Genomic DNA, 57671 nt, shown 5'->3' on the forward strand with positions numbered 1-57671 from the left:
AATTCGTTTGGTAACAAAGGCATCGATTTCGATTTCACCGCGGCGGGTTGAAACTCGCAAACGTTGTCCGTTGCTGATGCCCAGTGACTCTGCGTCTTGGACGCTGATCATGGCTCTTGGGCCTGCTAGGTTATCAAGCCCCTTAGTTTTTCGCGTCATGGTGCCGGTGTGAAATTGCTCCAACACCCTGCCTGTAGTGAGTACCAGCGGGTACTCTTCATCAGGCAGTTCGGCGGCGTAGCGAAATGGAATGCCGACCATTTGGCCTTTGCCGCGGGTGAATTGGGTTTGGTGCATAATGCGGGTGCCGTTGGGATTCTTTTTGCTGCTTGGCCACTGGACACCGTCGGGTGGAATCGCTTCCCAGCGCAGCCCGGCGTATTGCGGTGTCACACGGGCAATTTCACTGGTGATGTCTGACACGGTTTGATAGCGCCAGTCTCCGCCCATGGCATTAGCAATTTGCTGAACGATCCACCAATCTTGTTTGGCCTCTCCTGGCGGTTTTACCGCAGGGTTAATCCGTTGTACCCGCCGCTCGGTATTGGTGAAATGCCCTGACTTTTCGGCGAACGAGCACGATGGCAGCACCACATCCGCGTAGTGCGCGGTTTCGGTCAAGAAGATGTCTTGCACCACTAAAAAGTCGAGGGCCTCTAGCCCTTCTATCACATGGGCTTGATTGGGATCACTGAGTACTGGGTTTTCACCCATGATATACATACCACGCACTTGGCGCTGGCACGCTGCGTCGATGATTTCAGTGAGGGTGAGCCCTTGTTCAGCAGAGAGATTGGGCGCGTTCCATTCCATGGCAAATTTTTGTCTGACCATCGGGTTATACACTTTTTGATAGCCTGGATAACAGTTGGGCAGCGCGCCCATATCACACGCGCCTTGCACGTTGGATTGGCCGCGCAGAGGATTAATTCCTCCGCCTTCAATGCCGATGTTGCCACACAGCAATTGTAAGTTAGCGATTGAACGCACGTTATCGTGCCCGGTGGTGTGTTGAGTGATCCCCATCGAATAGTAGACAGCGGTGCGTTTAGCGGTACCTATCATACGTGCCATCGCAAAGACATCCTCGGCGCTAACGCCAGTCACCAATTCCACTTTATCAGGCGCGTAAGCGGGCGACATGACTTCTTGCAGTAAAGTGTCGAAGCCGTCGACGCGCTCATCGATATAGGTTTGATCGTGCCAGCCATTTTTGATGATCTGTTGCATGATTCCATTCAGCAGCATGACATCGGTGCCCGGCCGGTGTGCCAAGTACAACTCGGCGTGGTCAGCCATGTCGATGCGTTTCGGGTCGGCGACGATCAAACGTGCACCGTGATGACGAATGGCTTGCTTAATGTGTGAAGCGATGATTGGGTGTGCTGAGGTGGTGTCAGAGCCGATAATAAAAATCACGTCTGAGTATTTAATACTGGGAATATCGTTGGTCATGGCACCGCTGCCAAGCGAGGCCTCAAGTCCAGTCACGCTCGAGGCATGACAAAGCCTTGCACAATGGTCGACATTGTTGGTGCCAAACTCGCGGCGGATAAATTTCTGAAACGCGTAGTTGTCTTCGTTGGTGGTTTTGGCTGAAGAAAAGCCCGCTAGGGCATCGCCACCAAAATCGCGTTTTAATGCGTTGAATTTTGTCGCGATAAGCTCGATAGCCTCAGGCCAACTGGCGGGTTGTAGCCAGCCATCTTGGCGGATAAGGGGGGTGGTCAGGCGACTATTGTCGGCGACAAAATCGAAACCAAACCGCCCCTTAACGCACAGCATCTGTTGATTGACCGGGGATTGGGCGCCAGTAATGTACTCAATCTTGTTTTGCGCAGGGTTGACGTGCATGGTCAGCTTGCAACCCACACCACAGTATGTACATATGGTGTCGACTTGGGTTAGCGGATCGGTTCGTCCTTGGGCGCGGTGGCGCTTATCGACCATGGCTCCTGTGGGACAAGCTTGTATGCAGGCGCCGCATTGCACGCAGTTGGAGTCGCCCATTCTTATTCGACCATTTCGCATTGACCCAAAGTGAGGTCGATCGTCGGGCCTTAACGCAGGGCGACCGTTTTGGTCGTTCACGAAATTGAGGATACCGTGTACCGCTTGTTCACTGCAGGCATCAATACATTGACCGCAACTGATGCAGCGGTTGGCATCAAACTCAATAAACTCAGAGCTGCGGTCGACGCTAAACTTGTGCCTGTGGTCTTTATCTCTCAGCGCTTGCCACTCTTGTGCTGATTTGACTTCGAGGTGGTCGTCGAAGCACTGCTGAGCGCCGTACTTGGTTGAATAATTGCGTAAATCGCACTGAGTATTGGCCTGACAACCGCACTCCAAGCAGCGCAGGGCTTCGCGAATTGCCTCTTGATTATCAAAGCCGAGTTCGACTTCAGCAAAGCTTTGCGCCCGCTGCTCTGGGGTCAGTTCGGGCATGATGGTCCGGGCCGCTTTTTCGAACTGGGCAAAATGGAGCGGATCGATATGGCCAAGAGATCGCTCTTTGCGGGCGTTAAACTCAGGCTCGGGCATGCAGGACATGTCTGAGGTTAAGTAAAGATCAATGGCTTTGGCGGCTAAACGGCCGTCACCCACGGCCTCGACTGCGGTCGCCGGGCCACGCCGAAAATCACCGATACTGAAAATATTGCCCGTGCCGCTATGCATCGTAAGGTTGTCACTTTGCGCCGTGTTCCAACGAGTGAGTGGCAGGTCAAGCGACTCATTATCGAGAAAGCTGAGATCCGGTTTTTGCGATACCGCGGCGATCACGGTATCAAACGCCTCAGTCATATACTTACCTGTCGACTGAGGGCGTCGGCGACCAGAGTCATCTGGTTCGCCAAGCGCCATTTTTTCGAGTTTGATGGCTTGAACCTGGCCATGGTCATCGCTGATGTTTTGCACTGGGTTGGTGAGGAAGAGAAACTTGACACCTTCTTGTTCGGCTGCTTCGATTTCGTAATCTTCGGCGGGCATCTCTTCTCGCGTGCGGCGATATATGATGGTGGTGTCGGCCCCTGCACGTTTTGCTGTGCGCGCGCAGTCTATCGCTGTGTTGCCGCCGCCGATGACAGCGACTTTCTGCCCTGTGGTGTAGCTTTGTTCAGTCATCGTGTCCTTTAGGTAGTCGACACCCAAGTAGCAGCCCTTTAAGTCGCTGCCTGGGTAGTGCATTTCAACCGCCACGGATGCACCCAGCGCCAGACACACTGCGTCATAATCTTCGCTCAGTTGAGAGAGGGTGAACGCTTTGCCTAACTTGTGCTCGGTTTTTATCACCATCCCATTACGGCACATCAAGTCGATTTCTTGGTCGAGAATGGTTTTGGGTAGGCGATATTCAGGAATGCCATAACGCAGCCAGCCGCCGGGTTTAGGCATAGACTCAAACACGGTTACCTCATAGCCCTCATTCGAGAGATAGTACCCTGCCGTTAAGCCACCAGGACCGCTGCCCACCACGGCAATTGAGCGTTGTTTAGCCGGTTTTCTCTCTGGTATGTAGGCCTTGGCGGCGGCTAAGTCAGCGTCTGCAGCATGGCGTTTGAGCTGGCGAATAGCGATAGGTTCATCGACCAGCGCACGGCGGCATTCACTTTCACAAAATGCAGGACAGATTCGACCAATCGAAAGCGGCATCGGTAGGGTTTGTTTAATCACTTGGATGGCTTTTTGGTGATCATTTTGGCCGATGTAATACAGGTAAGACTGAATATCAACGCCAGCGGGGCAGGCGGTTTTGCACGGCGCTTCGCAGTCGGCGTAGTGGTCGCGCATAATACGATTGAGTGCGTCTTGGCGGTGTTGGCTCAGTGCAGATGACTGTGTTGTCACCTCTAAGCCTCGGTAGACCTTGAGCTCACATGCCCGTTGCATTGCGCCACTTTCCACCTCGACCATGCATAAGTCACAAGCGACCTTGTGCCCACTTTTATTGAGCCCACACAGTGAGGGAATTTCTACGCCACAGATTCGAGCCGCTTCAAGTAAGGTGATGTCGGGGTCGACAATTCGGAATTTACCATCAATCACAATCTCAATCATAACGCCCTCAATGGCAAAACCAATAAACCATGCGTTTTTTAAGGATAATCCGTTATGAGAAAAGTTCGTGTGACAAAAAACTCAAAGTTTAGATATTTTGGTCGAGGTATTAAGTGTCTCTTTTCGTGCAATCTCGCCCCCAAACTTAGATAGCTTTTTTCCATATGTGACGATGATCCTTGTTCCGTGCGTGTCGTCATCTCTTGGTTGCAAAGTGACCAGTGCCTGCACTATACTGCGCCCATCATTTCTCTCGGAGTTTACGCCAACATGAACAACTAACACCTGTTATCCGTTTATCACTTTAATTTGGATTTCACAGGGTTAGTCGGCGTAGCCTCTCACCTGCTCGATTGAGCACAAGATCACACGGTATGTTTTGCACGCGGCATGGTTATGCTGCCGTCTACTATACCGGTTTCATTTCCTCCGCTACGCAGCGCGCCTAATCCTGTTTTACAGGAGGCAAAATATGCCCATACTTCAAGCGAATCAGATCAGCTATCAGTTTGCAGATGGCGAGTCATTGTTTGACCAGCTAAGTGTTACATTGCAACACCAAAGAGTGGGGCTAGTGGGGCGCAACGGTAGCGGAAAGTCGTTGCTCGCTCGACTACTGCTTGGCGAGCTGCAACCCACGTCCGGCACGGTGTCGCGTTCAGTGAGCGTCGGAAGTTACTCGCAATTGCCGTCGGTGTTATTAGACAGTGACGCATCGATCGCCCGTGTTTTAAATATAGAGCCTGTGTTGTATGCGTTGGCGCAGATCGAAGCGGGGTCATGCGATAACAAATGGTTTGATAGGGTGGGCGAACGATGGTCGCTCAAGCAAGATCTCGAAGCTGAACTCGAAGGCTTAGGCCTACCCGGTCATGCGTTTTTTCCGTGTGCGCAACTCAGTGGGGGCCAGCTCGCCAAGCTGCAATTGTGGCAGTTGTTTCAATCGGGGGCTGAACTACTGGTGCTGGATGAACCGTCGAACCATCTCGATCACTCGGGACGTATCTGGCTGCGAGAGCAGATTCGTCAGTTTAACGGCTATGTATTGCTGGTAAGCCATGATCGCTTGTTACTGCGCGATATGGAGCAGATTTGGGAGTTGTCGAGCTTGGGGTTAACTCAATATGGCGGCAACTATGACCACTACTACGCGCAAAAACAGCAACAGGTGGCGGCTATCGAACGGCAGTTGGACACGGTTCACAAGCAGCAAAAACACTTACAGCGTCAAGCTCAACGCAACAAGGAAAAAGCAGATCAGCGTGTGGCGCAGGGGATGAAAATACGCCGTAGCGGAAGTCAGCCGAAGATACTGCTCAATGGCATGCGCGATAAAGCCACATTGACCGCCGCCCACCGACTTAAAAATGAAGGGGGGCGGAGTGAGATGTTGCAACAAAAAGCGCAGGCGTTGCAATCGCGCCGAGAGCAAGGTTATGACTACAAATTCTCTATGGATTCGGCCACGCAAAAAAGGGGACAACTGATTTCGGTTGTTGCCGGAGAGCTGCCGTTCGGTCAGCAACAGCCTATTCACTTGCAGCTTAATCATGGCGACAAGCTGTGGCTGGAGGGCGACAACGGCAGTGGAAAATCAACGTTGCTCAATGTCTTGTTAGGCCAACAAGCATTGAACGGCGGATATTGTCAGGTCAATGCGCCAGTGTACTATCTCGATCAGCATTTTGGGCTACTGCCGCATGGGGTATCTATACTCGATGCATTGCAACAATGCTGCGCAGGATTGAGGGAGAGTGATGCGCGGACGTTACTGGCTGGGATAGGCTTTCGTCGTGATAAGGTTTATCGGTGGGTAGAGCAGCTCAGTGGAGGCGAGAAAATGAAACTTGCCATGCTGATGGTGAGTCTCCAAAAGAGTGCACCGATTCTGTTGCTCGACGAGCCGGATAACCACCTTGACCTCGACTCAAAAGCCTTGCTAGCGGACACGCTTGCTCGCTATCGCGGCGCGTTGATATTAGTCAGCCACGACCAAGACTTTGTCGTTCAAAGTGGGGTTACTCAGCGGTATTGTTTGACGCCATCAGCGTAGCGTCATCCAACAGTTGGTAGCGGTTTCTTCCCGCTTGCTTGGCCTGATATAACGCTGAGTCGGCGCGGGAGAATACCGCTTCCCACTGATTGACCAATATTGGCTGTCGGCAGCAGCATGCACCGATAGAGATAGTGACTCTGAAAGAGTGATTATGGTATTGAATTTCATGCTGCTCTACTTTATCGCGCAATCTCTCAAGTGTCTCTGATGCCAGCTGCTTCTGATCTAGCGGCACAATGGCAATGAACTCTTCGCCGCCCCATCGAACCAATAGATCTTGGCTACGAATGCTTGTTTGTAGGACTCGCGCTGTTTGTCTGAGGACCTCGTCACCGACCTCGTGTCCATGTTGGTCATTAAACTGTTTAAAATGATCAATATCGATAACGCATAGGAGTAGATACTTATTGTGGTGAGCTAGGCTGGCAAGCTGCGCTAACCATTGATCTAGGTAACGTCGGTTACGCAGTCCAGTGAGCGCGTCGGTCGTGTTTTGTGTCAGCAGATCGCGATTATTTCGCTTAAGACGTATGATGGCCCGAACGACGAAATAACCGATGATAATAACGAGCGAAGAGATAAACACGTCTCGCCAACGTTGCCCTTGCAAACGCGTTTCCTGTAGCTCGTTTTTTGCTTCTAGGAGTTCAATTTCTCGTTGATTGAGTGTCCGCTCAAGACTATTTCTTTCGTTTAAGATCTCTGCACTATGCGCTTGATCGTAGTAAGCTTGCTGGATAATTGTCTGTCTTTTCAGTTGTTTGAGGGCTAGTTGGTACTCACCAATGGCTTCATAAGCTTCTACTAAGGTTGCCAATATGTCGGCTTCCCATACAAACTCTTCTATCTCCGAGTCATTGATAGCGTCAAGGACTTTGTTCGCGTAATGGATAACTTTGGGATAGTCCTTTTTACTTAAATAAGCGAGAGCGACGGCTTCTTCGCAAATGGCGACCATGACTTTGGATTGCGACTCTTGCGTCGCGAGATCCACACAACGTTGAGCTATTTCAAGGGCTTTGTCGCCATTATTGGCTGTTGCGTTATGGCGAGCCATATCCGCTAACGTCACGACACGGAGACTGATTGAACCCGTTTGTTCGGCTTCTTTAAGCGATAACTGCATATAGTGCTCGGCGAGTTGGTATTGCTGGTTGGCAAAATAGATTGCACTCGAGTTACCGTACAGTACTGCTTCAAATAGACTATTGGCGTAATTGTTGTTCTGATAAAGATCTAAAGCGCGGTGAATGTAATCTTCTGCGCGTTGCCATTCCTCCAGCATCATATAAATGGTAGCGATGTTATTGAGCGTCATTGTGGTTTGAAAATCGTCTTCGATTTCAACGACGATTTGATAGGCCATTTTGTAGTAGTTTAAGCTGGCTTTAATCTCTGATTGCTGTGACTTGACGTTGCCCAACCAACGATACGCACGGGCGAGCAAGCGTGAATAACCCACCTTTCGTGCGATAGGAATCACCTGATGAAGCAGTTTTTCCCCTGCGAGGATTTGGTCTTTATCGATATAAGAGATAGCCTTGTTGAGCTGAGCTTCGCCGATAATCCAATCAATGTTCACTTGTTGGCCCATTTCGACAAGGTCGGGCATGTTTGGTGGGGCGATGCCTTCATAGCGGTGAAGATTAATGAGTCCGAAGTAGTACAAGGCTTGCGCTTCAATCGAGGCATTTTCCTCGACAGTGATTTGGTCTAACTCGACTTGCTCAGACTGACACAGCGAAGTGTAATAAAACTCAAGTATTGGTTGCGCTGAAGCGGGAATATGCGAGTAGAGGAAGTCTTTGTCATGGTTCAGTTTACAGGCGGCTTGGCCGGTAGGAGAGAGCATGAGTAAGCAACAGCAGATCAGCAGCGAAAAAACAGGCTTCATTAAACCAAGCAACTCAAAAATTAAACATTTAGTTTAGCAGTTTATCGATAACACGCACTGATTTTATGGACTTGTAATGTGTTTTATCGTCGGAAGTGGTAGCTCATTTCATTGAACTATTTTTCTCGTCGAGTATTGAGTTGTGTGGCATTTCCAAAAAATAAGTAATCTGTGGCATAGTCAACCCCTGGCGGGCATTCTATTATCCGAATCGACCAACCATCGCCAACACAAGGAATAGAGATGAAGTGGATAGTCGCGGTCATGATGACCCTAATAACCGCAGCGAGTCATGCACAGGTTGAAGAGCCTGCGACATCATTTGAGCCATTTTTCACGTTCAACATGACACTCGAATTGGACGGTGTCGAGCGAGCAATTGACGACACGCGCCACTCTCTTGACCAAGTCGGTCTAGCATTAGTCAAAATAGCGGAGAGCGACAACTTAACCGCTGCGCAGCAGCAACAGCTAGATCAAACCATTGATAATCTGAATCAGTTGGTGGTGCTATCGAGGCGCTCAGTTGAGTCCCTTCCACAGGCTTACCAAGATTCGAAGCAGGTGCTGGCAAGCAACAGCGAACACTTTTTGTCTGAACTACGTCAGCAAATGTTGCTTTTGGTCGGTTTGGTTGGGGTGATAGTGATCGCGCTGATTGTCGCGATTGCGTGGTTTATTCTAAGACCAGTTCAACACACGGTGACCAAAACGACTCGTCACCTTTTTGCCATGGCAGAAGCCATTCAAACCACCGCTCAATCATTAGAGAGCATCTCGAATCAGCAGCAGCGATTGGCGGTTCAATTGGAGCAGCAGCAACATCGCTGTGACCCTCACTCAACACCACAATAGGAGCCGATTATGCAGCCGCGTATCAGTATTATTACTTTAGGCGTGTCAGATCTAGAGCGTTCTTACCAGTTTTATACCCAATTGGGTTTTCCAACATCCAGAAAGCCTGATGAGGGCATTGTGTTTTTCAACACCGGCGGCGTTTGTCTTGCGCTCTACCCATTGGAGGCACTCGCGAAAGATGTGTCGCCGCAGCATGCGGCGAAACGGGAAGGGTTTAGTGGCATCACTTTGGCGCACAATACGCGCTCTAAAGAAGAGGTGGATGAAGTGCTTAAGCTTGCCGTCAGTGCCGGAGCGACGCTTGAAAAGCCCGCTCAAGAGGTATTTTGGGGTGGGTACAGCGGTTATTTTTCAGACCCAGACGGTTATTTATGGGAAGTGGCCTACGGCGATTGCTGGCAGTTCAACGATGACGGTTCATTAGTGATTGAATGATTAAACGTCATCTCTAGGAGACACAGTGCAGTTAAAACGTATTCATCATGTAGCGGTGATCTGTTCAGATTATTCGCGATCGAAACATTTCTACAACCAAATATTGCAGCTGAAAATCGTGGCGGAAAATTACCGACCAGAACGAGAGTCATACAAGTTGGACTTGGCGCTGCCCGATGGCGGGCAAATTGAGCTTTTCTCTTTTCCCAACCCGCCACCAAGGCCTTCAAGACCAGAAGCTCAAGGGTTAAGGCATTTGGCGTTTTCGGTTGACTGTGTGGCGAGCTATAGGGATTACTTGGTGAGCCAAGGCGTCGAGGTCGAGCCGATTCGTATTGATGAGTATACCGGTAACCCGTTCACGTTTTTCCAAGACCCAGACGGCTTACCGCTCGAACTCTATCAAGTTTGATGAGCTAGACCACGGTTGTGACGTGTTGCCGCTCATGGCGTTCTAGTAGCGTGATTCACCTATACCAAAGAAAAAGCCAACCTCACAATGAGGTTGGCAAAATCTTACCTATTCGGTGAATAAGGGGGTGAAAGGTAAGATCAGGAGGCGGCCAAGACTCCATGGATTTCAGACTTGATCGTATCTGACTGAGTACCAAAAATAGCTTGTAAACTGTCGCCTATCACTAGCACATCATGAGCGCCAAGCTGTTTAAGCTTTTCCACATCAACATGGGCAATGTCTTTGACGGTTACTCTCAAGCGAGTAATACAAGCGTCTACCGATTTGATGTTGGCTTTACCCCCCAAGGCGGTAACAACTCCAACAGCGATTTCATCCGGTTGACCTGCAATTTTCACTTCTGCTAGTTCAGTCTCACGCCCTGGCGTTTTCAAATCGAGCTTGACGATTAAGAAGCGGAACAACCCGTAGTATAAGGTCGCCCAAATCGGACCTATGATGATAAACATCCACGCGTTGGTCGACATTGGGTAATACAAGAAGAACTGAATCGCGCCGTGAGCAAAATCGGTACTGTGTTTGATTTCCAAGAACGCGGTAATCGCAAACGCGATCCCCGTTAGGAACACATGAATGATGTACAGCACTGGCGCAACGAACAAGAAGGTAAATTCAATCGGCTCTGTAATTCCCGTTAACCAAGACGTTAGCGCGGCAGACATCATCAAACCACCGACAATTTTTTTACGCTCTGGCGTGGCACAGTGATAAATCGCTAACGCGGCGGCAGGCAGTGCCCACATAGAGTACATAAAGCCACCCGATAGGAAACCTGCGGTTTTGTCGCCAGCGAAGAAGCGCGATATTTCACCGGTGATCTCTTTACCTGTATCTGGGTCGATGTAACTACCAACCTCGAAGAAGAAAGGAGCATTCCAAATGTGGTGTAAACCGATAGGCAGTAGTGAACGTTCACCGGCGCCGTATATCCCCCATGCGAGAACAGGGTTTTGATACGCAGCCCAATGTGAGAAAGCATCGAGCATTTGTCCGACAGGAGGCCAGGCAAACGCCATAAACGCGCCAACTAAAATAGCGCTTAAACCGGTAATGATAGGGACAAATCGTTTACCGGCAAAAAAGCCTAGGTATTCTGGTAAACGAATATTGTAGAAGCGGTTGTACATAGTGGCCGCGACCGCGCCCATAATGACGCCGCCAAACACACCGGTTTGCAACGTATCAACACCCATAATGGTCGCATCGGTTTCAAAACCGCGCAGCCCTGTGACGATACCTAACGAAGCGTTCATGATAATGAGGCCAACTAAGCCCGCCAGTGCCGCAGCACCATCATTGCCTTTAGAAAGACCGAGCGCCACCCCGACCGCAAACATCAACTGCATATTACCAAACACGCCATCCCCTGCTGCGAGCATAACTTTGCTCAATGCATCAGGGATAAAAGCGAATCCTGCGTTACCAATGCCCAGCATTAAACCGGCAACGGGTAGCACAGCGACGGGCATCATCAATGACCGCCCTATTCTTTGTAACTGTCCAAATAGACTTCCTAACATGGTTCCCTCCTGACTAAAGTCAGTTGTTTAGTCTCCGAGACTGGCTCGAATTGTTGTTTCACGTAATGTCAGGAGAAGTCTACCGACTCATACTCGTCTGAAGGTTACAAATCCCTGCGAGTTTGTAAGCGTTGACTTACAAAACTGTTGCGATTGACTGAGCAAAACAGGCGCTGCGTAATTGTGATTGTCTGAGCGAAAATGCATCATATCTAAGGTCTGTTGACCTCAAGCCATAGCTAGGACATGTGACAATGGAAAACAAACAGATACTGGTTGTAGATGACAATATAGAGTTGCGAGACGCTCTGTCCGATTACCTTGGCCGAGCTGGCTTTGATGTGCTGGGTGCGGAAAGTGGGGAAGCGATGTGGCGCTTGTTAACACTGCATCAACCCGACCTGATTATTCTCGACATCATGATGCCCGGCGAAGACGGCTTTACACTGTGCCAAAAATTGCGTCGTGACTCGCAAGTCCCCATCATTATGCTCACTGCCGTGACAGAAGAAGCCGACCGAGTTGCTGGGCTTGAAATGGGCGCTGACGATTACATCACCAAATCGTTTAGCCCTCGTGAGTTGTTAGCCCGAATTAAAACCATACTTAGACGCAGCCAACATGCGTCCGAGGCAAAGCTCGCACGCAAAGTCAGGTTTGATGATTGGCAAGTCGACACCGTAACCCGCCAACTGACCCAACTTAGGACCAACCAAATCAAACAATTGAGCGGGGCCGATCTTTCGCTACTAGGGTTATTCATTAACCATGCGCAATCTATCTTGTCACGAGACGATATTGCTCGCGAAATTTGGGGGCGAGACGCCGACCCATTCGAACGCGGCATTGATGTGCAAATCAGTCGCTTACGTCATCATTTGGAAGATAAAGATCGCTCACTGATTTTAACCGTACGCAACAAAGGCTACATGCTGACAACGGAAGTTCACTATGAGAATTAGTGCCATGAGTCAGTCATTAGCCTTTCGTACTAGCGTGTTTTTGCTCGGGGTGATCCTCGTCGCCCAGCTCCTCTCGGGGATGATCTGGTATCAACATGCCAGCGAACGAGATAAACAAGGGCTGACCAACACAGTTAAGAGTTTAGCCTTGAGCGCCTCTTCCACTATCTCGTTCTTCCAAACTCTGCCGTCTGAATATCGCCACTTAGTACTCAATCAGCTACGAAGCATGGGGGGAACCCGCTTTTTTGTATCGCTCAATAACCACCGAATCGACGTGCCTCCTTTGGCACAAAGTACGACCAAAACGCTGGTCGTCGACCAAGTGAAACAGATATTGCAAAAAGAACTTCAAGGCGCGCCTACCATTGATGTCGACTTTACCGAGCGAGAAAACCTGCGCGTCTTTAACAATGAACTGCCGATTGATGAACTGCCTTTGCTGTGGGCGCACTATTCACTCTCATTCGGCGACTTAGACCCGCCGATCTTGGTGATGCAAGTGGAAGTCGCCGACAATGAGTGGTTTTACCTTGCCGCCGTTCTGCCCGCGCCCTACGTTAACCTAGAGACCAGCTATTTTGAGTTGCGCGAATGGATCACTCTATGCCTTTCAGCCCTGTTACTTCTGGTTTGCACATGGTTTATCGTTCGACGCGAAATCCAACCGATTAAGGATCTCGCCAAGGCTGCGACCTTAATGTCGAGCCGGTTAGATATCCCCACCGTGAAAGAGAAGGGAAGTCGAGAGCTAAAAGCGGCGGTGCGCGCGTTTAACAAAATGAACCGCCGTATCGACAGCCATATCAATGACAGAGAGATGTTATTTAGCGCCATTTCTCACGACCTTAAAACGCCTATAGCCTGTCTCAAACTCAGATCGGAAATGCTCGACAATGAACAAGATCGTGAGCGTTTCACCCGCTTGGCCAATGACCTCGATCTGATGGTTAAAGGCGCGCTACAGTGTATTAAAGAGACCGATATTCACGAAGAAATTGAACCGATTAATCTTAATGAGATCATCCAGCACATTATCTCGACACTTCCCCACCAGTCAGAAAACATCGCTCTTGTCGGCAATATAAAACAACCACTAGCAGGTAAGCCGCTAGCGATTAAACGCTGCATCCAAAACCTTGTCGACAATGCACTGAAATATGGTGACAGAGCACAAATCACCTTAGTCGATACTGAAGAAGGGGTAGAGATTCGCATTGATGACTTTGGTCAGGGCATAGACACCGCACTACTCGACAAGCTTTTTCAGCCCTACTTTAGAGCCAACACAAGCCAAGAAGGTACTGGGCTTGGGCTGACGATTTCTCACAGTATTGCCAAAGCGCATGGCGGCACACTCAAGTTATCTCACTCTCAATGTGGTGGCTTATGCGCTACCTTGTTTTTTCCAAGAGATTCACTATGAACAAACTTGTTTCCTTTTTGTCACTCAGTCTGTTTTCTCTCTCATCTCATGCCAATGTTGAGTTCCTCCACTGGTGGACGTCAGACGGTGAACAAGCAGCCTTAGCTGTCCTTGAACAGCAGCTTCAACAACATAATATTAACATCTCAGCCAGCCCTGTTATTGGCGGCGGCGGAGACAGCGCGATGACGGTGCTTCAAGCACGCGCCCTGGCTGGAAATCCTCCCAGCTTTGCCCAAATCGAGGGGCCAAGTATTAAAGCCTGGGATGCAATTGGGATTCTTTATCACGTCAACGAGGTGGCTGAAAAGCACCACTGGGATCAAGTGCTCTACCCTCTATCGATTGATATTAACAAGACCGATAACGGCTATGTTGCTTTGCCACTGACGCTGCATCGACTCAACTGGCTGTGGGTCAATCATCAACTACTCAATCAGCTCAACCAATCGGTGCCTGATACCTGGCAAGAGATGCTCGCCATTATGGAGTTAGCCAAAGCTCACGGTATCAACCCACTGGCTGTCGGTCAGCAGCCGTGGCAAATCGCCATGCTGTTCGAGAACTTGGTTATATCGACTGGTGGCGTCGATTTTTACAATAAAGCCATGGTCGAACTTCAAACAGAGAGCATAGACAGCGAACAACTAAGGTTTGCATTCAATCAACTAAGACAAATCAGCCTGTTGGTCGACAATACAGGGCCAGATGCAAAATGGGACTCAGCCACTCGCGCACTGGCGGCGAATCAAGCGTTATTTCAGCTAGGTGGCGATTGGATATTGGCAGAGCTGATGGCGAACGAGGTAGAGGTTCCAAACCATATAGGTTGTTACCCTACACCAGAGAGTGATGGGGTGTTTCTCTATAATATGGATAGCCTCATCTTTATGGCCAGCAAATCTTTTGATGCCAACCAAGCCAACCGTGCAGCCGACGTGTTAGCAGACAAATCGTTTCAGAAAGAGTTTAATCGAGTAAAAGGCTCGATTCCGGCTCGTAAAGATATTGATATTCAAGACTTTAACCCGTGCCAAGTTCGCTCTTACCGAGATTTTCACTCAGGCATAAACACAGGTAAAACGGTACCAAGCATGATCGATTCAATGGCGGTCAACCCGGTTGCGCAAAAAGCGATCAACTCAGAGATTTTCCGTTTCTATCGCGATAAAAGTATCGAAGCTGACACTGTAATTAAACGAATTATCGCGATTGCAGGAAGCAATTGAGGTCATACGGATTAAGCGAAGGTTGCGCTTATCCCTCTAAGAGAAGTAGCATCTTCGAAATTTAGCAGTGGGTTGCCAAAAAGCTTTAAGGCACCAACAAGAAGTGGAAAAGCGGTATGGTTACCACAAACGTTTATTCTCTGAACTGGCCATGTATCGAGGAAAGCAGTCATTTGGTGGACGTTAAGCCTAAGAAACTACAATGCTTAAGTTGGAAACCTACGCCATGAGTAAAGCGTTTGGTATACTTGAAACTCGATCGAGTCGGATGACGATGCTTTTACCTTACGCTATATTAACTCGTTTATAAATATCAGTAAGTTGTAGCGGAAAATGGCGAAAGGATTTGAAAAATGGCTAGGGGTCGAGCGTAGCCACGAAGACTACAGAGAAAGTTGGTTTGTTTTTGTGTCTCTGAGTTTATTGTCAGGGTTACTCGCCATCCTGATTTACTACAATGTGATGGTCATACCAAGTTATTTACTGGCCACGATTGAAGCCGTTGGATTGGTATTTTGTCTGGTGGGGCATTTCTTTTTGTGGCGTAGCCGAAACGTCAATATCGCCGCGTTGATTCTTGTATTAGTGATGTGCACAGTCAGTTTGCTGTTTATCGTGGGCTCTGGTCACAGTGAGTTTGCTTTAGCCTTTGCGTTTTTGACGCCCGTGGTCGCGATTTTCGTGTTGGGCCCCAAGCTGGGTTCACTTTTGAGTCTTTTCAACTTTGTGGTTGTGTTTTATGTCTGCTTGATTGATATGGACAATTGGCCGCCTATCCCTTTTGATGGCATGAGCCTAACCCACCTTTCGATTGTCTATCTGTTTTTGCTTTTGACTGCCTACTTCTATGAATCTGGACGTCGAAGAACCATGGCGCTGTTGAGTGAGTCGAATCGACAACTAAAAGTGATCTCTCATACCGATATGCTGACCCAACTATTTAACCGTCGCTACATTGAGACGTTATTGCTCGAGCCGGAAAGAGTTCAGTGGATTGCGTTGGTAGATGTGGACGATTTTAAAGCGATCAATGATGAGTTTGGCCACGATGTCGGCGACCGAGTTCTGTTGCAAACGGCTCGGATATTGCGCGAGCAGCTTGCCGGGCACGCACAAGTAGGTCGTTGGGGGGGTGAAGAGTTTCTGATTGCTTTTGAAGTTAGCGATTATGCCGTGGTCGAGCGCCGAGTCAAAGATATCCAAGTAGCGATTGCTAATTATGATTTTAAGATAGATAGACCAGTTACCATCAGTACCGGCGTTGCCAAACATGACGCCGAAGCGATGATCATGACTTTTCGCCGTGCAGATGAGGCTTTGTACCAAGCCAAGAGTGCCGGGAAAAACTGTTTCTATACCGCTCAGAGTGCGTAGTGCGCTAAACCTTGCCTAGTTTCATCACTTAATATCAAAATGATTACCCATTTCTAGCCTTCGATAAAAAAGCGGACAACCAAGATCTCCCCCGAAATCTTAACTTGGTTGCCCGCGTAATCACTAACGGTTAAGGCTTATCGCAACAATGCGGTTGGAATCGTAACTTTGACTTTTTTGACTTGATTGTCACGGGTGAAGATATGCTCACTCAGCGCTCTTGGCAGCTCGAGTGTATTGACCGTTTCACTCGAGCCGTCACTCATTTCACACGTCACACTCGGGTTGTCGCCTTGCTGATAAATGAACGGCACTTGGCAGTAAGTGAATGCCAACTGACCAGCATCGATACTGTAGCTGCAACTCTCTCCTTTCACATTCAAGCAATCAAACTGCGCACTGTGGCTAAGAAACTCGCTCCGGTTGAGCAGGGTCGGGTGAATCACAATTGCGCCCTGTTTGACCTCAAGGCCGAGTTCAACGAAGCGAGTGATGACCTCTTCTTTCACTTGTCCTGTCATACCTGGCTGCTGAGCCCCCGCTTGTTTTGGCGTGTGCGAGTAAGGGTCGGTTGGGAAGGCGCCATAGTTATCTGGTGTCTTATTGAACCCAATACCGGCACGAACTCGGTAGTAGTAGTCGGCCAACTGAGCCGTCTCCTCGCTATCGGCATCAATGTCACGCGCAGCCAAGTAGTTCTCTTGCACGGCAAGTAGCAACTTAGACACCATATGCCAGTAGATACAACCGAGCCCTTCGTAGCCAAACATAGTGCCTGAGCGCCCGGTGAAGGCTTTGTGATTGAACACCTGTTCGTAGAGCGTATGTACCGACTCGATGCTTTCATCATCTGCGTCAGGGTAGTCGTGTTTCACCTGGTTGAGTGCTCGGCTCAGGTAGTCGGCGTTTTCAAAGCTCGGGTGGAAGTGGAACTGACCTTTTGAATCGCGATTGATGATGCGTGGGTCGCCCGCTTCAGCCATGGCAGACAGCAGTTTACTGTTGGCCACCTCTTGCTGTGGGATATGGTTTTTCTGCACAAAGCGCTCTAGGTCGCGATCGGGGTAGAGCATAAAGCTGTTTTGGTCGGCGCGGTACATATCGCTGGCAAACAGTTTGTCTAATAGATTGACGGCTTGCTTGGGTGTTAATACCCCCGCGCTCAGCGCCGCCACTTGGCCTTCGAGCATAGGGTAGAGTTCATCGATATTGAGACTTTCACCCGAGTAGGTCACGATGTTGTAAGCGTTGTATAGGCCATCTTCACGCAAGTTGTTCTCGATACTCGAATCCAGCACACTCAAGCTGGTTTCCAGCATGTCTTGCAGCGCAGAGACTTCGACGTTGGTTTTGCCCGAGAACCCTTTCATGCGGTAAACGCGGCTACGGTATAGTTCAAACGCTTTTTCTAACTGGGTTAGAATGGCTTTGCGTGTTTGGCGTGTGACCGTTTCTTGCTTGATCTCTTTACACGCATCTTGCAGCACTTTATGGATAGATAGCATCCACTCAAACACTTCTTTCGAGATCGAGACCGAATTGGGCGCATTGTTCAGTAGCTTGTGCACAAAAGCGACGTAACGACGCATGTAGTAGAGGGTTACCATCGACAGACCATTGCCGACAATCGCGTTGTTGGCGTCATTCCACTCAGGGCGCTGAGTATTGAGCCAAATACCGCCGTCAATAACTAAGTTGCTGAGTTTTGATAGCAGTGGTACCAAGATTTTTTCGGTCAGGTTGACGGTGTACACTTGGTTGTCACGTTCCACCAATAGGCGACCATCGCTGCCCAGTATTTCGACGCGTTGTTCAATTTCGTTTTGCAGCTCTTGATCAAACGACACCGTATCTTTTGGATTAGCGAATAATTGTTCGACATTACACAGCTTGTAAGGCACGTTGGCGTAGCTGTAAATCTCGCTGGTTAGCATCTCGTTAAGCGCTTCGTTTTGATACTTATCCGCCAGTTCGAGGAACTTAAGCAAGTAAATAATCTGATGATCGCCCCAGTAACCGATATTGCTCCATGGGTCGTCAGGCTCAAGCAGTTCCCAATCTATGCCGTCTTTGGTTATGCGGTAGGGGTTGTAGCCGTCAATGGTCGAGGCGTTCACAAACTTGGCGATAAACGATGGGATAAAGCCAGGGTAGCTGAGAGCAATCGCTTCCCAGTTTTGGAAAATGTCGCGCCAGTTACCTTGATAAGAAAGTAAGCGCTCACCATTTTCGTCTTTCAGTTTGATTTCATAATGGTTCCACGGACGACTAGGGTCACCATGGCGGCGACCAAAGGTCAGTGGCAGGTATTCGTAGCTGAGACGAATCAATTGAGGATCGCTGGTGTTTTTTGCCAGGCGGATCAGCTCAGCATGAGTGAAGCTCTGTGGCAGATCGGCAAAGAAGGCCGCGTGTTTGTTTACAACGGCTTTATTGGCCTTGCCAATGGTTTTGACTACGTCGGCCTTATCCAGTTGGTAATTGTGCTCAATCACTCCGCCACGCATGTTATTGAACAACACGTTGGCATAGTGGTGAACGCTGGTGTTCTCATCGGCGGTGAGCTGCCAAGCATCGGCGCCCGACATGAGTGTGACCAGATCGCGCTGGTTGTCGGCAATGCTTTGCTCAACGTCTAAACGCAATTGACTTGGGTTGGTGAGTTGGTCGGTCAGTTCGCCAATCTCTTTATGACTTTTATCGATGTCGGCGACAATGCTCCACTCTTGAGTGCCATTGGCGGCAATGGTCAACTGTTTGTGCAATAGGTAGCTACCACGCACGCCCTTGGTTAAGGTTTCTGGCTGGATCGCTAAACCACGGCGAAATGCGCCTAGTTGTTCACTACTAAGGAGCAGTTGGCTTTCACTCTGATCCAGAGAAAACACGGCCGTTGCTAGCAGCGATTCCGCAGGCTCGGCGCGGTCACTCAATTTTGCGTACATGGTGTACAGTGCCAGCGATGAGTCAGTAACTTGTTCATTCCATTTGTAGGCATCAACCAACGCGCTGCGGGTTTGCAGAGCGGCGAGAGGTGCGCCCGATGGCAACAAGTTCTGCACGCCGTCAATCACTTCAAGCGCTCGCTCTTGACCCGAGAGATCGCTTAACTGACTATGGCGGACAAAACCAAAGCGTTCGCTCGAGCTCCAGCTGTAGCTGAATGTCAGTTTTAGCGTGTGGTTCGTCTCTTCAAATACGATTTTGTCGCCAATGGTGTTTTTGTACAGATTACGCTCAGTTTGATACAAGCCATCATGGAAGCGGTTGAACGGTTCCCACAAGGTCACGCCGCGCTCAGATTGCACTTTAACGATGGTTTTAGATCCGGTGTTCTCGGCATTTTCATGGATATGATCAACAGAACGGTATGGGAAGAGCGCGTTTTCTGGGCGAATTCGGCCCGCAGAGAGGCCGCCCGTCGAAGAGATGAATAGCCAGTGGTCGCTCGCCGATACCACGCTGATAAAGAATGGCGCCATTTGATCCACGTTGGCGATTTTGTAAAAGCGTTCGCCATTTCGTTCTACAAATTGTCCAGTGACGGGCAGTTCTGATAAGTAGTCAAGGTTCATAATATGTCGTCCTTACATGACTCCTAAGCTGATTTTAGGCAGCAAGCGCCCATACCAAGTCGTGTGTTGTCACAAACTTGGCAGGATAGGAGCCCAATAAATAGTGTTAATTATAGGTGGTGGCAGCGTACGTAATGATTCTCACCCACCTGCGTCGCGTCAGGAATAGACTGAGTACATTCCTCGTTAGCACGCAAGCAGCGGCTCGCGAATGGGCAGCCAACACTGCTTGGTTTCCACAATGGTATTTCGCCCTTTTTCGCCGACAGTTCGCGCCGGCCTGCTTGACCTGGCTCTGGCACAGCAGACAGGAGCAGTTGCGAGTATGGGTGGTGTGGGTTTTGTGTCACGCTGTCGCTATCGCCCCACTCAACCATATGCCCGACGTACATCACCGCGGTTTTCTCAGCGAAATAGCGCGCAGTGGCGATATCGTGAGTGATGTACATAAACGAGATGCCGTGTTTGTCTTTCAGGTCGGCCATCAGATTTAAAATCCCAAGGCGCACTGAAACATCCAGCATTGAGATGGGCTCGTCGGCCAGAATAACCTCGGGCGAGACCGCGAGGGCGCGTGCGATTGCCACGCGTTGACGTTGACCACCGCTGAGCTCGTGAGGAAACTTTTCCGAGGTTTCTTTGGCAGGGGTCAACCCCACCAACTCAAGTAGCTCAAGTACTAATTTAGGCACTACATGCTTGTCGGCGCGTTTATGGATCAGCAGCGGGCGAGCAATGTGGTGATAAATGGTATGGACCGGATTGAGTGAGCCAAATGGGTCTTGAAAAATCATTTGCACTTGGCGGGCGTACTCAAGCTCACCGTTGGCTTCGATGTACTTGGCTAATGGTTGGCCTTTGAACTCGATATCACCATCTGTTTTGTCAAAAATACGGGTCAGAATACGTGCCCCCGTGCTTTTGCCTGAGCCCGATTCACCCACAATCGCCAACGCTTCGCCCTTACGCAGCTCGAACGATACATCGTTTACTGCGCGCATCATCTCTTTTGACTGACCCAGACGAAAGTCTTTGACCAGATTCTTAACCGATAAGATAGTTTCATTTTTCGCGATGCTTTCCATCTTATACTCCTTCTATTAGATGACAGGCAACTTGGTGGTTTGGCAGCGTATAGACAAGTTGAGGATCGCGCTGTTTACACGTTTGGTGACACTCGCTGCATCGCTCTTGGAAGTTACAACCTTGAGGAATATTAAGCAGGTTCACTGGGTTGCCAGGAATGCCGTACAAACGCTCTTTCGGGCCAAAGATAGTCGGGAACGAAGAGATTAAGCCTTTGGTGTAAGGGTGATCTGGGTTACCAAACACTTTCTTCGCTTCACCAAGTTCAATCAAGTTGCCGGCATACATCACGCCAATGCGATCCGCAATTTCACCCATCAGGCTCAAGTCGTGACTGATGAACAGAATCGAGAAACCAAACTTCTCTTTGAGGTCGTACAGTTCGTTAAGGATTTCGCGTTCAACCACCACATCAAGCGCTGTTGTTGGCTCATCCATGATGATGAGTTTTGGTTCAAGGGCCAGCGCGACTGCAATCACCACACGTTGGCGCATGCCACCACTCAGTTGGTGAGGGAAGCTTTTCATACGGTCGCCGTGAATACCGACGATGCCCAACAGCTCAACCGCACGATCATAGGCTTGTTGGTATGGGATTTTGCGATGAGCAAGGATCACGTCTGTCAGCTGCTCACCAATGGTAATCACCGGGTTGAGTGAATTCATCGCGCTTTGGAAAACCACTGACACATCGTTCCAGCGGAAATCACGTAGCTCTTTATCATTCATTTTTAACACATCTTTGCCGTCATAGATGATCGAGCCTTCCGAGATAAGCGCAGGCGCTTTGTGTAGGCGCGAGATAGCAAAGGCGAGGGTACTTTTACCACAGCCAGACTCACCCGCAATGCCCAAGGTTTCCCCCGGCGCGATGGTTAAGCTTACATTATTGACTGCACGTGCCACGCCGTTTGGAGAAACGTAATCAACGCACAGGTTATTGATTTCTAGTAAATTACTCATTATAGGCCTCTGCGTTTATCTGCTTCTTTTTTCAACTTACGCCAAAGTTTCATGTGTGGACCGGTGCGCAGTTTCGGGTTACTCACTTGGTCGATAGACATGTTGATTAGTGCGAATGCACCGCCGGTAATCGCCAGTGCACAGGCGGGAACGAGCATCTCCCACCACGCGCCGGTGTAAAGAGAGGCAGACGTCTGAGCCCAGTAAAGCATAGAGCCCCAACTCACTTCGGTTGCGTCGCTCAACCCTAGGAAACCTAGGCCCGCTTCAGCGCCCATGGCGTAAATGACTGCGCCGAGGAAGCCACCAAAAACAATTGAGATAAGGTTGGGCAAGATCTCAACGAAGATGATACGCGCTTTGGACTCGCCCATTACTTCCGCTGAAATGATGAACTCTTTACTGCGAATCGCCATGGTTTGCGAGCGGATCACTCGCGCGCCCCATGGCCAGGATGTGACCCCGAGGAGCAAGGCGATCACCACCGAGCCGACTTGACCAAAGAAGGCCGCGAGCACAATCAGCAAGGGGAGCTGTGGGAAGACCAAAAATACATTGGTCATGAAGTTTAAGCGCTCATCGATTTTTCCGCCGAAGTAACCGGCCGTCACGCCGACCACGACGGCCAACGTCATCGCGATAAGGCCCGCTGAAATGGCTACCGCTAGAGACTTGCGCGCTCCGTGCAGTACTTGGCTGTACACGTCGCGACCGTTACGAGTAGAGCCTAAGTAGTGCTCTGCGCTCGGTGCTGTGTGTGGTCTGGCGACGCGGCGCTCTGGATCGTGCGTGGCCAAAACCGGGGCAAATAGCGCTCCTATCAGAACGATGGTGAGCAGAAACGTCCCGATAATCGCTGGTGGGTTACCATAGAAAAAGTTGTATAAGGTATACAGCTTCTGCTTAAGGTTCTTTTTGCTAAACATCGATTGTTTGATGACCACTTCACTTGAGTCAGGCTGAGTATTAAGTAGTTTGTCCATGATGTACCTTAGTGAGAAATGCGTGGGTCAAGCCATACGTAAAGAAGGTCTGCAATGAAGTTTGCAGTCAGTACGGCGGTAACTAAGATAAGCAGAATCGCTTGAATTAACGGGTAGTCACGTGCGTTGATTGCACTGAGCAGAACGTTGCCCAAACCCTGATAGTTAAACACGATCTCTGTCATGATTGAGCCGGCAAATGAGAAACCAATCGCCATCGCGATTGCGGTCGCCACAGGGAGAATCGCATTACGGCCAGCATAGCGAGACATCACGCGAAAGCTGCTGAGGCCTTTGGCTTCAGCCATAGTGACGTAGTCTTCACCGAGAACATTGATCATCGCGTTTCGCATGTTGAATACCCAAGTCGCGATACCCACTACCACCATAGAGCCTACCGGTAGCACCGCATGTTTAAGCACGCTAGAGATAAACTCCCAGGTCAATGTGGGCTCGAGGCTTTGGTCGTAGGTGTAAGCGAGCGGAAGCAGTTCAAGCTTAAGACCAAAGAAGTAGAACAGTAGCAGCGCAGTGACCACATAAGGGAAGTTACTGATAAAAGACAAGATTGGTGGTACAAACTGACCGAAGAATCCTTCGCGGCGGTATGAGGCATAAGTACCGATGCTCACGCCGATGATAAGCGCCACAATCAGAGAGCCAAGCGCTAGAAATAGCGTCCAAGGCAGAGACATCCAAATTACTTCAGACACACTCACTGGGAACATCAAAATCGACGGACCTAAGTCCAAGGTAAAGACGCTTTTAATGTACGAGAAGTACTGAACGAAAATGTTGCCATCAACAAAACCATACATTTCGCGTACGGCGTCCATTTGTGCAGGATCCATGCGACCTGCAGAGGCGGCAAACAGAGCTGCAACCGGGTCACCAGGCATGATGCGCGGTAACATAAAGTTGAACGTGATAGCGACAAAAAAGGCAGTGAAATAAAAGCCAAAACGGCGAAAAATAAACGACATAAGAGACCTACAAATATCTGGCATACAGCCATAGCCAATTGGCTATGGCTGTAATCACGGCGACTGAGGATTATTTAAGGTGCAAATTGTTCAGGATAATTGCACGTTTACCTGCATCGTAGAAAACCGGTTGAACGTATGGGTTCTCTTCCGATGGCCAGCCGGCAAACTTCTTGGTGCTGTATTGGTACCAAGTTGGGTTAGAGAACAGTGGAATAAACGGTAGGTTTTCCGCCGTGAACGCTTGTAGCTCCGAGATGATTTCACTCTGCTTTGTGGCTTCGGCTGTTTTACCGAAAGACTCAATCAGCGCATCGATGCGAGGGTCGTTAACGCCATGACCTGCGTGCCAAGACTGACCAACACGTGCGGTGTGGAAGTACTCTTGGTATGCAAGGATAGGGTTGGCGGCGACCATCGACCAGTTGATTGACATGGTGTAGTCACTGTTTTTCAAGTTGGCGTCGTACACCGACCAATCAACCGTTTTCACGTTTGCCTTTACGCCCACTTCTGCAAAGTACTCAGAGACCATTTGTACGGTTTGGATCCAGTCCGTCCAGCCGTTAACGACTTCGATGCCGAACTCGAATGTCTTACCATCTTCGGTATCACGCCAGCCGTCTCCATTGCGGTCAACGATGCCAGCTTGGTCGAGCAAGGCTGCGGCTTTCTTCGGATCGAAGGTCGTGATGTCGCTGTACTTTGAGTTGATAGACTCATCGATATGCGACTTGTACAGCTCACCGATGCCACCGACGTTAAAGTTTGCCGTTGGGTAACCGTAGGCCGCAAATTCAACAATAGATTCACGGTCCAACGCCATTGAGAGGGCTTTACGTACGTTTAAGTCGTCGAACGGCGCTTCTTTGGTGTTGATGTACAGGTTGATCGCGTCGTTCGCAGGATACCAATAGTGGTTGTTGGCTTTATCAACGGCCACGTAGGTAGAGTCGATATCGGCGATGAAGTTTGAACCCCAATCGATTTCACCACGAATGAGAGCCGGTTGGATTTGAGAGTTGTCGTTAAACGAACGGAACGTTACGCAGTCTAGGTAAGGGCGGCTTTCATTCGCCAAGTAATAGTTCGGGTTGCGACACAGTTCCATTTGCTGCGCACGTTGGTATTTCACCTCAGTGAATGGACCATTACCAATTGGATTTGGGTTAGTGAAGGTCGTTAAGTCTTGCGCTTTAGACCATTGAGCTTTAGGGACAATGTGGTAAGCGCTGATGTGCCAAACAAAAGTTGAATCCGCTTCTTTTAGGTTAAATGCGACCGTGGTGTCGTCGACAACCGTAATCGACTCAAGGTTGCCCGACTCGGTCCAGAAACCTTTGAGGTCGAACGCTGGAGTGTCTTTAGTCATGGTGTAGCTGTAAGCGACATCTTCAGCGGTCAGTGGTGAGCCGTCAGACCATTTCAAACCGTCACGGATTTTAACCGTTAGCGTCTTAAGGTCATCAGAATAAGAGTAAGATTCTGCCAGACGGAACTCGGTCTTACCTGTCATGTTGTTTTCGACCATCAAAGGTTCGAACATGGTACCGCCAAGGATATCTTTGGTGGTGTATGGATTGTAGTTTTCAACAAAACCGTTGTTGATGACAGGTACGGTTAAGGTACCACCTTGTTTAATTCCGTCTGCTTGTGCAGCCGTGGATAGCAGCATACCGGCAGCAAGCGTAGCGAGCAGAGTTTTCTTATGCATCACATTGTCCTTATTAATTTAGTTATGTAGTTGATTCATCCCCCGAAGCACTTAAGAAAGCGCTTTCTTGTTGTCGTTTTATGCGTTAATGGTGTGGATTTCAAACTTTTGTCGGCAAAGTTAACGATCGATCACAGAAATACCGATGACATTTCTAACTGATAATGTTGGTGCTGTTAGTGGTAAAAATGATTAATTTCAATTGGTTATGTTGATAGTTTTGATTTGAATCAAAACTGGCTCAGATAGTGAACAACCTTTTCTATCGCGGTTGTGAAAGCCAGTAGGCAGCATTAATTTGAGTAAGATCACATGATTTCTTGATGCAAATTTGCGAGTCATCACATTTCTTTTCAAAAGTTAAGAAAGCGCTTTCTTTGAGGGCTGGGTGGGGTAATGTTTGCAGGCGTCTTTAGATAAAAAGAGAGCCGTTATGATTCACTTTTGGAATGGCAACAAGTCGCCTGCACGCCAGGCTTATGAATACCAGTTGTTGGAGCTGGTACTCGGTCACGCGGGCGTGAACGAGTCTATTCATAATGACACTACCGACTATCCGAAAGCCAAGGATGAGGGCGGGATATTCGAACGTGGGGCGGATCTACTCGTGACCGTCGCTGGGAACCGTAAATTTGCCGACACAGCCTTTATTGAAGTACCTATTCCTTTGTGTAAAGGCGTACTGGGCCATCGAGTTGCAATCATTGCTCGTTCGCGTCAGGACGAGTTTGCTATCAAGTCGCCAGCAGAATTAAAGCAGCAACGCGTAGGTGTTCCGGCTACTTGGGTCGATGCCGAGCTGTTTCGATATAACGGATACTATGTGATGGAGAGAGGAAGTTTGCCTGAGGTGATGCAATGGGTCGCCAATGGAGAAATTGACTACCTTACTTTAGGCGTCAATGAAGCAGCAGAGATCTTAAGCCAGTTCGGTGAGCTGACGTCATCACTTATGATAGAGCCGACCAAAGTACTGCAATACCCGTTTCCTGTCGTGTTTTATGTCAACCCAGCTCAGCCAAAGCTCGCAGAGCAGTTGGCTATCGGATTGCAACACATCATCGGTAACGGCGCATTGGAGAGGTTATTTGACGATCATTTTGCTCAGGTCCTTAAAAGCATCAATCTAGCGAGTCGAGAACGCATCGAAATGGTTAACCCGCTATTGCCGCTGCAGTACCAAGCGTGAACTCAGGTGCTCATTTGACATGAGCACCTTTGCTGTCGCGATCAGATTGGGCAGACCGACTCTCGCACGATAAGCTCAGGGTTGAGACGGTGATTGATATCAAGCTCTTGCTTATGAGCCAACGATAGTACACCGTGCGCGGCTTCAGTACCCATTTCTTGAACTGGGAAGTTAACCGTAGTGAGTCGTGGGCGGATATGTTGACTGTGACTGTCGTTATCGAAGCCCACGACGGAGAGATCTTTGCCGATTTCTATGTTTCTTTCGACCGCGATGTCATAAACCGCCAACGCAATATTGTCGTTTTGACAGAAAATAGCGCTAATGTCGGGTGCGCGGTCGAGCAAACGACGCGCTTTTTCATGATTGCCATCATGGTCAAAACGGCCCTCGACAACAAGATTCGCATCGTAGCTGATGCCATATTCTGCCAAAGCGTTGCGATAACCTTGCAGTCGATCACGACTGTCTCCCTTGCTTAACTGACCTGTGATACAAGCCACACGAGTATGACCTTGATCCAGCAAGTGTTTTGTTGCTAGGTAGCCACCGAGTTCGTTATCGATATAGATGCAGTGTTCGGCGATTTCAGGAATATATCGGTTGAGTATAATGGTCGCGGCGTTTTGCTCAACTACTTCAATTAACTCGTCGTCAGAGAGTTTGTCTGAGTGGATAATCAGGCCATCTACCTGTTTCGAGCGTAGAAAATGAATGGAATCTCGTTCTTTTTCGTACGATTCTTGGCCGCTGGTGACAATTAAGTGGTTGTTCTTTTTACGCACGGTGTCTTCTGCGTAATGCATCAGTGGTCCGTAAAAAGGACCATCGAGTGAGCCAACCAGCATGCCAATACTGTTCGAACGGCTCGAAGCCAACGCTTGAGCAAACGCATTGGGTTTATAACCCAGTTTCTCGATGGCATCAAAGACCTTCTTTCGGTTGGCTTCTTTCACAGTCGGGTGGCCGTTAAGTGCTCGAGAAACCGTTGACTGAGACACCTTTGCCAACTCTGACACTTCTTTAATCGTTATCAATGGGAAGTACCTTATCCATTTTTAATAAATGTGGGCTACGCACCGGGGCCCTCGCGGCTGAAAGGTGCTGAGCGGACCCATCTCACAGGCATTGATTCTATCGGAACTTTGCTAACACCTGCGTAGTTTGAATCAATTTAGATAAATAATTGTGAACTAACACCTAAGAAAGCGATTTCTTATTGGTTGATGATCACATAAATCCCTTGTGGATGGCAATAGACTTTTATCAGGAGTGATGCTTCACATAAATAACTATCTTTCATTGCTTTACATGCTAGTGGCAATGAATGTTATTTCGCAAAGCTTCAACCTAAGCGATAAAAACCTAAAAATTCCATTTACATTAAAGAAAGCGCTTTCATTTAGGCGTGGGAGATAGACATTGAACAACATCAGAATATTAGCACTGGCTAGCTTGTTGCCATTACTGCTTGGAGGATGCAATCAGTCCAAATGGGAGTTGGTATGGAGCGATGAGTTTGAAGCTCATCAAATAGACAGCGAAAAATGGAACCACGAAGTGAACTGTTGGGGAGGGGGCAATGCCGAGCAACAGTGTTATGTTGCTGATGAAGCCAACTCATTTGTCTCAAAAGGTAAGTTGGTGATCCGGCTTTTGAAAGGTGACACCACGGGCCCCAACCAAGTGGAGGGTAGTGAGGGTTATGGAGAAACGACCACCACGCTACCTTACTCTTCGGCACGTTTAACAACGATGAACAAAGGGGACTGGAAGTATGGTCGATTTGAAATCCGTGCAAAATTGCCACAAGGGCAAGGGACTTGGCCCGCGATCTGGATGTTACCCACGGAATGGGTTTATGGCGGTTGGGCAGCATCGGGTGAAATCGACATTATGGAGGCGGTTAATTTAGGCACCCACTATCAAGTTGGTGGCGTGACTAAACCTGAGAATCGGGTGCACGGTACCCTCCATTACGGTAAAGCGTGGCCGAATAATGTCTACTCTGGCGAAGCCTACGATTTTGGCGATAGCACGGTTAATCCTGCAGACGGCTTTCACATTTACGCCATTGAGTGGGAACAGGACGAAATTCGTTGGTACGTGGATGATGTTCACTATGCGACGCAAAAAAGTACCGGCTGGTGGACACATTACCAGGATGATCAGGGCCAGTGGGTGAGTGGTGCCAACGACGCCCCTTACAATCAGGACTTTCATTTGATCCTCAACCTCGCGATGGGCGGAAGCTGGCCAACCGCAGTGAACGATGGGGGGATAGACCCAACGATTGAGCAAGCGGAAATGCAGGTCGACTATGTACGTGTCTATCGTTGCAGGGTAGACCCAGAAACAGGAAAAGGGTGTGCGACAAATGTGTCGCCGGATGCCGTTGAACACCCGGGTGTTGCTGAGCCAGACTTTCCGGCAGACGTGGATCTGTTCTCTGATCGTTTAACGCTGTTTAGTCAGGGTGAATTGCTGCATGGGTTTAACCTCAATGGTTGGGATGATGGGAACAATGACACACGATTGATTGATGACACAGGGATGAATATCAGCATCATCGACAATGGCAATGCGTACATTGAAGCGCTCGGTGATCCTTTGGACATGAGTGATTTTTCAGGGGGAGAGATGGTCTTTGACCTTAGCTACTCATCGGGTAATGCCAGTGATTTATTGGTAAAAATGGACAGTGGGTACCCTGCGTTGGCGAGCCTAACCATCCCATTGAGCCCGTTGCCTCAAGCCCAGCAATGGCATCATTACCGCTTTGCTATTGATGACTTTATTGCCCAAGGCTCGAACGGCTTTGACATCGCCTCTATTACTAATCTGGCGGTTTTTGAGCCGGTCAACAATAGCGACTTTAGCTTTAAAGTCGATAATATTGCCTTTATAAAACCTGTCGTGCTGCTCAGTGGCGATATGGCCGAAGGTTTTCAGTTAGATGGCTACAATCCAGATGGTGACGACCTCCTGAATGCGGTAGATGGTGGGATTCAAGCTCAGTTCAATGGTGGTGGTAATCTCTTTATCACATCAAACCCTGCTCTTGATATGAGCGAGTACTCGAATTGGATACTAAAGTTCGATATCAAAATAGTGGACCTTGGCAGTCACAGCGATGTGTTAGTGAAAATGGACAGTGGTTGGCCAAATGTCAGTGATATTGCGTTATCCGATACAACAGAAGGGCTAAGCGCAGACGGCCAATGGCACACGTATTCCATCGCGATCAGTGACTTTGTTGCGGCAGAAAACCGTTACTCACCGGGGGATCGGTTTGACCTCACGAGTGTGAATAATCCATTTGTTTTAGAGGGATTCGGCGGAGAAAACCTGTCTGTTGAGCTAGCGAATATCCGCTTTGTTGCCAAATAATAAATAGCGTTATTTCCTCAAGCCTACGACCGCCATCGTGGGCTTTTTTGTCGCTAATTGGCGACGGTTGTTGTGATCAAACTCATTAGGAAAGCGCTTTCTTTGTAGGTTTGATCACTTTTTGTAGGGGTAATGAGCCCTTAGACTCAGTTCTAAGCCAACACGGTATCATACTATCGGATTAGACAGTGGGGGATCTCGTTAGAGTGTCTGTTTAATTTGTTCGTGATGGCTTTATTTTTATAATCACAAGAAAGCGCTTTCTTTGGCGTGAAGCAAACAAGAACACGGAGTTATTATGAAACACCTTAAGGTATTACCTCTTGCTGCAGTAGTCGCAGCCTCTCTCGCCTCAGTATCCGCGCTTGCAGATACAAATGTCGCTGAACTTGAAAAGCGTATCGCGGCCCTTGAGTCGAGCCAAACAACGCCATCAGCAGGCTCAGATATCGAGTTTACCGGTTATGCGCGCTACGGTGCACACTTTGAGAATGATGAGAACCCTTATGTGGGAGCGGCGGGTCAGTCTGCGGGGAATGCTGCGGGTCGTTTAGGTAACGAAACAAATGGTGGTGAATTTCAGTTCACTAAACGTTTTGAAGGTGCAAATGGAACCAAGTGGGACCTTAACGTGATGATGGAAAACTGGTGGAAAGCACCCGATGAGTACGGTGATGTAAGCTTAAAGAAATTCTACGCGGGTGCCTCTAATGTATTTAAGTCTCAGCCAGAGATGTACGTCTGGGCTGGCCGTGATTTTCATCAACGTCCACAAGAAGGGTTAAACGACTACTTCCTAATGACACACGATGGCCAAGGAGGTGGCTTCAAAAATATGGATTTAGGTGGTGCTAAGCTTGATTTGGCCGTCGTTGGCTCGACAGGAGATGGCACGGGAGATAGCGGTAATTACGCGGTCACGTCTAAGTTTGGATTCGCATTGAGTGAATCATCGACGCTGGATGTCCTGATGAACTACGGGTTTTCAGACAAAGGAAATGATGCCGACAACGCGTTCCAAGTTGCGACGCTGTTTAACCTATCGGGCCATAAGCTAAACCTGCGTTATAGTGACAACAGTGATAATAGTGCCTTCAATCGTACCAACGGATTAAAAACGATTTATGCAAGCTACCAGTCTGGAATCAGCATAGGTGAAAGTACTATTGTTGATTATCAACTGGCTTTTCATAATACAGATGGCCTGAATGATATCGAAGACGATCGTACTAACTATAGCGCTATCGTCCGTCCTATGTACGCATGGAACGATATTCACTCTACTTGGTTAGAAGCGGGTTACTCACTAGTCGATTATGACAAAGTGGATGATAAGAATGCGGCATGGAAGCTAACACTGTCGCAAAATATTTCATTAGATTCAGTGCCATGGGGACGTCCAATGTTGCGTTTCTATACCACAGTGGGCGAAGCTGATAATAAGGTTAAGTTTGACAGCGGTAGCCAAATCGCTGCCGAAAAAGTCGACACCTTGGCATTTGGTGCCATGTTTGAAGCTTGGTGGTAAGCCAGGTTGATATAAACCATCTTAGGTGTGCCTACAAAATTGGCACACCGTCCTTTTCATTATTATCCATTATTGGTCACCTCAATGAGGTCGCCTCTTCATCTCTGATACAGGACTTGCTCCTTGATATCGCTTTAGCCGCTCATTGAGCGGCTTTTTTTATATCGGAACGGGGAGTGTGTCCAAACTGTTGCTTGTAGCATTTGGAAAAATAGTTGCTGTCACTAAAGCCACTACGTTCGGCAATGTCTTGTACTGAAGTGATTTTTTCATCCGTGATCAGTTTCGCTGCGTAATTGAGCTGCAGGGCGCGCAGATACTGTACCGGGGCACACTCAAAGTACTGGCGAAACAGGCGTTGTAACTGCCGCGGGCTAACAAACGCAGCGTTGGCGATTTGGTCGACATTGATATCACTGGAGGTAAAGTGTTGCTCCAAGAAAACTAAAGCGCGACTGAGCGCAAATGTGGTTTGTGGTGTGTCGAGTTGTTGGCTTTGATAAATGCGCGCCAAATTGACCACCAACTGCTGCATTAAGCTGCTGATCACGATTTCAAACCCCGGTAGAGCCTGTTGATACTCATGACGAATTTGCTCAAGTAACTCGGCTGCCACCGTCATTTGATCGGGGCTTAGGGTAAGTTTGGCGCTGTACTCGCTAGTTTGCCTAGCAATAGGCTCAATCTTGAACAGTGCTTGATAACCGGAAAGCGCACGCATTGACGGCAGTTCGAAAAAGGGAGCCGAGTCATCAAACATCAAGTTGATCAGCTTAAGGTTACGTACATCTTTAAAGCCATGTTCGGTATCGCCATTGATGACAAAAATATCCCCTGCGCTCAGAGGGTACTCGTAGTCAGACACCAAATGCTTACCTTCGCCTTCAAGCACTAAAAACAGTTCGGAAAAGTCATGTTTATGCATGGCAAAGTCGGTTCGATGATCTCCGTCGACAAACGCAAAACTGAGGTGTTGGTATCGTTGATGTGATCGCAGTCGATAGCGAAGCGTCATGTCGTTATTTTCCTTTTTTGTGTCGCTTTATTCGTAGAATTACGCTAATGGCAAGCATACTATGAATGTACACAAAAAACGTATTGGTTTATAGCCACAGCGCGGTTGTAGGCCCACTCTGTCACACGTGACATGACGCATTGAGAAAATAACATGAACAATGACCTGATTGCCCGAGCACAACAACAACTCGCCCCTATTAGCCGCCAAGCAGCGACAGAAGGTATTGTGTTACTCAAAAATGAGGACGCAACTTTACCCTTACGCGCTAATGAAACGATTTCACTTTTTGGCCGTTGTCAGATTGATACCTACCGTAGTGGGACCGGATCGGGTGGGGCAGTGAACGTGCCTTACTCTGTCAGTGCGCTGCAGGGATTGTCGGAGCACAATGCGATTCGCTTAAACCAAGAGTTGGTCGAGGTGTATCAAAACTGGATTGAGCGCCACCCATTTGATGATGGCGGCGGTGGCTGGGCGGCGGAGCCTTGGTTCCAACAAGAGATGCCGGTCACTCAGGAATTGGCCCAACAAGCGGCGCAAAAGTCAGACAAAGCGATTGTGTTTATCGGTCGCACGGCGGGTGAAGATCAAGACAACGCCGATACCGCAGGTAGCTATCGACTCACAGAAACCGAGTTCGAGATGCTCAACCAAGTAAGCGAACACTTTAAGTCGGTGGTTGTGGTGATGAATGTCACCAATATCATCGACATGTCTTGGCTCAATAGCTTAGCGTACAAAGAGAGTATCAAAGCGGTGCTATACAGCTGGGCGGCGGGAATGGAGGGTGGCCATGCCTTGGCAGACATTCTCGCAGGGACTCACGCGCCAAGCGGTCGCCTCACCGATACTATCGCTTACCGCCTTGAAGATTACCCGTCATCAGCAAACTTTGGTCGCAAAGACATCAATCTGTACGCAGAAGACATCTACGTTGGCTACCGATATTTTGAAACCTTTGCCCCCCAAGCAGTACAGTTTCCCTTTGGTCACGGGTTAAGTTATACCGACTTTTCGCGAGAGCTTGTGGACTTCACTATCTCTGGACAGGAGCGTGACACTGTGCTGGTGTTCAAGGTGAAAGTGACTAACCTGGGTGACACCTATGCGGGTAAAGAAGTGGTGCAGCTCTACCTTGCGGCTCCACAAGGTGAGCTAGGTAAACCTGCCCGTGTGTTAGTCGGTTTTGATAAGACGCAGCGTCTACACCCCGGTGAGTCGCAAGTGGTGACAATAGAAGTCAGCGCTGAACGCCTCGCTTCATTTGACGACAGTGGTGCTACCGGTTTCAAAAATTGCTATGTGATTGAACACGGTGAGTACCAGTTCTATCTAGGTCAGAGTGTTCGCGATGCACAACCGATGGGTGCGACTTGGAACGTAGCGCGAACCTTGGTAATTGATCAGTTAACTGAAGCAGGAGCACCAGTGCGCGCATTTGAGCGCATCAAACCTGTGGTAGCGCAAAATCAGTTCGCTATTGGCTACGAGCCTGTTCCGCTACGCAGTGTCGATATGGTACAGAGAATTCAAGCAGCGATGCCACCAACGCTGGAGCTAACAGGCGATCAAGGCATCAAACTGCAGCACGTCAAACAGCACAAAGCCACGTTGGAGCAGTTTGTCGCTCAGCTCAATCCGGCTCAGTTAGCCACCCTAGTTCGCGGTGAGGGGATGTGTAGCCCCAAGGTGACGCCCGGAACGGCAGCAGCGTTTGGTGGCGTCAGTGATGAGTTGTTCGAGTTTGGCATTCCGGTAGTTGCTGCTGCTGATGGGCCATCAGGGATTCGCATGGACAGCGGACACAGAGCGACCCAAGTGCCGATCGGCACCTTACTCGGTTGCACGTGGAACCGCGCTTTAAACCACAAGTTATTTTACTTGGTAGGCCAAGAGCTCAAAGCCTATCAAATTGATACGTTGCTCGGGCCTGGGATCAATATTCATCGTCATCCGTTAAATGGGCGTAATTTTGAATATTTCTCTGAAGATCCTTTGATGGCAGGCACTATGGCCGCTGCGCAAACCTCAGGTTTAAAAGAGGCAGGAGTGAGCGGGACCATCAAGCACTATGCGGCCAATGACCAAGAAACCGCTCGTGTCGATGTCGACAGTGTCATGTCGCAACGCGCACTTCGCGAAGTGCATATTAAGGCCTTTGAGATGGCGGTTAAAGAGGGCGGTGCCACTACCATCATGACCGCGTATAACCCAGTGAATGGACATTGGGCGGCGTCCAACTTCGACCTTAACACGACGCTTTTGCGCCAAGAGTGGGGGTATCAAGGGATTGTGATGACCGATTGGTGGGCCAAGATGAACAATCCCATCTTGGCAGGAAAAGAGGCCAAAACCTTCACCTCATTTATGATTCGTTCGCAAAACGACTTGTATATGGTAGTGGAAAACGATGGCGCGAAAGCCAATGCGATGGGTGACGATACGCTTGAGGCGTTAGAAAAAGGCACACTTGAACTCGGTGAGTTGCAGCGCTGCGCAATGAACATTTGTCGTTTTATCCTCGATACACCTGCAATGGCGCGTCCACTGGTCGCCTATGATCCTGTTAAGTTTTTTGCGGCTCAAACGGAGAATAAAACCGATGCCTTGGCAATCACAGAGCCACTGCAAATCGAGAGTAAGACCAATACACGAGTGACGTTTAGAGTGGATCAAGCGGGTATTTATCAATGCTTTGCTGATGTGAGCTATGAGCGTGATTCTTTGGCTCAGTCGGCGTGCAGTTTGTGGCTCAATGGTGAGTTTAGCCAAACTCTGCCGACCAATGGCACGGATGGCAAGATGGTGCGAGTGGAGGGTTTGAAAGTGCGATTAGAGCCGGGTATTTATCATCTTGCTGTCGACTTCGTCAAACCGGGATTACTGCTCAAACAGTTAGAGTGGATTCAAGACTAGAAAACAACCAGGCCCTTATCACAAGGGCCTGTTTACTTTCTCTTTGCCTGAGTGTTTACAACCACTGAGTGTAAATTAATCACTCGACCAAACATTTTTGATATCGGGCCATCCCCAGTTGGTTAACGCGACGTCTTTTAGTACGCCTTGAAAGCGCAATGTTTGACGGTGATGAAAGAGTGGTGACAACCAAAACTGGTTGATCAGAGCCGAGGCAATGGGCTCGAGCGCGTCTAAATAGTCACATAACTTGGTTTCGGCCCGCAACTGATTGAGTCGTTCGAGCAGCCATACTCTTGAATGTTCACCGATGCAGCGCTGGATAATAGGGTTGTGGTACAGGCTATTAAAGGCAGAGGCATGGCGGTTATCATCTAGGTTGATATTGGTGATGATCAGCGACTCTGCCAGTTGACCGGTCACTGAAAGATGGGTGAGTTGGCGATAGCTGTAACTGTTAATCGTCACGTCGACGCCTAAGTGTTCCAGCAAGTGCTTTACCGCTAGTGCACAGCCATGCAGTGAGCTGTAATCATAAATCGCAATATCAAGCTTGTTTGGGAGGGCGCTATGTGGCATTTCGGGGCGAGTGATTTTGTGCCAAATAGGCAGCAGGTTGCTGGCTAACTCACAACCGAACAGTTGGTCACTTTGCTCTAAATAGCGGTAAACGCTTTCAGGAGTGATAAAGGTAGAGAGAAAACGGCGCTGTGTATCATTTAATACCGTCTTGGCACATTGATTAAATAGGATAAACAAGCAGCCATCTTCGGTACGACTTTGCTTCACTTCAGGGTCAATGGTTTCGCTGACAGCATGAGACACATAGTAGTTCGGCTGTTGGCTTAAGCTCGCGCCTGGTTGATTGGTTTCAATTTGCTTATCACATAGCTCGCTTTCATCGAGGTGCCAAATGGTGACTTGATCCGTTAATGCCCGACAGGCGTAGTAGCGGTCAAACGCTTTGAGACACAGTTTGGTTTCGGAATGTTCCGTCACTTCAAAGGGGCCTGAGCCTATGACCATCATGGAAGTGGCTTGGTTGACTTGGTTTGGTGGCTGTATGGAGTATTTGACCCCTGAAATGAGTCCGCCAAACCCTTGGTCTGGTGAGTTGAGCTGAAACACTACTTTATTGGGGCTGGGCGAGTAGACGCGGGCTAAATGGTTGAGCTCACTTTGGTAGTCGTCTAATTGAGTCAACTGATTAAAAAGTTCGACAATGCACTGGGCTGTAATCGGACTATTGTCGTGAAACATCAAACTGGGACGCAGAAAGAAAGACCATTCGAGTGAGCTTTCATCATAGTGCCAATGATGAGCAAGTTGCGGCTCTAGCTCGCCGTCACTGCGACTAGAAACAAGACAGCAGTATACTTGGCGCAACAAGTAACGTTCACTTGACCGTTGCAGTTGATGAGGGACTAAGCGTTCAAACGCCCGCTTATAGGTCAGTTGGATATGCAGCAGGCCTTCTCTTAATGTTGCCCCTGAAGTGCTTTGTAGTAATCGCCCAAATGCCACTTGGTCATGGTCGAGCAGAGAGAGGGCTTTTTCATACTGTCCTTGCCTGATCCTTTCGCTTGCCAATTGACGTTTTAGTTCGTCAATGGGCTGGTGGAGTCGCAATGTCGAGCGTTGGTTACGGCCAGGTTTAGGTTGCCAGTTGAGCCAGCCTAGCTGTTGCATCTGATTCAATAAGTTGCGTGCATGACGAGGGCTGGTACAAAGAATGTTTGCCACCTCGGGTAGTGTGGTTTTGATATCGCTGCCCAGGTTAACATCGATCATTCGAGTGTAATAACGGAGTAAGTTGATGTCCGACATAAAACATTTCCATACTAAGAAGAGTCGACGCTAAATTGTTTCCTATTTTATCCGATAAATGGTGCTTTTAGGCTGCTTGAAGACAAATTTTGAATAAATAAGGAAGCTTTTTGGTGTAAGGCTAACTGTTTTTACATTCCGTGTTCAATGGCACACTGTGGACTGCTGACTTCGGTGAGCGGACGCAGCACCATTGAACTATGCTCCTGTCCCCCAACAACAGATCATTGGTGCTGCGTTTTTATGCCAAGGTCATGTTCTCGTCATTTACCCGATCCACCGACGCGACATTAGAGTAAAAACTTACTACTATGATGAACATTCTCTTATCGATGGGTGAGTGGTGATGATGGAAAAAGTGGTTGATTTAAATCGCTGGCATAAAGAGCATGTTAAGAATGAGCAAGAGCTCAAACAACTGTTTGATGAGGTAGGGACTCACTATCACAATGACCCTTACCCTAGCTATGAACAGCGACGTTCGTTACTGATTTCGTTAAAAACACAACTGCTCGAGCGCCGACAAGATTTTGTGTTGGCTTTACAGCAGGACTATGGATACCGCAGTGATTTCGATAGCTTGATCAGTGACATGCTACCTGCAATCAACCATCTCAACTACACGATAAAACACCTCAAGCGATGGTTGAAGCCCAGTCGCCGTAAAGCTGGATTGTTGCTGGCGCCTTCAAGCATTAAGGTGGAGTTTCAGCCGGTTGGTGTTGTTGGCGTGATTGTGCCTTGGAACTTTCCTATTTTTCTCAGCATTGGTCCGATTGTCACCGCTTTGGCGGCGGGAAATCGTGTGATGGTCAAGTTGAGTGAGTATACGCCTCATACCAACAAAGTGTTGTGCGAAGTTTGTGCATCGATTGCGGAACACGTGTTCCCTGTCGAAGGAGAAACAGAGATTGCCCAGTCTTTCTCCGCGTTACCATTCGATCACTTACTTTTTACTGGCTCAACTCAGGTAGGACGTTTAGTCGGTCAGGCGGCCGCGAAAAACCTAACACCCGTCACGCTGGAGCTAGGAGGAAAATCACCGGTAGTGATCGCAGAAGATGCGGATATCGAGCGAGCCGTTGATGCGGTATTGATGGGAAAATCCATCAACGCTGGGCAGATCTGTGTCGCGCCCGATTACGTTTTAGTACCACAAGGCAAAGAGCTCAAGTTCATCAATAGTTATCTTGACAAGTACCGCCAGCGCTTCGTGAAGCGAGGCAAGCTCGACACAGTGACGCAGATAATCAATTTGGCCCAATTTCAGCGTCTGCATAGTTACCTCAAAGATGCCAAGCAACAGGGCGCGACCCTGCACACTCTAGAGGACTTGGAGTTAACCGAGCGACAAATGGTGCCTCATTTGGTTACTGGTGTCACCGACAACATGTTGTTGATGCAAGAGGAGATCTTTGGACCGATCCTTCCTGTGATTGGTTATCGTCATCTCAATGAGGTGTTTTCAATCATTAATGCGCGTCCGCGTCCTTTGGCACTCTATCTGATGTCTGATGACAGCATGCTAAGGCAACGAGTGATTGCTGAAACTCACAGTGGCGGGGTTGTGATTAATGACACTTTACTGCACGTAGCCGCAGAAGATGCGCCATTTGGCGGAATCGGTGACTCTGGAATAGGCCATTACCACGGAGAAGAGGGGTTTCGTCGATTGTCACACGCAAAAACGGTGGTAACTACTCCTGCCTGGTTGCCACGTAGTCAGTGGTTGCTTCGCTATCCCAAGCTGTTGGTTGGGGTGTTATCTAAATTGTTTCTTCGATAAACACGTTGGCTCTCAAGTGATAGCGCTGATTTGGCTGGCATAGCTTGGTTGAGTGAGGCATTTAACGCCTTTTCGTTGCCGCATAATTTATCCTGTCGTGGGCGTTAGATCACCAAGTCCCGATTTGTTGTTTATACTGATAGAGAAGGTAACAGCCTGTTGCGAGGAACACGGATATGGAACTACGTAATGAACGCGGTGAGGTGACTCAAGTGGCCGACAACCTCACTATCAAAGAAGTGCTTGAAATGGGGTATTCGATTGAGCTCTGTGACACCGCCTATGACCCTAACGAACACTGGGTTGCAGACGCTGATAGCCAAGACCGAGGCGAATTTCCCGAAAGTTAGCCAATCAAGGATGCGCGCCCAATAAAAAATCCGAGCCAATAGCTCGGATTTTTTGATAAAACCGCAGTAGTACTTAGAAACCTTCGATGTTCTTCGCTTCTAGCTCTTTAAAGTACTTCACCGTCTTCACTTTAAGCTCTTGTTGAGCAGGCTCGTCACATACGATAACGGCTTTCGGGTGTAGTTGCAGTGCAGAAACCGTCCAAAGGTGGTTCACGCTGCCTTCGACGGCCGCTTCTAGCGCCAATGCTTTATTGTGGCCAGTAACAAGAATCATCACTTCTTCTGAGTCAAGCAATGTGCCTACCCCGATAGTAAGTGCGTACTTAGGCACTTGTTCAATATCGCCATCAAAGAAGCGAGAGTTCGCGATACGTGTGTCTTCAGTCAAAGTCTTAATACGAGTGCGTGAAGAGAGTGAAGAAGCTGGCTCGTTGAACGCGATATGACCATCGTTACCCACGCCGCCCATGAACAAGTTAATCTTACCGTAAGACTTGATCTTATCTTCGTAGCGCTGACACTCGATGTCGTTGTCTTCGGCATTACCATTAAGCAAGTTGATGTTTTCTTCTTGGATATCGATGTGATTGAAGAAGTTGTTGTACATAAACGAACGGTATGACTCTGGGTGATCAGCAGGAATGCCAATGTACTCATCCATGTTAAACGTGACAACGTGTTTAAAGCTCACTTCGCCAGCCTGATGCATTTCGATCAAGGCTTTGTATGTCGAAAGCGGTGTGCCACCGGTTGGCAAGCCTAATACAAAAGGACGCTCTGCGGTAGGTTTGAAGTCGTTGATGCGTTTTACAATGTGTGCTGCTGCCCACTTACCGACTTGTGCGGCTTTGTTTAATGGGATAAGTCTCATTTTCTGCCCCTAATATTGGAATTTATGATGCTCTGAAACATTAATTCGCATTATAAAATAAGTTGTTCGTTTGCGCTATTGTTTTCGGTCAACTTTTCCCTACTTAATGCCTATCGCGAGTGTATTGGGCAAAAATAGCGTCACTGTTGACTAAAATAGTAGTAGTCCATGGTTGAAAAATCGAAAAAATTTTGCCGAAAAAATAAGACATCGCCATTCATAGCAAGCATTTATTCTAGCTTGTGAACTGCATTACACAGCCTCAAGGTATAGCAGTATGTGGTCGGTTTGTTATGAGGTATGATGGGTAAGCTCAAATATTTGAGTAAGCGGCCGATATTTAGATTAGTAACAGAACGAAAAAGATTATCGAATGAATATTATTGGGATCGCGATTGGCGCGACCGGTTTATTGCTACTGTGCATGTTTATGTGGATGTTAGCACTCTCTCTGCGTAAGAAACGCATAGATCAAGAACGCAAGGAACGCGAAATCGCGTTTCGTAAAGCGTTAGAAAAAAATCGTCAACAAGAGCAAGAAGACCGCGTTCAGAAAGCAGAACAGGGCCATATACCGACCATTCTTTATTTAGCCAAAGAGGCGGAGAGAGCGAGGCTAAAAGAGGCACTATACTGGTATACCAAAGCCGCCAAGCTCGACAGTGTCACTGGCATGTACGGTGTGGTGCGTCTGAGTAATAAAATGAAGCAAGACTTGGTGCTTAAAGAGCAAGCGAAGTTTTGGCAAACGGCGATCGCTGCCCTCGAAGGCAGTTTACCCCAGATGTATGAGATGGCGTTGGCGCTGTTTAATGGTCGCGGCACTGAAGTGAATGTAACCAAAGCGATTGAGATCATGGAGTCGGCTGCTGAGCAAAGCTATGTTGATGCCATTATTTTTCTTGGCGATTGGTGGATTTCACCTAATAACTCAAACAAGAACCCCACCAAATCTAGCGAATATTATCACCATGCTGCGACTCTAAAGAGTAATGAAGGACGGATGAAGCTGGGCTTGAATTACATCAAAGGGGTTGGCGTCCCATTTGATTTTGAGCGAGGGTGTTACTGGATAGAGCGCGCAGCGGAAAAAGGTCACCTTGAAGCTATGTATAGGGCCGGTGAAACCTGGATGGAGCAGCGCCCGAACGGCAACGCGATTGCCTACATCTGGTTGTTTCTCGCCGCTCAACTTGGCTATGAACCGGCGCGAAATCTGCGAGATCAAGTAGCACTGAATATCGGGGTGGATACCGTGGTTGGTTTACAAAGCTTGGCTAAACCGATCATTAAGAAAATTCGTGAACGCAAAGTGAGTAAACACTCGATCATCAAAGCGCTTAACCGCCTCTATAAGCGGCAAATTCCTATTGATGAAAATAGCCGTGCTACCAGCGTCGAGTCGTTAAACTCAACCGCTGAAGTCGAAGAGGTGGCGACGGTGCCGCCTGCTGAAGTGATGGATGAGTTGCTTGAAGAAGCCGAAACGCAACCTGAGAGTGGACAAAGCGGTGAACGACTTGACTTTTCCCAGTCTCCGATTGATAAACACTAAACTAGAGTCAAAAAAAAGGCCTCGTCATCGACGAGGCCTTTTTTATCGACTTAGCACAGCTAAGCTACTTTACCTGTTTATGTTTCGCTTTACATACCGCAGCGGTAAAAACGACGTCAGTTGAGCTGTTTAGCGCCGTTTCTGCAGAGTCTTGCACGACACCAATAATAAAGCCGACCGCTACCACTTGCATTGCAATCTCATTAGGAATACCAAATAGACCACACGCGAGTGGAATTAATAGTAGCGAACCACCTGCAACCCCAGAAGCGCCACAAGCCGAAACCGCCGCAACAATGCTGAGTAGCAGAGCTGTCAGTAAATCCACTTCGATACCCATGGTGTGAACCGCGGCGAGTGTCAGAGTCGTAATCGTGATCGCGGCACCCGCCATATTGATGGTTGCGCCGAGTGGAATCGAAACTGAGTAGGTATCTTCATCAAGCTTTAGCTTTTCACACAATGCCATGTTGACCGGAATGTTAGCGGCACTTGAGCGAGTGAAAAAGGCGGTCACACCACTCTCGCGCAGACATTGCAGTACCAATGGGTATGGGTTTTCGCCAGTTTTGACATACACAATGATTGGGTTAACCACTAGAGCGATAAAGAGCATTGAGCTGAGTAGCACTACCAGCAGTTGAGCGTAACCAGCCAGTGCATCAAAGCCTGTCGTCGCCAGTGTGGAAGCCACAAGGCCAAAAATACCAAACGGCGCTAAGCGAATGATGAAACGGACGATTTGCGATACACCGTGGCTCAAATCTTCAAACACGGCTTTTGTCGTCCCTGACGCGTGGTGTAGCGCTAAACCTAACCCGACAGCCCAAGCAAGAATACCGATGTAGTTGGCACTCATGAGCGCGTTAACAGGGTTGTCGACCAGCTTAAACAGCAAGGTGTTGAGAACTTCTGCGATGCCTTGCGGGGGCGTTGCGCCTTCGGCACCAGAAACCAAAGTCAATGTGGTCGGGAATAGGAAGCTAAGTACTACTGCGGTCAGTGCGGCAGTAAAGGTACCGAAAAGGTAAAGAACCACAATTGGGCGCATATAGGTATGCTGGTTTTTTTTCTGGTTGGCGATAGACGCGGCCACCAAAATAAAGACTAAGATCGGTGCTACGGCTTTTAGCGCACCAACGAACAGGCTTCCAAGTAGTCCAACACTCTGGGCGTGATCTGGGGAGACAGTCGCTAGACCAACACCAAGAATGATGCCGGCTAGGATCTGCAAAACCAAATTACCGCGCGCAAAGCGTGCAATAAGTGAGTTGTGTTGCATAGTTATCCCTGCAATGAATAGTTTTATAGATTTATAGTGATATCAGTTATCGAGAACTGTGCTCGATATACTAGCGGCTTGAAATAATGTGTCTATATTTAATTGAAAATTAGCATGAATAATTAACTGGGATGATTTTATGTGAATTTTATGTTTTCAATCTGTAGTTGTTTGGTAAAAAAAAGGGGCTGACACCCCTTTTAAATCAGTCGTCATTGAGTTGTTTGAAACGACGACTTTCGTTTTGTACTTTCTTATAGTATTTGGTCTGTTTTTTGTACGACGCTCGCTGCTGAGCCAGGGTTGCACTATTGCGCTGCTGCTCTCGCAGTAGCTTGATGTAGTTGTTTAAACGCCGCGGATCGAGTTCGCCAGATTCAAGGGCGAGCTGAACTCGGCAGCCTGGTTCATTTTGGTGCTGACAGTCAGAAAAGCGACATTGCGTGGCGAGCGATTCGACATCAGCAAACGTCTCTGCGACGCCATCGGCGCAGTCAACTAATTGCAGCTCTCTCATTCCGGGAGTATCGATTAGCACTGCGCCACTAGGCATAAAGTGCATCGAGCGCCCGGTTGTGGTGTGCCGTCCTTTACTATCGTCAGCTCGGATATCGCCAGTTTGCTGAACGGACTTGCCAAGTAAGCGGTTAACCAAGGTTGATTTGCCGACACCCGAAGAGCCCATAAAGGCGACCGTTTTACCGGTCTGACACCAAGGCAGGAGACGTTGACATTGCTCACTGTCTAAGGCGTTGACGCATTCGATCATCAACATCGCGTCTAGTTGTTGAACTTGAGCACGTTTTTGCGCTTGATCTTGACAAAGATCGGCTTTAGTTAGCACCACCACGGGCTCAACTTGGGCTTCGTGGGCGATCGCGAGATAACGCTCAATGCGGCTAAGGTTAAAGTCGTCATTCAGTGAACAGACGATAAAAAGCGTTGATACATTGGCGGCAATCAATTGATCGTGCACTCGACTCCCCGCCGCTTTGCGATGAAACAGCGATTGGCGTTCTAGCAAGCGTAAAAACTGGTGCTCGCTATTGAGAACGACCCAATCACCAACGGTCATTGCTGGCAAGGCGTGATGAGCGGCTAAACTGATTTCGCCGTTTTCACTCAGTAACTTATAACCGCTACGATGGTGTTCAATGATACGTGCGAGCACAACGTCGTTAGTTAAGTCGTTAAGAGTCAGTTGTTGTTGAAGTAAATTATTCCAACCCAGTGTCGGTAGAGACATGGGTGTCGTTGCTGTGGTATTCATAGATGCCCCAAGCTTGCAGTAAACTGCAGATAACGTTTAGCTAGGGTCAAAGACCCCGGTTGAATTTACACCGGGCAAAAAGGAAGGATGAGATAGGAAGTGGTTGGTTAAATCTCGTCACTCTGCTCTGCCGGGTGGATACGTAATACAATCATCTTGTCCTCCTAAAAATTGATCTTGTTTCGTTGCAGATAGTAGCAAAGAAGGTGAGCGTTTGCCCACCTTCTTTGTCGATTAATTAGTGATGTTTCATCCCACTCATGACTTTTTTGATCGGGGCGCTGAAAGTTTGCTGTTCTCCGTCGGCAAAGGTTATTTGAACGTCAATCTGCTCGCCTTCTACAAATGGCTGCTGCAGTTCAAATAGCATAATGTGTAGGCTACCTGGCTTTAGTACCGCTTTACCTTTGGCAGGGACTTGGATGCGTTCTATCTGACGCATTTTCATCACATCGCCTTCTTTAATAACGTCGTGTAGCTCGACTTTCGCTGCTGCGGGTGTTGTCGCAGAAACGATATATCTGTCGTTGTCACCTCGGTTCATTATCTCTAGGAACACGGCACTGGTGGGAGCGTTAGGCGGTGTGGCACGAGCATAAGCGTGATGCGTCATAATGTCTGTTTTTGCATAGGCAAATGGGCTGAGCATGAGCGTCGTTAGCAATAGGGCTTTCAATTTCATTGTCACTATCCTTTTGAAGTCAGTGTGTTAAACGCTTCGACCAAGGGGGCGGGCGTTAACGTATGTGGCACTTTGGTGATTAATGTGCCATCTGGTTTGAGGAAATAAAAATAAGAGCTGTGGTCGAGTGTGTACTCTAACTGAGAGTTGTCGAGCTTAGTTTTTCTAAAAATCACTCCGTAGCGATGGGCGAGAGGTGTGGTGACATCAAGCGGCGCTGATAGACCTTCGATCATCGGATGAAAATATTGGGCGTATAGGTGCGAGTCGGCCGCTGCATCTCGCTCTGGGTCGAGAGAAATAAAAATCGGCCGGTACTGACGTTGGATTTCAGGGGCAATTTGATTGAGCGCGCCAGCTAACATGGCCAGTGACGTCGGGCAGACATCGGGACAGCGAGTAAAGCCAAAATAGACGACACGCATACGCTCATCGTTGGAGTCAAACAGCGCCACGGGTTTGCCTTCTTGGCCAAATAGCACGACTTCGTCGTTCTCGATTGAAGCGTTTTTTCCCGCCGAGTGATGAGATAGGTAACCATTGAGGCTAAGGCCTACGGCAAACGCGATCACCAGCACAATTGCCCATTTCTTGTTCATCGTTCCATCCTTATTAACGTCTTGACCGATTGGCTCCCATCAGACACTTCGCCATACCAGGTCATGGCGTCTGAAGTGCAAACAGGGAGAATAACTTGGCCCAAATAGAGACCCGGAGTGTGCTGTTCGAGTTTGAACACCACTCTGCCCATATCCATTTCGTAACCTTCTAATGTGAGTAATAAACTCTCGCTCTGAGCATCGGGCCATGTCACTGCCATTTGAGTTGGAACAAGTGGTTGGCTAGTGTCGCGATCTACCCGGATCAGAGTGGTGCCGGTTTGGCAGCCCTCGGTGGTAGCCAAGCAGTATTGGTCTAGCGACGGTTTGCTATTGGCGGTTTGGACCCAATCAATGACATCGTTGGCGAAAAAACCGGCGCCGAGAGCAATCGCAATCAGAGTCAGCTTTATAGAAGTAGGCACAGCGAGCTTTCCGAATTGAAAATTTGAACAATGCTAGCATAAGTCGAGCTAAATGACTGAACATGCGAAGAAAAATGTGCTCAGAATCAACAGATTTATTGTGCTTTTTTTAGGCCATAAATCGCATGGTCAAGAATTCGGTCGGCGATTTTTTCTTGGTTGGTCACAATGCCCTCAAGCACCATACCTGCGCGTTCAGCGACTTGCCGACTTGCTTGGTTGCCCACCGCTGCGGAGAGTTGGACTTTATCCATGTCGAGCTCGTTAAACGCGATGTCGATAAGGTGTTTAACCACTCGAGTCATGATGCCTTTGCCCTGATAGTACTGGCTTAGCCAATACCCGATCTCAACGCAGCGAGTGTCGTAATTGATACGGTTAAAACTGCAGTTTCCAACCAACTCATTGCGATAAAAAATGGCGCAAGTCATTGACTTACCATCGGCATAGTCATGTAACATCCGCTGGGCAAACAAGCGAAAGTCTTGTTCGCTCTGGCAATGTGGGGGCCATGCGAGCCATTGCGCCAAATACTCACTTTGTTCGCTGACAATTTGACTGTAATAAGGGGCGAATGACTCTTGTATTAGGGCGAGTTCTATATCTTGATCTAGGGTCCGTTTAAACATATTCCATTCCTTGCATGTCTCATTGGATGCAACGTAGCAAACTAATCTGGTGATGACTAGCATATTGATATGTAAGCGGTGTTAAATATCTAGCACGTAATTTGTGCGTTGCGTCGTATAAGTCACAGTTCTGTTAATAACCTTTCATAACTTATGGTTTATGTTTAGCACTTTAGTTTACTCTGTACGGCATAATAAATATCAATAATTAGAAAGCGTCAGAATGGTTTTTCCCAAGGAAGAAATTAGTGTCGATTTACGTCGTGTGCTGTTTGAAATTGCGTATGCGCTGGATGCTGTCGGCATTGATGAGGTGTATCACGGCCACCGTGTTGCTTACATCGCTTACCGTTGTGCTCAACAACTTAATTGGAGTGATGAGATAGCCCAGTTTGCCTACGCACTCGGACTGATCCACGACTGTGGTGTGTCTGAAGTCAAAGAACGCAACGATCTTTTGTCCCAGCTGGTTCCTCATAATACCAGCGTTCATTGCATTAAAGGGTATGAACTGCTCAGAGCGTGTCGCCCGCTCTCCTCGATGGCGACGCCGATTCTGTACCACCACACTTGGTGGCGAGATCTCGCTGAGTTAACCAGTGTCAGCAACGCAGACAAACAGTTAGCGAGTTTGATTTTTCTTGCAGATCGTCTGGATTATTTGCGTGCAAAGTCCGACCTAGACAGTTACGGCAATCTCTCTCAGCGAGGTATAGATGATATTGCCGCAGATTTGCAAGCTAATGAAGGCATCATGTTTGAAGCCACGCAAGTCGCGGCAATGCTAGAGTTGATCAAGTGCGATGATTTTTGGTTCTCGATGGAGCCACGTTACATTGAGGCTCTGACGGATAACTTTACGTATTTACCGTTTTTTTCGGTCAGAATTGGGCTCGATGAATCGATTGAAGTGGCGGAACTATTTGGCAAAATCGTCGACGCGAAGAGTTCATTTACCTATCAGCACTCGCTGCACGTGGCTCAGTTGACTGAGTTTTTGGGTACTCGACTCGGCTATTCGTCACATACCACTCGCATGCTATATCTAGCGGGCCTGATCCATGATATTGGCAAGCTAAACACGCCAAGTCGCATTTTGCATAAACCGGGCAAATTGACCGACGAAGAGTATACCTGTATTAAACGACACGCGACCGATTCGCGTTATGTACTGCAGAGTATGTTTGCCAACAGCAAGATCATCCATTGGGCAGCCAATCATCATGAACGATTAGATGGATCGGGATATCCGTTAGGTTTAGCGGCAAAAGATTTAGATGAGCCAAGTCGATTGATTGCCATTACGGATGTATTTCAAGCCTTGACACAATCAAGGCCTTATCGTGCAGGGTTGTCACTCGATAAAGCGATAACCATTATTGGTGAGCTAGTTGAACAAGGTCAGTTGGACGCTGAGTTGTTTGCTTGCCTAGTCGATAATGCATTGGAGTGCTACCGCATTTCAACTGGTCAAGCGAACATCGAACCACTGCTTGCTTGTAGCAGTGGTTAGGTTGTGGAGCGGGCCGTGTCGCTATTTTTAGTCCACACGGCTCGAATGATGAATGCGAAATTTGCGTGACATTTCACGGTAATGAAGATCAGATATCTACTATAGTATCGACACGTGTAATGAATCAGGAGGATAACGCTATGTTCAACGCCGCTACGCTAGACAGCCGTTTAGTGTTGTCGCCATGGTATAACATTGATTACACCCTGTCCCTTCTCAATAAAGAATTCTCCCATCGTTAATGCTTAAGACGCGCCGCGTCTCATTGGGTCTGTCGACCCGATAAAACCAATCCAAATCTCTATTGTTTGCGCCGTTTTCGATGCGCATGTTTACCTGTATTTGAAGGACATTAACGATGAAACGTATTCCAGAACCTTTCCGTATTAAAATGGTCGAGCCGATCAAAATGACCACGTACGACGACCGTGTTGTCGCCCTTGAAGAAGCGGGCCTTAACCCCTTTTTGCTGCGAAGTGATGATGTATATATCGACCTATTGACTGACTCTGGTACCGGAGCAATGAGCGATAACCAATGGGCGGGCATAATGATGGGGGATGAGTCTTACGCTGGCAGTCGCAATTACTACAATCTTTGCGCTGCTGTAGAGCACTTTTTCGGCTACAAGCTAACCGTGCCCGCGCATCAAGGCCGTGGAGCTGAGCAAATACTGTTCCCTGCATTGATAGAACGAATGAAAACCGTGCGCGGAGGAAAAGAGCCCGTTTTTATCTCAAACTATCACTTCGACACCACCGCAGGACATATTGAGTTAAATGGCGGCAAAGCGATTAATGTGGTCGACCAACACGCCTTTGATACCACTACGCCATATGACTGGAAAGGCAATTTTGACTTAGACAAGTTGCAATCCACGATTGACGCCTACGGGGCTGAGAACATTTGTGCCATCATTACTACGGTGACCTGTAATAGCTCTGGTGGACAACCCGTCTCGATGGCGAACATGCGTGCCGTGTATGAGATCGCGGTACAAAACGATATTCCGGTGGTGATAGACTCGGCGCGATACTGTGAAAACGCCTATTTCATTAAGCAGCGTGAAGCGGGATATCAAGATAAGTCGATTCTCGAGATCATCCGTGAAATGTATCAATACGGCGATATGTTGACAATGTCGGCGAAGAAAGATCCGATGGTGAATATTGGTGGCTTATGCTGTATACGAGACCACGAAGAACTGTTCCAGGCGGTGAGAACGCGCTGCGTACCGATGGAAGGGTTTGTTACGTATGGTGGAATGGCCGGACGTGACATGGAAGCTCTGGCAAGAGGTTTATACGAAGGGGCAGATGAAGACTTTCTTCACTATCGAATCAGTCAAGTAGAGTACTTAGGTGAGCGGCTACGTGAGGGAGGGATCCCAATTCAATACCCGACAGGTGGCCACGCAGTGTTTGTTGATGCGGCCAAAATCCTGCCTCATATCCCGCCACATGAGTTTCCTGCCCAAGTATTGTGTAATGCGCTATACCTTGAAGCTGGGATCCGCGCGGTTGAGATTGGCTCATTGCTGCTAGGTCGCGATCCTGAATCGGGGCAGCAAAAGCCTTCTGAGTTAGAACTGATGCGTTTGACCATCCCAAGGCGTGTATATACCAATGATCATATGGACTATATCGCCGACGCGATCATCGCTCTTAAACAGCGAGCTCATGAGCTAAAAGGGCTTACTTTTGAGTATGAGCCGCCGGTGCTTCGTCATTTCACGGCGCGTTTTAAGTCCAAGTAATTTCGATACTAATTGTGTTGAAACCGAAACACCTGCCGCACTTATAAAATGGTGCGGCAGTTTTGTGTGTTGTAAATAAAGGTGAAACCAGTTCCAAATACTGACTTATCACTCAAATGTCACGCTAAATTCTGCTGGTGGCTATTTTTCTAGATCTTGACTCAATATCGTACTTGTCATGTAACAAACTGATAACGTCGATATATTTCTCTGCAATCACTCGAATTTAGTTTTTATTTTTTTCATCAAAAATAAAGTCTCTTAAATACTGAAGAGGATGTTCTTCACTTTCGATTGAACAGACATAGCTCTGACGATTGGAGCAAACGTACAAGGAATGAGAGAAATAGTTATGAATCGTATTACTGTGTGTGCAGCGAGTATCGCTTTAGCGATATCAGGCACAGCGTTAGCCGCCCCTGCGGCGCCTAGCGTTGATGTATATGGCTCGAACAATCTTCAGTTTTCTAAGATTGAGTTGGCGATGGAAACCACGGCTGGCTACAACCAGATGGTTAAGTATCACCAACAAGCTGAGATAAGTATTAAGTTTAATCAGTGGAGTGGGACCACTGGCGACACCTATAAGATCTATTTTGACGGTGTCGAAGTGGCGACTGGACCGATAACAGGCAGTCAAACGACGGCTAATTTTCAGTACGGTCAGGGTGGTCGTTACCAAATGACCATTGAAGCGTGTGATAGCAGTGGCTGTAGTGTCAGTGCACCTGCGGAAATTGTTGTTGCCGACACCGATGGTGCTCATTTAGCCCCACTGGCGATGAACATTGATCCGAACAACAAATCATACAATACCGATCCGAACACGGTTGTGGGCACTTACTTTGTCGAGTGGGGGATTTATGGTCGCGATTATACGGTAGACAACCTACCTGCTGACAATCTGACGCATATTCTGTACGGTTTTATCCCTATTTGTGGCCCAAATGAATCGGTCAAATCTGTGGGAGGCAATAGCTACAATGCCTTAATGACGGCCTGTCAGGGTGTACCAGATTATGAAGTGGTGATTCATGACCCATGGGCGGCGTATCAAAAGAGCTTCCCACAGGCAGGGCATGAGTATAGCTCACCAATCAAAGGCAATTACGCGATGCTTATGGCATTGAAACAGCGTAATCCCGATTTGAAAATTATCCCATCGATCGGTGGTTGGACACTGTCTGATCCGTTTTTCGACTTTACCACTAAAGCCAATCGAGACACGTTTGTTGCCTCGGTGAAGCGATTCCTCACGACGTGGAAATTTTATGACGGCGTGGATATTGACTGGGAGTTCCCTGGTGGGGGCGGCGCTGCCGCAGACAAAGGCGATCCAATTAACGACGGCCCAGCATACGTTGCTTTGATGCGTGAGCTGCGTGCCATGCTGGACGAGCTCGAAGCTGATACAGGACGTACTTATGAACTGACGTCTGCTATTGGCGTCGGACACGATAAAATTGAAGACGTCGATTATGCCGATGCCGTTCAGTACATGGATTATATCTTTGCTATGACCTACGACTTCTACGGTGGTTGGAACAACGTACTGGGCCATCAAACTGCACTGTATTGCGGTAGCTTTATGCGCCCAGGACAATGTGACGGTACAGGGGTTGATGAAAATGGCGAACCGTACAAAGGGCCTGCGTATACCTCTGATAATGGTATTCAATTATTGTTAGCCCAAGGGGTTCCAGCGAACAAACTGGTGTTGGGTGCCGCAATGTATGGACGGGGTTGGGAAGGGGTCTTGCCAAGCACTTTGTCTGACCCAAGCGATCCTATGACAGGTGTCGGTAACGGCAAACTTAAGGGCTCTACAGCGCAGGGTGTTTGGGAAGATGGTGTGATTGACTACAAAGGTATTAAGTCATTTATGCTGGGTCCTGATCACGCGGGCATTAATGGTTTCCAATACGGCTACGATGAACAAGCACAAGCCCCTTGGGTATGGAATCCGACATCAGGTCAGTTGATCACGTTTGATGATGACCGCTCAGTTAAGGCTAAAGGCGCATACGTGCGTGATCTGGGCTTAGCGGGTCTATTCTCGTGGGAAATTGACGCTGACAATGGCGATATTTTGAATGCGATGCACGAGGGCCTTGCTGGGGGGACAGGAACGCCAGTAAATAAAGCGCCAGTTGCTAACGCCGGTGCCGATCAAATTGTCGTGGGACCTGCGTCGGTCAACTTGGATGCCAGTGGTTCAAAAGACAGTGATGGTACGATTACAAGCTATCAATGGACCCAGATCTCGGGTCAAGCGGTAAGCTTAGTCGGTGCCAACACGGCACAGGCGAGTTTTAGCGCTGAAGAGGTGACGGCGTCACAAAGCTTTAGCTTTAAGCTCACAGTCACCGATAATGATGGTGCAACGTCGTCAGATACCGTTGTCATTACGGTTAACCCTAAAGATCAACCACCGGTTAACCAAGCGCCCGTCGCGACAATCAGTGCTCCGAGTCAGGTGAATGCGGGTGATGTTGTCGTGGTTGACGCTTCAGGTTCAAGCGATGCTGACCAAGACACACTCACGTTTAGTTGGACGATTCCAGCAGGACTTGACGCGACTATTGATGGCGCGACCGTTAGTTTTGTTGCCGCTGACTATACCCAAGACACATCACTGGCTTTTAATGTCGTCGTAGGTGATGGCCAAGCAACAGCCTCAGCCGATGCCATAGTCGTGGTGACGAAAGCCTCTTCGGGTGGCGAACTGTGTGACAATCTATGGGACTCGTCGAGTGTTTATACCGGAGGTCAGCAAGTCTCTTGGGCTGACAAAGTCTGGGAAGCGAAGTGGTGGACTCAAGGTGACGATCCGAGTCAATCTGGTCCATGGGGAGTCTGGAAGGAAGTGGGCGCTGCTGACTGCGCGACCAACTAATCCCTCTTCATAAAAACAAAAGCCATCTTATGCAAGTAAGATGGCTTTCTTGTTTGAGCGCTGGATACTAATTTACAGCGCGTACCTTACCTTGTTTGAGGTTATTCAACACTTCCGATTTAGGTCCGTCGGCAATCACACAACCTTTCTCCATCACAATCACGCGGTCAACCACATCTAGCATTGATGTCTTATGGGTGATTAAGATTAAGGTTTCGGTTGATTTCAGCTGCGATAACTGCTGTTTGATGTGCATTTCTGAACGGTTATCCATCGCACTGGTGGGTTCATCGAGTAGCAGCACCGGTGGACGACCAAGCAGAGCACGTGCAATGGTCACCGCTTGGCGTTGACCGCCGGAAAGAAGCAAACCGCCTTCACCGACTTGACGCTCGAGACCCGCAGGATCTTGCTGAGTAAAGACGGTGACACCAGCGCGGTTGGCTGCATCAATCACATCACGATCATCTGCCAGTGGTCGACCCAAGGTAATGTTGTCGCGAATGGTGCCGTAAAACAGCTGGCTATCTTGCGGAACACAGCCGATATTACGTCTAATATCGATATGGTGTAGTTGATCGATATCGGTATCATCGATACGAACGTGGCCTTCGGTTGGCTTGTAGAGGCCCATAATCAAACGTTCAAGCGTTGTTTTCCCTGAGCCAATACGGCCGATAATCGCCACTTTCTCGCCAGGATTAATCGTGAGGCTCAAGTCACGAATCGAAGCGATAGGCGAGTCGGGGTAGTGGAAGGTGACTTTATCTAACTCAATTTTTCCGTGCACAATTGGACGATGAATGTAGCGTTTACCTTCCTCTTGCTCATCAGGCATCGACATCACTTGCTCGATAATGCTCATAGACGATTTGGCTTGATTGTAGCGAGTAGAGAGCAGTGATAGCTGGACCATAGGGCCAATAGCACGTCCACTTAACATGGTGGCCGCAATCAATCCCCCCATAGTCAACTCACCTTCAGCAATGAGGTAGACCCCGAGAATGATCATACCCACGTTAGAGGCTTGTTGAACAAAGCCAGCGGTGTTTTGAATCCCATCGGTAATCCGGCGGCTCTTAATGTTCCAGTTGGACATATGCGCGACCGCCTCTTCCCAACGGAACTGAAACTGGCTTTGTGCACCGAACAGTTTTACGGTTTCCAACCCGGCGAGACTTTCGATAAGGTTGGCGTATTTTTGCGAGGCTAAGCGAGAGCCTTCTTCAATGGTCTTACGTAGTGGTCCTTGAATAAGCAGTGAATAGATCACCAAAATCAGTACGCCAGCGATAGGCACCAAAACCAAGTTGCCGGCCATTAGCCAAATCAGTAGCAGAAACAAGACGGCAAACGGAAGATCAATCAGTGAACCAATCGTCGCCGAGGTAAAGAACTCACGAATCGACTCAAACTCCTGCAAGTGGCGCGCAAAAGCACCCACCGAGGCGGGGCGGGCTTCCATGCGAATGCCCATCACCTTACTAAACAGTTTGGACGAAATGAGAATGTCAGATTTTTTCCCAGCCACATCGATAAAGTAACTGCGCAGCAGCTTTAAGGTTAGGTCGAAAAGGAAGATGACGAAAATCCCACTCGCCAATACCCACAAGGTTTCAAAAGCGAGGTTGGGGACGACCTTATCGTACACCAAGCGGGTAAACATAGGGGCGGCGATGGCAAACAAGTTGATCAAAATTGAGGCAATAAGTACGTCTCGATAAATCTTCTTTGATTGCCAAATAGTGCTCCAGAACCAGTGGCCATCACGGGTTTTTAGGACTTCTGGAGACCGTTCGTCGTAGCGAAACTGTTTTTTAACCAAGAAGTAACGGCCAATATAGAGTTGGTTTAACTCCTCAATAGAGATTGAAATTGGCACTAAACCGGACTCGCCGGTGACGATCTCTGCCTCGGTCTTGTCAGCGTTGATACTATTGAGAACACAGGCATCGCCACTTTTTAAAATCAGTACAACTGGAAGAACCAGTTGTGAAATTTCATTCAATGTCGCGCGGTTTTCTTTGGCGACAAGTCCCGCTCGTTCGGCTGAACGAGGGAACAGAAAAGGGGTGAGTTTGCCATCGGACAATGGCAAACCGTTGATCAATGCCTCTGGAGAGTTGGCTAATCCATAGTATCGACTGACGTAGATAAGAGAATTTAATAGCGGATCCTGCATGCTATACCTTTTAGTGATTATTTATCTACGATGAAGCCTTGGAAGACTTCAATAAAGTGTTCAGCAAGGAAATCAAGCTGAGTCTGAGTTTCAACTCGCGATGCGATAGTCTTAATGCCCAAGTTGTGCGCAGTTCTCGAAATAGAAGTCAGGGTGAACTTTTGCTTTTCATCATCTAAATGATGAGTGTAGAGATAGTCGAGCTTGACATACGCAGGGCGGAACTCGTTGATATAGTCGAGTGATTGGAAGTTGCGCCCGTAATTATCGACACCAAAGTCTGCGCCAGCGTTGCGCACCGCATTACAAAACAGGGCGGTGTGGTGCGGTGAGTTGATAAAGCAGTTTTCGGGGATCTCAAAGTGTAGCAGTGAGGCAACTTGAGCATGTTTGCTGAGAAGTTGCGTTACCCAGCGAATAAAGCTGGGCTGAGAAATACTGCTTTGGGCGATGTTGATCGCCACAGGCTGCTCAAACTCACCCGCTTCAAGGCGTTTCACGATGGCTTCAATAACGTATTCGTCAAACAGATGGCTGGCGTTGAGCTGTTCTAGGGCAAACAGATATTGGTTGGCACTGTAGCGCTCGCCGTCTTGCTCAATCGCAGAAAACACTTCTCGATGATACGTTTTTCCCCAACTGTCGTTGGCTGCTTGAAAACGAAAGGTGAACCAATCGTTGTTGATGGCTTCTTCCACTAAGTGTTTCCACTGCTGTTTACCCATTAGGCTATCTGAGTGTTCACCAGTCACAAAGCCGTAGTTCAATTCAGGGTTAGATTTTGCTGTCGCTAGGGCGTTGTCTAGCATGGTCAACAACTCAGTAGAGCTGGTGGAGGCTTTATTATACACCACACCCAACGAGACATCTGACGAAGCCATTCCCGTTGGGTCTGCGTTAATATCTTGCACGTAGGTCATGATGCTTTCGGCTACCAACTTGAGTTCTGAATCATCAACGTTGGGTAGAATGAAACCAAACTCTTCAGTCGAAATACGTGCCAATGTTACGTTTGGAGAAGAGAGTGATACTTTAAGATGGTCGGCCAGCTCTCGAACCATACCATCACCCGCTTCATAACCCTTATCGTCGTACAACTCGCGGATAAAGCTGGCTTCAAGAATTGCCACGCCACCGATGCCACCCTCGCCCAGCCAAGAGTTCAGCTGACTCATGTAGTAGGCACGGTTACCCAGTTGAGACACTGGGTCAATGTAAGCACGTTCTCGTAATTGTTGGGCTTCTTTGGCTTGTGCTTTAAACGATTTCTCCAGTTGGGCTGACATACTGTTGATACCATCGACCACATAAATGAGATCTTGTGTCGCTGGCCGTGGTAGTGGATCGCCGAACTGGTTGCGCGCCACTTGCTCCATCTTGTTGACGATTAATTGCAGCGGACGAAGTGCGCGTCTGAGAATGAAAGAAATGGCAAACAAACCAATGAGTAGGATGATACAGAATGCGATAACCAATCGTTCAAAAGCGAGCCATAGCTGGGTGTAGGCGTCCCCAGTATGACTGACGATTTCAACTTCCGCGAGTTGCATCCAACCGCTGGTCACCACGCGTCGATCGTGAATACGTTCAAACAAGTTAAGGTCGGTAAACCACTTGGGCACGTCGCTAGGTTTGACTGGGTACGAGCGGATGATTTCATCCCCGGTGTCCAAGAAGATCAGTCGAACAATGGAGTAACTACTGCCATCAAACAGGGCATTAATTACGGACTCAACGGCGACCTGATCTTTGTCTTCCAAATAGGGGGCGAGAGCCAAACCCACGGTGTTTATGGTGTTGTTGACCTCGGATTGCTGTTGTTGAATGAGGTTATTCCTGGTGGTATTGAATTCAATAATGAACACTGAAATCAACAACAACATAATAACCGCAATCATGCCCGCAACAAGTTGTTTATATAACGTCATATTGCCTACTCATCATAATTGACTATGGGTTTGTTTAGTTGCAACGCCTTCTCGCGTGCACGCAGGTCATTCCATAGGCTCAGCCTTGAAGACTTTCCTGCAAGTTGTCCTTTTTTCGACTTCATAAGCCACAAGTTTTTACCGTTGAAACTGTAAATCGGTAATAAGTCTCGGCGTGTTGAAGCGCGTTTTATTTCTGGATTAATGTTATCCAGTAGAATCGGTTCTGCGCTGGGCTTGGAGTAATACGCCAATACCATGTGGAACTGGTTAAGCTCGATGGCTTTAACGTATACCAAGCGCAGTTTCCTGTCAGAGACACCCAGCTCTAATAAAGAAAAATACTTAGCGATGGTAAAGTCTTCACAGTCGCCGGCATTGCTGCCCAAAAACTCCAGTGGGGTCGCCCAGTAGTCATTTTTGCCCCACAAATTGATATCGTTAACAAAGTTAAGTTGGTTGAAAAAATTATTGACCTTGGTGA

General features: G+C 48.4%; 40 protein-coding genes and 1 pseudogene (2 of these 41 only partly in view). 19 read left to right on the top strand and 22 right to left on the bottom strand.

Features of this window, described 5'->3' with window-relative positions:
* Window positions 1-4059: the 5' portion of a formate dehydrogenase subunit alpha gene (fdhF, locus tag FCU94_RS17965; RefSeq protein WP_176289835.1), read on the bottom strand. 147 nt of this gene lie to the left of the window's left edge; the window shows 4059 of its 4206 coding nt (coding positions 1-4059); the start codon lies at window positions 4057-4059; its stop codon lies beyond the left edge, outside the window.
* Between the two features lie 472 nt (window positions 4060-4531).
* On the opposite strand from fdhF, the gene FCU94_RS17970 reads away from it, so the two are divergent.
* The gene (locus tag FCU94_RS17970) at window positions 4532-6112 is read left to right on the top strand and encodes an ATP-binding cassette domain-containing protein (protein ID WP_176289836.1); all 1581 of its coding nucleotides are present in this window, start codon (window positions 4532-4534) and stop codon (window positions 6110-6112) included.
* Here FCU94_RS17970 and FCU94_RS17975 read toward each other — a convergent pair.
* Window positions 6078-8009, bottom strand: coding sequence for a tetratricopeptide repeat-containing diguanylate cyclase (locus tag FCU94_RS17975; protein WP_176289837.1), 1932 nt, complete (start codon window positions 8007-8009; stop codon window positions 6078-6080). The genes FCU94_RS17970 and FCU94_RS17975 overlap by 35 nt on opposite strands.
* Before the next feature lie 243 nt (window positions 8010-8252).
* Between FCU94_RS17975 and FCU94_RS17980 the strand changes: the two genes are divergently transcribed.
* The 3 genes from FCU94_RS17980 to gloA2 are packed head-to-tail and all read left to right on the top strand — an operon-like array spanning window position 8253 to window position 9714.
* Window positions 8253-8864, top strand: a complete 612-nt coding sequence (locus tag FCU94_RS17980; protein ID WP_176289838.1) for a hypothetical protein — start codon at window positions 8253-8255, stop codon at window positions 8862-8864.
* A gap of 9 nt (window positions 8865-8873) precedes the next feature.
* On the top strand, window positions 8874-9302 hold the full coding sequence (locus tag FCU94_RS17985) for a VOC family protein (protein ID WP_176289839.1): 429 nt from the start codon (window positions 8874-8876) through the stop codon (window positions 9300-9302).
* Window positions 9303-9327: 25 nt separating this feature from the next.
* Entirely contained in the window at window positions 9328-9714 is a 387-nt protein-coding gene (gene gloA2, locus FCU94_RS17990) for an SMU1112c/YaeR family gloxylase I-like metalloprotein (protein WP_176289840.1), read from the top strand.
* Between the two features lie 140 nt (window positions 9715-9854).
* On the opposite strand, the gene ptsG is transcribed toward gloA2, so the two are convergent.
* The gene (gene ptsG, locus FCU94_RS17995) at window positions 9855-11297 is read right to left on the bottom strand and encodes a glucose-specific PTS transporter subunit IIBC (RefSeq protein WP_176289841.1); all 1443 of its coding nucleotides are present in this window, start codon (window positions 11295-11297) and stop codon (window positions 9855-9857) included.
* Between the two features lie 254 nt (window positions 11298-11551).
* On the opposite strand from ptsG, the gene FCU94_RS18000 reads away from it, so the two are divergent.
* The 5 genes and pseudogenes from FCU94_RS18000 (at window position 11552) to FCU94_RS18015 (ending at window position 16288) form a co-directional block, all read left to right on the top strand.
* Window positions 11552-12259 carry a response regulator gene (locus tag FCU94_RS18000; RefSeq protein WP_176289842.1) on the top strand — a complete coding sequence of 236 codons (708 nt, stop codon included), beginning with the start codon at window positions 11552-11554 and terminating at the stop codon, window positions 12257-12259.
* Complete coding sequence (locus FCU94_RS18005) at window positions 12249-13685, top strand: ATP-binding protein (RefSeq protein ID WP_176289843.1); 1437 nt, start codon at window positions 12249-12251, stop codon at window positions 13683-13685. Before FCU94_RS18000 ends, FCU94_RS18005 begins: the two co-directional genes overlap by 11 nt.
* Window positions 13682-14914, top strand: coding sequence for an ABC transporter substrate-binding protein (locus FCU94_RS18010; protein WP_176289844.1), 1233 nt, complete (start codon window positions 13682-13684; stop codon window positions 14912-14914). Before FCU94_RS18005 ends, FCU94_RS18010 begins: the two co-directional genes overlap by 4 nt.
* 49 nt (window positions 14915-14963) lie before the next feature.
* A pseudogene (locus FCU94_RS19475) lies at window positions 14964-15224 on the top strand (hypothetical protein); the annotation flags it as partial.
* 23 nt (window positions 15225-15247) lie between these two features.
* A complete protein-coding gene (locus FCU94_RS18015) occupies window positions 15248-16288 on the top strand; it encodes a GGDEF domain-containing protein (protein ID WP_176289845.1) in 1041 nt (346 codons plus the stop codon).
* A gap of 137 nt (window positions 16289-16425) precedes the next feature.
* Here FCU94_RS18015 and FCU94_RS18020 read toward each other — a convergent pair whose 3' ends face one another.
* The 6 genes from FCU94_RS18020 to FCU94_RS18045 form a co-directional block, all read right to left on the bottom strand.
* Window positions 16426-19863: a hypothetical protein gene (locus tag FCU94_RS18020; protein WP_176289846.1), complete on the bottom strand. Its 3438-nt coding sequence runs from the start codon at window positions 19861-19863 to the stop codon at window positions 16426-16428.
* 110 nt (window positions 19864-19973) lie between these two features.
* Entirely contained in the window at window positions 19974-20948 is a 975-nt protein-coding gene (locus FCU94_RS18025; RefSeq protein ID WP_176289847.1) for an ABC transporter ATP-binding protein, read from the bottom strand.
* Between the two features lies 1 nt (window position 20949).
* Window positions 20950-21912 carry an ABC transporter ATP-binding protein gene (locus tag FCU94_RS18030; protein WP_176289848.1) on the bottom strand — a complete coding sequence of 321 codons (963 nt, stop codon included), beginning with the start codon at window positions 21910-21912 and terminating at the stop codon, window positions 20950-20952.
* Window positions 21912-22895, bottom strand: coding sequence for an ABC transporter permease (locus FCU94_RS18035; RefSeq protein WP_176289849.1), 984 nt, complete (start codon window positions 22893-22895; stop codon window positions 21912-21914). Before FCU94_RS18035 ends, FCU94_RS18030 begins: the two co-directional genes overlap by 1 nt.
* Window positions 22896-22903: 8 nt before the next feature.
* On the bottom strand, window positions 22904-23878 hold the full coding sequence (locus FCU94_RS18040; protein ID WP_176289850.1) for an ABC transporter permease: 975 nt from the start codon (window positions 23876-23878) through the stop codon (window positions 22904-22906).
* Window positions 23879-23948: 70 nt separating this feature from the next.
* The gene (locus FCU94_RS18045) at window positions 23949-25592 is read right to left on the bottom strand and encodes an ABC transporter substrate-binding protein (protein ID WP_176289851.1); all 1644 of its coding nucleotides are present in this window, start codon (window positions 25590-25592) and stop codon (window positions 23949-23951) included.
* A 433-nt stretch (window positions 25593-26025) separates the two neighbouring features.
* Here FCU94_RS18045 and FCU94_RS18050 point away from each other — a divergent pair, with 433 nt between their 5' ends.
* The gene (locus FCU94_RS18050) at window positions 26026-26781 is read left to right on the top strand and encodes a transporter substrate-binding domain-containing protein (RefSeq protein ID WP_176289852.1); all 756 of its coding nucleotides are present in this window, start codon (window positions 26026-26028) and stop codon (window positions 26779-26781) included.
* A 41-nt stretch (window positions 26782-26822) separates the two neighbouring features.
* On the opposite strand, the gene FCU94_RS18055 is transcribed toward FCU94_RS18050, so the two are convergent.
* Complete coding sequence (locus FCU94_RS18055) at window positions 26823-27818, bottom strand: LacI family DNA-binding transcriptional regulator (protein ID WP_176289853.1); 996 nt, start codon at window positions 27816-27818, stop codon at window positions 26823-26825.
* Between the two features lie 385 nt (window positions 27819-28203).
* On the opposite strand from FCU94_RS18055, the gene FCU94_RS18060 reads away from it, so the two are divergent.
* Together FCU94_RS18060 and FCU94_RS18065 are read left to right on the top strand one after the other, a co-directional pair.
* Complete coding sequence (locus FCU94_RS18060) at window positions 28204-30171, top strand: glycoside hydrolase family 16 protein (protein ID WP_176289854.1); 1968 nt, start codon at window positions 28204-28206, stop codon at window positions 30169-30171.
* Between the two features lie 298 nt (window positions 30172-30469).
* Window positions 30470-31699, top strand: a complete 1230-nt coding sequence (locus tag FCU94_RS18065; RefSeq protein ID WP_176289855.1) for a carbohydrate porin — start codon at window positions 30470-30472, stop codon at window positions 31697-31699.
* A 142-nt stretch (window positions 31700-31841) separates the two neighbouring features.
* Here the strand turns inward: FCU94_RS18065 and FCU94_RS18070 are convergent, their stop codons facing one another.
* Window positions 31842-32714 carry a helix-turn-helix domain-containing protein gene (locus FCU94_RS18070; protein ID WP_176289856.1) on the bottom strand — a complete coding sequence of 291 codons (873 nt, stop codon included), beginning with the start codon at window positions 32712-32714 and terminating at the stop codon, window positions 31842-31844.
* A 153-nt stretch (window positions 32715-32867) separates the two neighbouring features.
* Between FCU94_RS18070 and FCU94_RS18075 the strand changes: the two genes are divergently transcribed.
* Window positions 32868-35633, top strand: a complete 2766-nt coding sequence (locus FCU94_RS18075) for a glycoside hydrolase family 3 protein (protein ID WP_176289857.1) — start codon at window positions 32868-32870, stop codon at window positions 35631-35633.
* A gap of 75 nt (window positions 35634-35708) precedes the next feature.
* On the opposite strand, the gene FCU94_RS18080 is transcribed toward FCU94_RS18075, so the two are convergent.
* Window positions 35709-37460 carry an SgrR family transcriptional regulator gene (locus FCU94_RS18080; RefSeq protein WP_176289858.1) on the bottom strand — a complete coding sequence of 584 codons (1752 nt, stop codon included), beginning with the start codon at window positions 37458-37460 and terminating at the stop codon, window positions 35709-35711.
* Between the two features lie 349 nt (window positions 37461-37809).
* Between FCU94_RS18080 and FCU94_RS18085 the strand changes: the two genes are divergently transcribed.
* On the top strand, window positions 37810-39246 hold the full coding sequence (locus tag FCU94_RS18085; protein WP_176290088.1) for a coniferyl aldehyde dehydrogenase: 1437 nt from the start codon (window positions 37810-37812) through the stop codon (window positions 39244-39246).
* Between the two features lie 176 nt (window positions 39247-39422).
* Window positions 39423-39596 (top strand): hypothetical protein, encoded by a 174-nt coding sequence (locus tag FCU94_RS18090; protein WP_176289859.1) that lies wholly within the window; start codon window positions 39423-39425, stop codon window positions 39594-39596.
* Between the two features lie 73 nt (window positions 39597-39669).
* Here the strand turns inward: FCU94_RS18090 and nagB are convergent, their stop codons facing one another.
* A complete protein-coding gene (gene nagB, locus FCU94_RS18095; RefSeq protein ID WP_176289860.1) occupies window positions 39670-40470 on the bottom strand; it encodes a glucosamine-6-phosphate deaminase in 801 nt (266 codons plus the stop codon).
* 373 nt (window positions 40471-40843) lie between these two features.
* Here nagB and FCU94_RS18100 point away from each other — a divergent pair, with 373 nt between their 5' ends.
* Window positions 40844-42025 (top strand): tetratricopeptide repeat protein, encoded by a 1182-nt coding sequence (locus FCU94_RS18100; RefSeq protein WP_176289861.1) that lies wholly within the window; start codon window positions 40844-40846, stop codon window positions 42023-42025.
* Window positions 42026-42089: 64 nt separating this feature from the next.
* Here the strand turns inward: FCU94_RS18100 and sstT are convergent, their stop codons facing one another.
* The 6 genes from sstT to FCU94_RS18130 all read right to left on the bottom strand — a co-directional run bounded on the left by sstT (window position 42090) and on the right by FCU94_RS18130 (window position 46912).
* A complete protein-coding gene (gene sstT, locus FCU94_RS18105) occupies window positions 42090-43307 on the bottom strand; it encodes a serine/threonine transporter SstT (protein WP_176289862.1) in 1218 nt (405 codons plus the stop codon).
* Between the two features lie 205 nt (window positions 43308-43512).
* A complete protein-coding gene (rsgA, locus tag FCU94_RS18110; RefSeq protein WP_176289863.1) occupies window positions 43513-44577 on the bottom strand; it encodes a ribosome small subunit-dependent GTPase A in 1065 nt (354 codons plus the stop codon).
* Between the two features lie 238 nt (window positions 44578-44815).
* Window positions 44816-45259, bottom strand: coding sequence for a copper chaperone PCu(A)C (locus FCU94_RS18115; RefSeq protein ID WP_176289864.1), 444 nt, complete (start codon window positions 45257-45259; stop codon window positions 44816-44818).
* 5 nt (window positions 45260-45264) lie between these two features.
* Window positions 45265-45858: an SCO family protein gene (locus FCU94_RS18120; protein ID WP_176289865.1), complete on the bottom strand. Its 594-nt coding sequence runs from the start codon at window positions 45856-45858 to the stop codon at window positions 45265-45267.
* Window positions 45855-46283, bottom strand: a complete 429-nt coding sequence (locus FCU94_RS18125; protein WP_176289866.1) for a hypothetical protein — start codon at window positions 46281-46283, stop codon at window positions 45855-45857. The genes FCU94_RS18120 and FCU94_RS18125 overlap by 4 nt, the downstream gene beginning before the upstream one ends.
* Before the next feature lie 95 nt (window positions 46284-46378).
* Window positions 46379-46912, bottom strand: coding sequence for a GNAT family N-acetyltransferase (locus FCU94_RS18130; RefSeq protein WP_176289867.1), 534 nt, complete (start codon window positions 46910-46912; stop codon window positions 46379-46381).
* A 223-nt stretch (window positions 46913-47135) separates the two neighbouring features.
* On the opposite strand from FCU94_RS18130, the gene FCU94_RS18135 reads away from it, so the two are divergent.
* The 3 genes from FCU94_RS18135 (at window position 47136) to FCU94_RS18145 (ending at window position 53077) form a co-directional block, all read left to right on the top strand.
* Complete coding sequence (locus tag FCU94_RS18135) at window positions 47136-48425, top strand: HD-GYP domain-containing protein (protein ID WP_176289868.1); 1290 nt, start codon at window positions 47136-47138, stop codon at window positions 48423-48425.
* A 358-nt stretch (window positions 48426-48783) separates the two neighbouring features.
* Window positions 48784-50181, top strand: coding sequence for a tryptophanase (locus FCU94_RS18140; RefSeq protein WP_176289869.1), 1398 nt, complete (start codon window positions 48784-48786; stop codon window positions 50179-50181).
* Between the two features lie 352 nt (window positions 50182-50533).
* Window positions 50534-53077 carry a glycosyl hydrolase family 18 protein gene (locus tag FCU94_RS18145; protein WP_176289870.1) on the top strand — a complete coding sequence of 848 codons (2544 nt, stop codon included), beginning with the start codon at window positions 50534-50536 and terminating at the stop codon, window positions 53075-53077.
* A gap of 67 nt (window positions 53078-53144) precedes the next feature.
* On the opposite strand, the gene FCU94_RS18150 is transcribed toward FCU94_RS18145, so the two are convergent.
* The 3 genes in view from FCU94_RS18150 to FCU94_RS18160 are tightly spaced (at most 17 nt apart) and all read right to left on the bottom strand, a layout consistent with a single transcriptional unit that may run on beyond the window.
* Complete coding sequence (locus FCU94_RS18150; RefSeq protein WP_176289871.1) at window positions 53145-55259, bottom strand: type I secretion system permease/ATPase; 2115 nt, start codon at window positions 55257-55259, stop codon at window positions 53145-53147.
* Window positions 55260-55276: 17 nt separating this feature from the next.
* A complete protein-coding gene (locus FCU94_RS18155; RefSeq protein WP_176289872.1) occupies window positions 55277-57187 on the bottom strand; it encodes a bifunctional diguanylate cyclase/phosphodiesterase in 1911 nt (636 codons plus the stop codon).
* Between the two features lie 5 nt (window positions 57188-57192).
* Window positions 57193-57671 carry the 3' portion of a transglutaminase-like cysteine peptidase gene (locus FCU94_RS18160; protein ID WP_441351756.1) on the bottom strand. 175 nt of this gene lie beyond the right edge of the window, so 479 of the gene's 654 nt are visible here — the last part of the coding sequence; its start codon lies beyond the right edge, outside the window; its stop codon occupies window positions 57193-57195.

Source organism: Vibrio sp. JPW-9-11-11 (assembly GCF_013369335.1).
GTDB lineage: Bacteria > Pseudomonadota > Gammaproteobacteria > Enterobacterales > Vibrionaceae > Vibrio.

Excerpts from the sequence above, each read along its gene's own strand:
- FCU94_RS17970 (WP_176289836.1), top strand. The coding sequence starts at position 4,532 with ATGCCCATACTTCAAGCGAATCAGATCAGCTATCAGTTTGCAGATGGC.
- FCU94_RS17975 (WP_176289837.1), bottom strand. The coding sequence starts at position 8,009 with ATGAAGCCTGTTTTTTCGCTGCTGATCTGCTGTTGCTTACTCATGCTC.
- FCU94_RS17980 (WP_176289838.1), top strand. The coding sequence starts at position 8,253 with ATGAAGTGGATAGTCGCGGTCATGATGACCCTAATAACCGCAGCGAGT.
- FCU94_RS17985 (WP_176289839.1), top strand. The coding sequence starts at position 8,874 with ATGCAGCCGCGTATCAGTATTATTACTTTAGGCGTGTCAGATCTAGAG.
- ptsG (WP_176289841.1), bottom strand. The coding sequence starts at position 11,297 with ATGTTAGGAAGTCTATTTGGACAGTTACAAAGAATAGGGCGGTCATTG.
- FCU94_RS18000 (WP_176289842.1), top strand. The coding sequence starts at position 11,552 with ATGGAAAACAAACAGATACTGGTTGTAGATGACAATATAGAGTTGCGA.
- FCU94_RS18005 (WP_176289843.1), top strand. The coding sequence starts at position 12,249 with ATGAGAATTAGTGCCATGAGTCAGTCATTAGCCTTTCGTACTAGCGTG.
- FCU94_RS18010 (WP_176289844.1), top strand. The coding sequence starts at position 13,682 with ATGAACAAACTTGTTTCCTTTTTGTCACTCAGTCTGTTTTCTCTCTCA.
- FCU94_RS18015 (WP_176289845.1), top strand. The coding sequence starts at position 15,248 with ATGGCGAAAGGATTTGAAAAATGGCTAGGGGTCGAGCGTAGCCACGAA.
- FCU94_RS18020 (WP_176289846.1), bottom strand. The coding sequence starts at position 19,863 with ATGAACCTTGACTACTTATCAGAACTGCCCGTCACTGGACAATTTGTA.
- FCU94_RS18025 (WP_176289847.1), bottom strand. The coding sequence starts at position 20,948 with ATGGAAAGCATCGCGAAAAATGAAACTATCTTATCGGTTAAGAATCTG.
- FCU94_RS18030 (WP_176289848.1), bottom strand. The coding sequence starts at position 21,912 with ATGAGTAATTTACTAGAAATCAATAACCTGTGCGTTGATTACGTTTCT.
- FCU94_RS18035 (WP_176289849.1), bottom strand. The coding sequence starts at position 22,895 with ATGGACAAACTACTTAATACTCAGCCTGACTCAAGTGAAGTGGTCATC.
- FCU94_RS18040 (WP_176289850.1), bottom strand. The coding sequence starts at position 23,878 with ATGTCGTTTATTTTTCGCCGTTTTGGCTTTTATTTCACTGCCTTTTTT.
- FCU94_RS18045 (WP_176289851.1), bottom strand. The coding sequence starts at position 25,592 with ATGCATAAGAAAACTCTGCTCGCTACGCTTGCTGCCGGTATGCTGCTA.
- FCU94_RS18050 (WP_176289852.1), top strand. The coding sequence starts at position 26,026 with ATGATTCACTTTTGGAATGGCAACAAGTCGCCTGCACGCCAGGCTTAT.
- FCU94_RS18065 (WP_176289855.1), top strand. The coding sequence starts at position 30,470 with ATGAAACACCTTAAGGTATTACCTCTTGCTGCAGTAGTCGCAGCCTCT.
- FCU94_RS18070 (WP_176289856.1), bottom strand. The coding sequence starts at position 32,714 with ATGACGCTTCGCTATCGACTGCGATCACATCAACGATACCAACACCTC.
- FCU94_RS18075 (WP_176289857.1), top strand. The coding sequence starts at position 32,868 with ATGAACAATGACCTGATTGCCCGAGCACAACAACAACTCGCCCCTATT.
- FCU94_RS18080 (WP_176289858.1), bottom strand. The coding sequence starts at position 37,460 with ATGTCGGACATCAACTTACTCCGTTATTACACTCGAATGATCGATGTT.
- FCU94_RS18085 (WP_176290088.1), top strand. The coding sequence starts at position 37,810 with ATGGAAAAAGTGGTTGATTTAAATCGCTGGCATAAAGAGCATGTTAAG.
- FCU94_RS18090 (WP_176289859.1), top strand. The coding sequence starts at position 39,423 with ATGGAACTACGTAATGAACGCGGTGAGGTGACTCAAGTGGCCGACAAC.
- nagB (WP_176289860.1), bottom strand. The coding sequence starts at position 40,470 with ATGAGACTTATCCCATTAAACAAAGCCGCACAAGTCGGTAAGTGGGCA.
- FCU94_RS18100 (WP_176289861.1), top strand. The coding sequence starts at position 40,844 with ATGAATATTATTGGGATCGCGATTGGCGCGACCGGTTTATTGCTACTG.
- sstT (WP_176289862.1), bottom strand. The coding sequence starts at position 43,307 with ATGCAACACAACTCACTTATTGCACGCTTTGCGCGCGGTAATTTGGTT.
- rsgA (WP_176289863.1), bottom strand. The coding sequence starts at position 44,577 with ATGAATACCACAGCAACGACACCCATGTCTCTACCGACACTGGGTTGG.
- FCU94_RS18115 (WP_176289864.1), bottom strand. The coding sequence starts at position 45,259 with ATGAAATTGAAAGCCCTATTGCTAACGACGCTCATGCTCAGCCCATTT.
- FCU94_RS18120 (WP_176289865.1), bottom strand. The coding sequence starts at position 45,858 with ATGAACAAGAAATGGGCAATTGTGCTGGTGATCGCGTTTGCCGTAGGC.
- FCU94_RS18130 (WP_176289867.1), bottom strand. The coding sequence starts at position 46,912 with ATGTTTAAACGGACCCTAGATCAAGATATAGAACTCGCCCTAATACAA.
- FCU94_RS18135 (WP_176289868.1), top strand. The coding sequence starts at position 47,136 with ATGGTTTTTCCCAAGGAAGAAATTAGTGTCGATTTACGTCGTGTGCTG.
- FCU94_RS18140 (WP_176289869.1), top strand. The coding sequence starts at position 48,784 with ATGAAACGTATTCCAGAACCTTTCCGTATTAAAATGGTCGAGCCGATC.
- FCU94_RS18145 (WP_176289870.1), top strand. The coding sequence starts at position 50,534 with ATGAATCGTATTACTGTGTGTGCAGCGAGTATCGCTTTAGCGATATCA.
- FCU94_RS18150 (WP_176289871.1), bottom strand. The coding sequence starts at position 55,259 with ATGCAGGATCCGCTATTAAATTCTCTTATCTACGTCAGTCGATACTAT.
- FCU94_RS18155 (WP_176289872.1), bottom strand. The coding sequence starts at position 57,187 with ATGACGTTATATAAACAACTTGTTGCGGGCATGATTGCGGTTATTATG.